Annotated in this window: 46 protein-coding genes (1 of these 46 running past the window's edge); 29 read left to right on the top strand and 17 right to left on the bottom strand. The window is 74.8% G+C overall.

All coding sequences use genetic code 11. The annotated features are described in order from the left end of the window. From ACL03H_RS17655 to ACL03H_RS17645, 3 genes are all read right to left on the bottom strand, one after another. Positions 1 to 352 carry the 5' end (the start) of a TIGR03089 family protein gene (locus ACL03H_RS17655; protein ID WP_412812348.1) on the bottom strand. The gene continues 362 nt to the left of window position 1, outside the view, so only the first 352 of its 714 coding nucleotides appear in the window; its start codon is at positions 350 to 352; the stop codon falls past the left edge of the window. 89 nt (positions 353 to 441) lie between these two features. Then, a complete protein-coding gene (locus tag ACL03H_RS17650; RefSeq protein WP_412812347.1) occupies positions 442 to 1,638 on the bottom strand; it encodes an LCP family protein in 1,197 nt (398 codons plus the stop codon). 131 nt (positions 1,639 to 1,769) lie between these two features. Then, entirely contained in the window at positions 1,770 to 3,209 is a 1,440-nt protein-coding gene (locus ACL03H_RS17645; protein ID WP_412812346.1) for an LCP family protein, read from the bottom strand. A gap of 587 nt (positions 3,210 to 3,796) precedes the next feature. On the opposite strand from ACL03H_RS17645, the gene rfbB reads away from it, so the two are divergent. The 6 genes from rfbB (at position 3,797) to ACL03H_RS17615 (ending at position 12,340) form a co-directional block, all read left to right on the top strand. After that, positions 3,797 to 4,786 carry a dTDP-glucose 4,6-dehydratase gene (rfbB, locus tag ACL03H_RS17640; protein ID WP_412812345.1) on the top strand — a complete coding sequence of 330 codons (990 nt, stop codon included), beginning with the start codon at positions 3,797 to 3,799 and terminating at the stop codon, positions 4,784 to 4,786. Further along, a complete protein-coding gene (gene rfbD, locus ACL03H_RS17635; RefSeq protein ID WP_412812344.1) occupies positions 4,783 to 5,700 on the top strand; it encodes a dTDP-4-dehydrorhamnose reductase in 918 nt (305 codons plus the stop codon). Before rfbB ends, rfbD begins: the two co-directional genes overlap by 4 nt. 302 nt (positions 5,701 to 6,002) lie before the next feature. Further along, complete coding sequence (lanKC, locus tag ACL03H_RS17630; protein WP_412812343.1) at positions 6,003 to 8,579, top strand: class III lanthionine synthetase LanKC; 2,577 nt, start codon at positions 6,003 to 6,005, stop codon at positions 8,577 to 8,579. 84 nt (positions 8,580 to 8,663) lie between these two features. Then, on the top strand, positions 8,664 to 8,807 hold the full coding sequence (locus ACL03H_RS17625) for a SapB/AmfS family lanthipeptide (protein ID WP_412812342.1): 144 nt from the start codon (positions 8,664 to 8,666) through the stop codon (positions 8,805 to 8,807). A 186-nt stretch (positions 8,808 to 8,993) separates the two neighbouring features. Continuing rightward, positions 8,994 to 10,646 (top strand): ABC transporter ATP-binding protein, encoded by a 1,653-nt coding sequence (locus tag ACL03H_RS17620; protein WP_412812341.1) that lies wholly within the window; start codon positions 8,994 to 8,996, stop codon positions 10,644 to 10,646. Then, the gene (locus tag ACL03H_RS17615) at positions 10,643 to 12,340 is read left to right on the top strand and encodes an ATP-binding cassette domain-containing protein (protein WP_412812420.1); all 1,698 of its coding nucleotides are present in this window, start codon (positions 10,643 to 10,645) and stop codon (positions 12,338 to 12,340) included. Before ACL03H_RS17620 ends, ACL03H_RS17615 begins: the two co-directional genes overlap by 4 nt. On the opposite strand, the gene sigK is transcribed toward ACL03H_RS17615, so the two are convergent. From sigK to ACL03H_RS17590, 5 genes are all read right to left on the bottom strand, one after another. Continuing rightward, the gene (gene sigK, locus ACL03H_RS17610; protein ID WP_412812340.1) at positions 12,341 to 12,928 is read right to left on the bottom strand and encodes an ECF RNA polymerase sigma factor SigK; all 588 of its coding nucleotides are present in this window, start codon (positions 12,926 to 12,928) and stop codon (positions 12,341 to 12,343) included. Between the two features lie 184 nt (positions 12,929 to 13,112). After that, positions 13,113 to 13,958 carry a hypothetical protein gene (locus ACL03H_RS17605; protein WP_412812339.1) on the bottom strand — a complete coding sequence of 282 codons (846 nt, stop codon included), beginning with the start codon at positions 13,956 to 13,958 and terminating at the stop codon, positions 13,113 to 13,115. A gap of 466 nt (positions 13,959 to 14,424) precedes the next feature. Then, entirely contained in the window at positions 14,425 to 15,483 is a 1,059-nt protein-coding gene (locus ACL03H_RS17600) for a glycosyltransferase family 4 protein (protein ID WP_412812338.1), read from the bottom strand. Then, positions 15,480 to 17,993 (bottom strand): glycosyltransferase, encoded by a 2,514-nt coding sequence (locus tag ACL03H_RS17595; RefSeq protein ID WP_412812337.1) that lies wholly within the window; start codon positions 17,991 to 17,993, stop codon positions 15,480 to 15,482. Before ACL03H_RS17595 ends, ACL03H_RS17600 begins: the two co-directional genes overlap by 4 nt. A 67-nt stretch (positions 17,994 to 18,060) precedes the next feature. Further along, entirely contained in the window at positions 18,061 to 18,993 is a 933-nt protein-coding gene (locus tag ACL03H_RS17590) for a glycosyltransferase family 2 protein (protein WP_412812336.1), read from the bottom strand. A gap of 185 nt (positions 18,994 to 19,178) precedes the next feature. Between ACL03H_RS17590 and ACL03H_RS17585 the strand changes: the two genes are divergently transcribed. The 3 genes from ACL03H_RS17585 to ACL03H_RS17575 are packed head-to-tail and all read left to right on the top strand — an operon-like array spanning position 19,179 to position 22,415. Then, positions 19,179 to 20,279 carry a glycosyltransferase family 4 protein gene (locus ACL03H_RS17585; RefSeq protein ID WP_412812335.1) on the top strand — a complete coding sequence of 367 codons (1,101 nt, stop codon included), beginning with the start codon at positions 19,179 to 19,181 and terminating at the stop codon, positions 20,277 to 20,279. A gap of 55 nt (positions 20,280 to 20,334) precedes the next feature. Beyond that, positions 20,335 to 21,486 (top strand): glycosyltransferase family 4 protein, encoded by a 1,152-nt coding sequence (locus tag ACL03H_RS17580; protein WP_412812334.1) that lies wholly within the window; start codon positions 20,335 to 20,337, stop codon positions 21,484 to 21,486. A 53-nt stretch (positions 21,487 to 21,539) separates the two neighbouring features. After that, on the top strand, positions 21,540 to 22,415 hold the full coding sequence (locus ACL03H_RS17575) for a glycosyltransferase family 2 protein (RefSeq protein WP_412812333.1): 876 nt from the start codon (positions 21,540 to 21,542) through the stop codon (positions 22,413 to 22,415). A gap of 44 nt (positions 22,416 to 22,459) precedes the next feature. On the opposite strand, the gene ACL03H_RS17570 is transcribed toward ACL03H_RS17575, so the two are convergent. Then, positions 22,460 to 22,819, bottom strand: a complete 360-nt coding sequence (locus ACL03H_RS17570; protein WP_412812332.1) for a hypothetical protein — start codon at positions 22,817 to 22,819, stop codon at positions 22,460 to 22,462. A 575-nt stretch (positions 22,820 to 23,394) separates the two neighbouring features. On the opposite strand from ACL03H_RS17570, the gene manB reads away from it, so the two are divergent. Continuing rightward, positions 23,395 to 24,501 (top strand): mannose-1-phosphate guanylyltransferase, encoded by a 1,107-nt coding sequence (gene manB, locus ACL03H_RS17565; RefSeq protein ID WP_412812331.1) that lies wholly within the window; start codon positions 23,395 to 23,397, stop codon positions 24,499 to 24,501. Next, positions 24,501 to 25,403: a DNA-3-methyladenine glycosylase family protein gene (locus ACL03H_RS17560; protein WP_412812419.1), complete on the top strand. Its 903-nt coding sequence runs from the start codon at positions 24,501 to 24,503 to the stop codon at positions 25,401 to 25,403. The genes manB and ACL03H_RS17560 overlap by 1 nt, the downstream gene beginning before the upstream one ends. Before the next feature lie 103 nt (positions 25,404 to 25,506). Here the strand turns inward: ACL03H_RS17560 and ACL03H_RS17555 are convergent, their stop codons facing one another. The 4 genes from ACL03H_RS17555 to ACL03H_RS17540 form a co-directional block, all read right to left on the bottom strand. After that, the gene (locus ACL03H_RS17555) at positions 25,507 to 26,046 is read right to left on the bottom strand and encodes an NUDIX hydrolase (protein ID WP_412812418.1); all 540 of its coding nucleotides are present in this window, start codon (positions 26,044 to 26,046) and stop codon (positions 25,507 to 25,509) included. A gap of 78 nt (positions 26,047 to 26,124) precedes the next feature. After that, positions 26,125 to 27,468 carry a coenzyme F420-0:L-glutamate ligase gene (locus ACL03H_RS17550; RefSeq protein ID WP_412812330.1) on the bottom strand — a complete coding sequence of 448 codons (1,344 nt, stop codon included), beginning with the start codon at positions 27,466 to 27,468 and terminating at the stop codon, positions 26,125 to 26,127. Then, positions 27,465 to 28,466, bottom strand: a complete 1,002-nt coding sequence (cofD, locus tag ACL03H_RS17545; protein WP_412812329.1) for a 2-phospho-L-lactate transferase — start codon at positions 28,464 to 28,466, stop codon at positions 27,465 to 27,467. Before cofD ends, ACL03H_RS17550 begins: the two co-directional genes overlap by 4 nt. A gap of 73 nt (positions 28,467 to 28,539) precedes the next feature. Next, complete coding sequence (locus tag ACL03H_RS17540) at positions 28,540 to 29,271, bottom strand: site-2 protease family protein (RefSeq protein WP_412812328.1); 732 nt, start codon at positions 29,269 to 29,271, stop codon at positions 28,540 to 28,542. Between the two features lie 568 nt (positions 29,272 to 29,839). On the opposite strand from ACL03H_RS17540, the gene ACL03H_RS17535 reads away from it, so the two are divergent. Continuing rightward, the gene (locus ACL03H_RS17535; protein WP_412812417.1) at positions 29,840 to 30,175 is read left to right on the top strand and encodes a WhiB family transcriptional regulator; all 336 of its coding nucleotides are present in this window, start codon (positions 29,840 to 29,842) and stop codon (positions 30,173 to 30,175) included. Between the two features lie 216 nt (positions 30,176 to 30,391). Beyond that, positions 30,392 to 33,778 (top strand): glycosyltransferase family 2 protein, encoded by a 3,387-nt coding sequence (locus tag ACL03H_RS17530; protein ID WP_412812327.1) that lies wholly within the window; start codon positions 30,392 to 30,394, stop codon positions 33,776 to 33,778. 36 nt (positions 33,779 to 33,814) lie between these two features. On the opposite strand, the gene ACL03H_RS17525 is transcribed toward ACL03H_RS17530, so the two are convergent. Continuing rightward, positions 33,815 to 34,288: a metallopeptidase family protein gene (locus ACL03H_RS17525; RefSeq protein ID WP_412812326.1), complete on the bottom strand. Its 474-nt coding sequence runs from the start codon at positions 34,286 to 34,288 to the stop codon at positions 33,815 to 33,817. A gap of 233 nt (positions 34,289 to 34,521) precedes the next feature. Between ACL03H_RS17525 and ACL03H_RS17520 the strand changes: the two genes are divergently transcribed. The 9 genes from ACL03H_RS17520 to ACL03H_RS17480 all read left to right on the top strand — a co-directional run bounded on the left by ACL03H_RS17520 (position 34,522) and on the right by ACL03H_RS17480 (position 42,962). Further along, positions 34,522 to 34,881, top strand: coding sequence for a DUF3499 domain-containing protein (locus ACL03H_RS17520; protein ID WP_412812325.1), 360 nt, complete (start codon positions 34,522 to 34,524; stop codon positions 34,879 to 34,881). A 114-nt stretch (positions 34,882 to 34,995) separates the two neighbouring features. Continuing rightward, positions 34,996 to 36,345: a phosphomannomutase/phosphoglucomutase gene (locus ACL03H_RS17515; protein ID WP_412812324.1), complete on the top strand. Its 1,350-nt coding sequence runs from the start codon at positions 34,996 to 34,998 to the stop codon at positions 36,343 to 36,345. 52 nt (positions 36,346 to 36,397) lie between these two features. Continuing rightward, positions 36,398 to 36,616, top strand: coding sequence for a Trm112 family protein (locus tag ACL03H_RS17510; protein ID WP_412812323.1), 219 nt, complete (start codon positions 36,398 to 36,400; stop codon positions 36,614 to 36,616). Between the two features lie 6 nt (positions 36,617 to 36,622). Further along, positions 36,623 to 37,696, top strand: a complete 1,074-nt coding sequence (locus ACL03H_RS17505; RefSeq protein WP_412812322.1) for a hypothetical protein — start codon at positions 36,623 to 36,625, stop codon at positions 37,694 to 37,696. 159 nt (positions 37,697 to 37,855) lie between these two features. Next, a complete protein-coding gene (gene manA / locus ACL03H_RS17500) occupies positions 37,856 to 39,088 on the top strand; it encodes a mannose-6-phosphate isomerase, class I (protein ID WP_412812321.1) in 1,233 nt (410 codons plus the stop codon). A gap of 84 nt (positions 39,089 to 39,172) precedes the next feature. Continuing rightward, positions 39,173 to 40,123, top strand: a complete 951-nt coding sequence (locus tag ACL03H_RS17495; protein ID WP_412812416.1) for a cation diffusion facilitator family transporter — start codon at positions 39,173 to 39,175, stop codon at positions 40,121 to 40,123. Positions 40,124 to 40,404: 281 nt separating this feature from the next. Then, on the top strand, positions 40,405 to 41,916 hold the full coding sequence (locus tag ACL03H_RS17490) for an amino acid permease (RefSeq protein WP_412812320.1): 1,512 nt from the start codon (positions 40,405 to 40,407) through the stop codon (positions 41,914 to 41,916). 264 nt (positions 41,917 to 42,180) lie between these two features. Then, positions 42,181 to 42,648 (top strand): hypothetical protein, encoded by a 468-nt coding sequence (locus ACL03H_RS17485; RefSeq protein ID WP_412812319.1) that lies wholly within the window; start codon positions 42,181 to 42,183, stop codon positions 42,646 to 42,648. Further along, positions 42,645 to 42,962 carry a winged helix-turn-helix domain-containing protein gene (locus tag ACL03H_RS17480; RefSeq protein WP_412812318.1) on the top strand — a complete coding sequence of 106 codons (318 nt, stop codon included), beginning with the start codon at positions 42,645 to 42,647 and terminating at the stop codon, positions 42,960 to 42,962. Before ACL03H_RS17485 ends, ACL03H_RS17480 begins: the two co-directional genes overlap by 4 nt. Positions 42,963 to 42,978: 16 nt before the next feature. Here ACL03H_RS17480 and ACL03H_RS17475 read toward each other — a convergent pair whose 3' ends face one another. Together ACL03H_RS17475 and ACL03H_RS17470 are read right to left on the bottom strand one after the other, a co-directional pair. Continuing rightward, positions 42,979 to 45,645 (bottom strand): hypothetical protein, encoded by a 2,667-nt coding sequence (locus tag ACL03H_RS17475; RefSeq protein WP_412812317.1) that lies wholly within the window; start codon positions 45,643 to 45,645, stop codon positions 42,979 to 42,981. A 222-nt stretch (positions 45,646 to 45,867) separates the two neighbouring features. After that, positions 45,868 to 46,662: a hypothetical protein gene (locus tag ACL03H_RS17470; RefSeq protein WP_412812316.1), complete on the bottom strand. Its 795-nt coding sequence runs from the start codon at positions 46,660 to 46,662 to the stop codon at positions 45,868 to 45,870. A gap of 203 nt (positions 46,663 to 46,865) precedes the next feature. Between ACL03H_RS17470 and ACL03H_RS17465 the strand changes: the two genes are divergently transcribed. From ACL03H_RS17465 to secA, 7 genes are all read left to right on the top strand, one after another. Then, a complete protein-coding gene (locus ACL03H_RS17465; protein WP_412812315.1) occupies positions 46,866 to 47,504 on the top strand; it encodes a dTMP kinase in 639 nt (212 codons plus the stop codon). Positions 47,505 to 47,653: 149 nt separating this feature from the next. Further along, the gene (gene mtrA, locus ACL03H_RS17460) at positions 47,654 to 48,331 is read left to right on the top strand and encodes an MtrAB system response regulator MtrA (protein ID WP_412812314.1); all 678 of its coding nucleotides are present in this window, start codon (positions 47,654 to 47,656) and stop codon (positions 48,329 to 48,331) included. Between the two features lie 25 nt (positions 48,332 to 48,356). Beyond that, a complete protein-coding gene (gene mtrB / locus ACL03H_RS17455; RefSeq protein WP_412812313.1) occupies positions 48,357 to 50,117 on the top strand; it encodes an MtrAB system histidine kinase MtrB in 1,761 nt (586 codons plus the stop codon). Next, positions 50,114 to 51,844, top strand: coding sequence for an LpqB family beta-propeller domain-containing protein (locus ACL03H_RS17450; protein ID WP_412812312.1), 1,731 nt, complete (start codon positions 50,114 to 50,116; stop codon positions 51,842 to 51,844). Before mtrB ends, ACL03H_RS17450 begins: the two co-directional genes overlap by 4 nt. 59 nt (positions 51,845 to 51,903) lie before the next feature. Further along, a complete protein-coding gene (locus ACL03H_RS17445; protein WP_412812311.1) occupies positions 51,904 to 52,941 on the top strand; it encodes a ComF family protein in 1,038 nt (345 codons plus the stop codon). A gap of 149 nt (positions 52,942 to 53,090) precedes the next feature. After that, entirely contained in the window at positions 53,091 to 53,801 is a 711-nt protein-coding gene (gene hpf / locus ACL03H_RS17440; RefSeq protein ID WP_412812310.1) for a ribosome hibernation-promoting factor, HPF/YfiA family, read from the top strand. Positions 53,802 to 54,013: 212 nt separating this feature from the next. After that, positions 54,014 to 56,917: a preprotein translocase subunit SecA gene (gene secA / locus ACL03H_RS17435; protein WP_412812309.1), complete on the top strand. Its 2,904-nt coding sequence runs from the start codon at positions 54,014 to 54,016 to the stop codon at positions 56,915 to 56,917. A gap of 96 nt (positions 56,918 to 57,013) precedes the next feature. Here secA and ACL03H_RS17430 read toward each other — a convergent pair whose 3' ends face one another. Next, positions 57,014 to 57,454, bottom strand: a complete 441-nt coding sequence (locus ACL03H_RS17430) for an Rv3235 family protein (protein ID WP_412812308.1) — start codon at positions 57,452 to 57,454, stop codon at positions 57,014 to 57,016. Positions 57,455 to 57,671: the final 217 nt, after the last annotated feature.

Raw genomic sequence — 57,671 nt, 5'->3', positions numbered from 1 at the left:
CCAGCCCGACCGCGGCCACGACGTGCGCCCCGGCCCCGGACTCCAGGGCGGTGGCGGGCGCGAACGCGACCTCGGCACCCGCGGGCTCGGCGACGACGTGCGCCCCGCACCACCAGGCGCCCAGCAGCACCCCGAGGGTCTGCCAGTGCGCGGGCAGCGCCACCGAGACCGGCGCACCCGGTTCCAGGTCCAGCTCGTCCACGAGCCAGTTCGCCGTCTTCGCCGCCCAGTTCGCGGCGGTGGCCCGGGACAGCTCCACGCGCGCGCCGGTGGCGTCGTCGTAGTGCGTGATCAGCGGTTTCGGCGATCCCGCCGCCACCAGCGGCCCCAGCAGTGCCTGCGTGATGCTCATCCCCGCAGCCTAGGAGCCCGTCGCCGCGGCCGTCGCCGGGGTGCCGGTGGCCGGCGGCCTCCCCGTCGACGGGACCGGATCGGGAGCGGTCAGTTCACGCAGGGGATGCCGTCGGAGGTGATGGGGTTCCGCGGCGCGGGGGCCGCGCGGCGGGCGCCCCCGTCCAGGGCGACCGCGCCGCCGCCGGAGAAACCGGAGGGGTGGACCAGCCCGGCGACGAACTCGCGGACCTCGGCCCGGTCCACCGCCACCACGCTCTGCCCGTGCTCGTCGCGCGCGGCCGTGGAGCGCACCGGCAGCGTGACGAACCGCACGCCGCCCGAGGCGAGGTCCTCCATCCGCGCGGCGAACCCGGCGATGTCCCAGCTCCGGTCGAGCACCACCGACCGCCCCGCCGCGTCCCGCAGCTCCGCCAGCTTCGCCGGATCGGTGAGCGTCCCGGTGGACAGCAGCTCGTGCGTCACGGCCGCCAGGAACACCTGCTGGCGCACGATCCGGTCCAGGTCCCCCCGGGGCAGCCCGTGCCGCTGGCGGACGAAGGCCAGCGCGTCACCGCCCGAGACCGTCTGCCTGCCCGCGGCGAAGTCGGCGCCGGAGTCCTTGTCGCTGGTCGCCTGCCGCAGGCACACCTCGACCCCGCCCAGAGCCTCGGTGACCTCGTAGAAGCCGAGCAGGTTCACCTCCGCGTAGTGGTCCACCCGGACCCCGGCGAGGTCCTGCGCGCTGCGCACCAGGGCTCGCTGCCCGGCCAGTCGCGCCGCGGCCTCGTCCGCGCCTCGCCGACCCGCGGCCGCCTTCGCCAGGCCGTACACCGCGTTGATCTTCTGGGTGCCGCCTCCGGGCACCGGGACCGAGGTGTCCCTGGGCAGCGAGACCGCGGTGGGTCGCGCACCGTCGTGCGGGACGCGCAGCAGGATCAGGGTGTCGGTGTTGAGCCCGCTGGTGCTCTCGGTGCGCAGGGCGCGCAGCACGTCCAGCGGCAGCGGCTCGCCCCGCGCGTCGGTGCGGCTGTCGCTGCCGACCAGCAGCACGTCGGTGGCGCCGTCGTCGGCCCGGGGCGCGTCCGGCGGCTCCTCGACGAGGACCTCCGAGCTGCTCACCTCGCCGCTGAGCTGGTCCAGCGCGGTCCACCCGGCGGCGGTCACGGCCAGCGCGCACGCGGACAGCAGCGCGAGCAGGGCCCGGCCGCCGATCCGCAGCAATCGCCGTCCCCGGGGCGGCCGCGCCGCCGCCGACTCCGGTGCCCGCGCGTCCGCGCGGTCGGGCGGCAGCTGTTCGTCGGCCACGATCCCTCCCCCGGTGCGGCGACCCGGCCCGGTCGGACGCCCCGCGGCGGGCCGATCACAGGTCGATCCACCTTAGCGGGAGCGGCCCGCCGAGCGCGGGCGTTCGGCGGTCGGCGCGGCGGTGTCGGTGATCAGTTCACGCAGGGGACCCCGCCGGCGGTGATCGGCTCCTCCGGGCCGTTCGGGTTCTGCTGCGCGGGCAGCGGGCGCGGACCGTCGAGCCGGATCTGCCCGCGCCCGGCGAAGTTCTGCGCGCCGGGGCCCTGGTAGTCGCCGCCGACGTAGACCTCGACGGTGCCCTGCCCGAGGTTGCTGCTCTCCCGCAGCGGCAGTCCGCCGAGCGAGTCGGCCACCTGCTGCGCCACGGCCTCGTCGCCCGGCGCGTGGTAGACCAGCGAGCTGGGCATCGAGTCCGCGTTGGAACTGCCGCCCTGGGCGAAGCCCTCCTCGCTCAGCGCGCTGAGCACCTCGCTCGCGAGCCCGGTCTCCCCGGAGGCGTTGAACACGCTCACCGTGGTGCCGCTGCGCTGCTCCTCGGCGGCCTTGGCCGCCTGCTCCTTGGCCTGCCGCTCGGCGGGCGGCAGCAGCAGGTTGTCGACGAACTGCTTGACCTCGCGCGGGTTCGCCTCGACGTCCTCCACACCGGACTCGCCGACCAGCTCGACCGGGATGGTCTGGAAGTCGATGTCGCCGCCCGCGATGCCCGACATCTGCTGGGCGAAGTCGACGACGTCCCAGCCCTGGTCCAGCACGACGGACTTCTTCAGCGCCTCCATCAGCGCGCTGAGCTTGGTCGGGTCGCTCAGGGTCCCGCTGGAGAGCATCTTGCCCGCCAGCCCGGACATGAACACCTGCTGGCGCACGACGCGGTCCAGGTCGCCGCGGGGCAGTCCGTGCCGCTGGCGGACGAAGGCCAGGGCGTCGGCGCCCGCGATCGTCTGCGGGCCCGCCTCGAAGACCGCGCCGGAGTAGTCGCTGTCGTCCACGTCCTCCAGCAGGCACACGTCGACGCCGCCGACGGCCGTGGTGATGTCGTGGAAGCCCAGCAGGTTGACCTCGGCGTAGTGGTCGATGCTGACGCCCGCCAGCTCCTCGATGGTCTTGATCAGGAACTTCTGGCCCTCGGCCTTGGACCGCAGCTCCAGCTCCCGGGAATCGGTGACGCCCTCGGCCTCCAGTTCGTGCCGCGCCTCGCTCTTGGCCCGACCCAGCGCGGAGTTCAGCTTCTGCTCCCCGTAGCCGTTGCCGAGCTCCACGAGGGTGTCGCGCGGGAAGGACACCGCGCTGGCGCGCTGACCCCCGTTGGGGATGCGCATGAGGATCATCGTGTCGGTGAGGTCGCCGCCCTCGTCGTCGGTGGTGCGCAGGGTCCTGAGCACGTCCTCGGGCAGCGGGTTGCCGTCGGCGTCGGTGCGGCTGTCGTTGCCGATGAGCAGCACGTCGGTGGCGCCGTCGGGCGAGTTCAGCCCGCTGCCGATCACGTCGCTGCCGGAGAGCCCGTTGTTCAGGTTGCGCAGCGTGCCCCAGGCGTAGCCGGTGGTGCCGAGCACCACGACGGACAGCAGCGCCACCACGGTGCGGCCGACGGCGCTCCCACCGCGACGGGAGTCGTCGCGGCGGCGGGACGCGCGCGCCAGCTCGTCGGGCGGTGGCGGCGCCGGCGGGGCGGCGGGGTCGCGCGGTCGGTCGCCCCGGCCGCGCCGCGCCGGGCGCTCCGGAGGTGCGCCGCGGTCCGCGGGCGCGGGTTTGCGGGGTTCGCCGGGGGAGGGACGTCCGCCCTGGGGCGTCGCACCGGGGCGGGGGCGGCCCGGTGGGCTGCCTTGCGGGCCGCGCGGGGGAACAGGCCTGCCGGGTTGCCCTGGTGGGCCACCTGGCCGTCGCGACCGGTCGTCCACGCCGAATCCTCCTTGGGCCTGCCATGCGAGCGTTACACCTCGCCGGGGTGATTTTCGGCGGGGTCACCGTGCAGGCTAACGGTGATCTGTCACCGGGGTTGCGCGCGGGCGGGACGATCGACGTCACTCGAACGGCGGACCCACGTCGACCACCGCGAGTGCACGGGCACCGTGACTTTCCGCGGTCGGGAGCGTGGCAGACTGCCCGCGGAAGTCCCGGCCCGGCCCGCGCCGGTCCGCCCAGCCCTCCCAGGGAAGGTCCCATGCGAGTTCTGATCACCGGTGGTGCCGGTTTCATCGGGTCGCACTACGCGCGGCAGGTCCTCGGCGGGCAGCACCCGGCCTTCGCCGACGCCGAGGTCGTGGTGCTGGACAAGCTGACCTACGCGGGCAACGAGGAGAACCTGCGCCCGGTCGCCGACGACCCGCGGCTCCGCTTCGTGCGCGGGGACATCTGCGACGCGGAGCTGGTCGCGGACGTGATGCGCGGGGTGGACGTGGTGGTGCACTTCGCCGCCGAGTCCCACGTGGACAGATCGATCCGGGGTTCCTCGGACTTCGTCCGCACCAACGTCGTCGGCACCGACGTGCTGCTGCAGGCCGCGCTGGCGGCCGAGGTGAGCCGGTTCGTGCACGTGTCCACCGACGAGGTCTACGGCTCCATCGACGAGGGGTCCTGGCCCGAGGATCACCTGCTGGAGCCGAACTCGCCGTACTCGGCGGCGAAGGCGGGATCGGACCTGCTGGCGCGGGCCTACTTCCGCACCCACGGACTCCCCGTCTGCGTGACGCGCTGCTCGAACAACTACGGCCCGTACCAGTTCCCCGAGAAGATGCTGCCGCTGTTCATCACGAACCTGCTGGACGGCAAACCGGTCCCGCTCTACGGCGACGGCGGCAACGTGCGGGACTGGCTGCACGTCACCGACCACTGCCGGGGAATTCAGCTGGTGACCGAGTCCGGGCGGCCGGGTGAGATCTACAACATCGGCGGCGGCACCGAGCTCACCAACCTCCGGCTGACCGAGCGGCTGCTCGCCGAGCTGGACGCGGATCCCGCGCTGGTGCGCCGCGTCGAGGACCGCAAGGGCCACGACCGCCGCTACTCCGTGGACCACTCGAAGATCGCCGATGAGCTCGGCTACCGCCCGGTGGTGGGCTTCGACGAGGGCCTGGCGGAGACGATCCGCTGGTACCGGGAGAACCGGGCCTGGTGGGAGCCGCTCAAGGAGCGGGCGCTGGTCGTCGGATGAGCGCAGGACGGATCGCGCTGCTGGTTCCCGGCGGGCGCGGCCAGCTCGGCCGCGAGCTCAGCCGTCGCGCCAAGGGCTTCGCCGGGCTGGTGCACGCCCCCGGTTCCGGAGAGCTCGACCTCCGCGACGAGCAGGACGTCCGGGACGCGGTGGACTCGTTCGCCGAGACCGCGCGGGACAACGACCTGCGCCCGGTGGTGCTCAACGCCGCCGCGCACACCGCGGTGGACGCGGCGGAGAGCGAGCCGGAGGCGGCGGCCGCGATCAACGAGGCGGGTGCCGCCGCGCTCGCTCGCGCGTGCGCGGTGCGCCGGGTGCCGCTGGCGCACGTCTCCACCGACTACGTCTTCGCCGGGGACGCCGGGCGGCCCTACGAGCCCGAGGACCCGACCGGGCCGCGCACCGCCTACGGGCGCACGAAGCTCGCGGGGGAGCGCGCGGTGCTGGCGGCCGCGGAGCGCTCCTGGGTGGTGCGCACCGCGTGGGTCTACGGCGCCGGGGGCGGCAACTTCGTGAAGACCATGGCGCGCCTCGCCGGGGAGCGCCCGGAGGTCACCGTGGTCGACGACCAGATCGGCGCGCCGACCTGGACCGGTGACCTCGCGGCCGGCCTGCTGGAGCTGGCCGGGCTGCTGGCGGCGCGGCGCGATCCGGGGCGGCGGGTGCTGCACTGCACCAACGCCGGGAGCACCAGCTGGTACGGCTTCGCGCGGGCGGTGTTCGCCGAGCTCGGCGCCGATCCGGAGCGGGTGCGTCCCTGCACGACCGCGGACTTCCCGCGCCCGGCTCCGCGCCCGGCGTACTCGGTGCTCTCGTCGCGCTCGTGGACCGAGTCGGGGCTGACCCCGCTGCGGCACTGGCGGGCCGCGTTGGCGGAGGCCTTCGCGCAGGACGGTGCCGCGCTGCGCGGCTGAGCGGCCCGCGCGCGTTCCTGCATTCGATTCCGGTGCCTCCGGCGCGCCATTCCCGTGCGCGCTGCCAGTGCCGGTGTTACAGGCGAACGGGTGAGATCGGATCGTTCTCGACTCCGCACCGCACTCGGTACTTTCGGGTAACGAGACCTAGGTAGTCACTCTTCGAGGCTAGAGCGATCACTGATTCGGCGGGTTGGCTTCCGGGTTCGGTCCGTGAGGAAATCTCACTGCGACCGAGGGGGCGTCGGCATCGACGAGTTGTCGCGGGAATTTCCAGATCGCTGTTCGCTGAAAGGTGCGCCATGGATCTCCGGTACGAAGCTTTCTGCTTCGCCGATCCGCTCTTCTTCGACGAGTGGACCGGTTCCGCCGGCGATTCCGGTGAATACGCTCGGATGCTGGCGGTCCCGGAACCCGGCGGCTGGTTCGAGCACGATTCGGGGACCTGGCGGATGCTGCGCCCGACCGGCGTCCCGCTGCCCGATCAGGGCTGGAAGGTGCACGTCTCGGCCACCCTCGCGAACGCGGAGCGGGTGCTGCGGATCGCCGGTGACCACTGCCTGCGCAATCGCGTCGCGTTCAAGCACCTGCGCGATCGCGAAGCGCTGCTGGCCCGGAACTCGAAATACGCGCCCCGTTCCGGGAGCGGTAAGTTCATCACGGTTTATCCGGTCGACGACGTCCAGCTGGAACGGGTGGTGCGCGAGCTCGCCGCGCTGCTCGACGGGGAACCGGGACCGTACGTGCTGAGCGATCTGCGATTCGGTTCCGGTCCCGTGCACGTGCGCTACGGCGGATTCGAGCAGCGGTGGGCGGAACGGGGCGGGAACCGGGTGCTCGCGGTGCGGCGGCCCGACGGCGAACTCGTTCCCGACGAGCGCGGACCGCGTTTCTCGGTGCCCGGATGGGTGCGGTTGCCCGCATTCCTGGAACCGCACCTGGCGGCGCGCCGGGCCGGGGAGCCGCAGCGGTTCCCGTACCGGGTGACGTCCTCGCTGCACTTCTCCAACGGCGGCGGGGTGTACCGCGCGGTCCGCGAATCCGACGGCGCCGAGGTGGTGCTCAAGGAGGCCCGCCCGCACGCCGGGCTGGACCGCGACGGCACCGACGCGCGGGCCCGGTTGCGCCGCGAGCACGCGGTGCTGCGGCGGCTGGCCGGGGTTCCCGGGGTTCCCGGGGCGCACGAGCTGCTGCCGGTGTGGGAGCACGCCTTCCTCGCGATGGAGCTGATGCCCGGTCGCTCGCTGGGTTCCTGGCTGGCGCGCCACTACCCGCTGACCCGGGGCGCGGCCACCGCCGAGGACCGCGCCCGCTACGCCGAGCGCGCGCTGGCGCTGCTGGAGCGGGTCCGCGAGCTGGTCGCCGAGGTGCACCGGCGCGGCGTCGTGTTCGGCGACCTGCACCCGTTGAACGTGCTGGTCGACGAGGACGACTCGGTCGCGCTGGTCGACTTCGAGATGGCCTCGCTGGACGCCGACGCGCCCCGGCCCGCGCTGGGCGCGCCCGGTTTCCGCGCCCCCGCCGGGGTGCGCGGGCCGGAGGTGGACCGACGCGCCCTGGCCGCGCTCGCGCTGTGGTTGTTCCTGCCGCTGAACCCGCTGCTGGAGCTGGCCCCGGGCAGGCTCGACGCGCTGCTGGCCGTGGTGCGCGAGCGCTTCGGGTTGCCGCCGGAGTTCGCGGCGGCGGTGCGCGAGCGGCTGCTGCCCGCCGACGCGCGGCCGGCGACGACCGAGCTGGACCGGGCCGCCCCGGACTGGGGAGCGGTCCGCGCGGGCCTCGCCGCCGGCGTCCTCGGCAGCGCCACCCCGGAGCGGGCGGACCGGCTGTTCCCCGGCGACATCGAGCAGTTCCGCAGCGGTGGCACCGGATTCGCGCACGGTGCGGCCGGGGTGCTGCACGCGCTCGCCGAAGCGGGTGCCGGGCGCTTCCCGGAGCACGAGCGCTGGTTGCTGGCGGCGGTGCGCCGCACCCTGCCGACCCGGCCGGGGCTGCTGGACGGCGCGCACGGGATCGCGTACGCGCTGGACGGGCTGGGGCACCGGGACGCCGCGGACGACCTGCTGGAGGCCTCGGCGGACGCGGCCCGCCGGACCGCGGACCGCGGCTACGCGGGTGGGCGGGCGGGCATCGCGCTGACGCTGCTGCACTTCGCGCGCCGCCGCGACGACCGCGACCTGCTGCACCGCGCGCTGGACCTCGCCGACGGGCTGGCCGAGGAGCTGGCCGAGCCCACCGGCGCGTCCGAGCCCGTCGGAGAGGCGGGCGAACCCGGGACATCGGACGGGGTCGGGCGGGCCGGGCTGCTCGCGGGCTGGTCCGGGCCCGCGCTGCTGTTCGCGCACCTGCACGACGAGACCGGCGAGCGCGACTGGCTGGAGCTGGCCGACCGGGCGCTGCTGCGGGACCTCGACGAGTGCGCGCCCGTCGACGGCGGCGGCAGCCAGGTGCGCGACGGCTCCCGAACCCTGCCCTACCTGGGCGTCGGCAGCGCGGGCATCGCGCTGGTCGCCGAAGAGCTCGCGCGGCGCCACCCCGGGGCGGAATGCCTGCACCGGCAACCGGAACTGCTGGCGGCCTGCTCCGGCGAGTTCGTCATCCACCCCGGGCTGCTGCACGGTCGCTGCGGGCTGCTGGCGGCGCTGGCGGCGGCCGACCGGCGCGACCCCGATCCGCGCCTCCGCGCGGACATCGACGCGCACCTGGCGGCGCTGGGCTGGCACGCGGTGCCGATCGGTGCGGACGGGATCGCCATGCCCGGCAACCAGCTGCTGCGGCTGTCGATGGACGTCGCCACCGGCGGCGCCGGGGTGCTCGCCACCGTCGCGGCGGTGCTCGACGGGCACGGACGGGTGCTGCCGTTCCTCGGGGACCAGCCCTGATCCCGGGCCCCACCGGACGCGCGAACCGCGTCCTCGCGAACCCCGGGCGGAAGACCGCCCGGTCCACTGGAGAAGGGAACGATCATGGAGATGGTGCTGCAGCTGCAGGAGCTGGAAGCGCACGAGGACGCCTCGTTCGGCGGCGGTGGTGGCGGTGACAACGGCAGCAACCTGAGCCTGCTGGCCTCCTGCGCCAACAGCACGGTCAGCCTCCTCACCTGCCACTGACGGACGCAGGCCGTCGCACTCGCGGCGGACCGCTGAGTCCGCCGGCGGGCTGGGAGGGGCGGGAGCGGCGCAGGACTGGTGCGCCGCTCCCGCGCCGAGCTTGCCAGGGCCCGGCGCGTCCGCCCACCGCCTGCCGGTCGATCGGCCGCGCTCGCACGACCGCCGGACGGAGGAGGAAGGCGCCGCATGGCGAACGAAGACCGGTTGCTGCTCGCCGCCGTCCGGGCGCAGCTCCGGCCGGTGCTGCTGCTGGTGCTCACCGCGCTGGCCGCCACCGGATGCGCGCTGCTGCTGCCGCAGGCCACGGCGACCGCCGTGGACGCCGCCGTCGCGGGCGGCGGGGTGCTCGGCCCGGTGCTGTGGGCGCTGCTGCTCGGCGCGGGCGGGGTGGCGGCGCAGGTGCTCAGCGGGCTGCTGTCGGCCCGGACCACCGCGAGCACCACCGCGCAGCTGCGCTCCGAGCTGGCGGAACGCCTGGTGCGGCTCGGGCACCGCGGCCCGCTGCCGCCGGGCGACGCGGTGAGCAGGCTCACCGGCGACTGCGCCGGGGCGGGCCAGATCACCGCCACGGTCGTGGACCTCGGCACCGCCGCGCTGCTGGCGGTGGGCGCGGTGACCGCGCTGTTCCTGCTGGACTGGCGGATCGCGCTGGTGTACCTGGTGGCGGTGCCGTTCGCGGCGCGGCTCGCCCGGACGCACCTGCGGCGCACCGCCGCGGACCTGCTGGCCTACCAGGAGGCCTCCGGGGAACTGGGGGCGCGGCTGCTGGACGCGGTCGCCGGGCTGCGCACCATCGCCGCCGCCGGGGTCGCCGAGCAGGAAGCCGCGCGGGTGCTGCGCCCGCTCGATCGGCTCGCCGCCGCGGGCGCCGGCACCTGGCGGACCCAGGCCCGGCTGGTGTGGCGGGCCGGTCTGCTCGTGCCGCTGGTGCAGATCGCCGTGCTCGGAGCCGCCGGGACCGGGGTGCTCGCCGGGCGGCTCAGCCTCGGCGAGGTGCTCGCGGCGCTGGGCTACGCCACCACCGGGCTCGGGATCGTGCGCCGACCCGGGGCGTTCACCGCGCTGTCGCGGGCCCGCTCCTGCGCGGTCCGCCTCGACGAGGTTCGCTCGCCGCGTCCGGAACGCTCCGGGACCCGCCCCGCGCCGGAGGGCCCGGGCGAGGTCCGGTTGCGCGGGGTCGTCGTCGAGGGCGCCCTGCGCGGCATCGACCTGCTCGTCCCGGCCGGGACGATCGTGGCCGTGGTGGGGCGCTCCGGGGCGGGCAAGTCCGCTCTCGCCGAGGTCGTCGCGGGCCTGCTCCCGCCGGACCGGGGAGAGGTGCTGCTGGACGGCGTGCCGCTGGCCGAGCTCGACGCGGCCGCCCTGACCGGCTTCGCGCCCGCCCGCCCGGCGCTGCTCGGCGGCACCGTCGCCGCCGCCGTGTCCTACGGGGCCGCGCGGGTCGACGTCGCGGACGCCTGCCGCGCCGCCCAGGTGCACGAGCTGGTGACCCGGCTGCCCGGCGGCTACCGCACCCCGCTCGCCGAAACCCCGCTGTCGGGAGGGGAGGCGCAGCGGCTCGGACTGGCCCGCGCGCTCGCCAGGCGGCCCCGGCTGCTGGTGCTCGACGACGCGACCGCGGGCCTGGACACCGTCACCGAGGTCCGGGTGGAGCGGGCGCTGACCACCGCGCTGCCCGGCCGCACCCGACTCGTCGTCACGCACCGGGCGGGCACCGCGGCCCGCGCCGACCTCGTGGTGTGGCTGGACGAGGGCCGGGTCCGCGCCGCCGCCCCGCACCGGGAGCTGTGGGGCGATCCGGCCTACCGCGCCGTGTTCACCGGGGACGACCAGTGCTGAGCGTCGCCGCCGACTACCGCCGCCACCTCCTCCGGCACCGGCGCGGTGCGGCGGTGCTGCTGGCCTGCTCCGCGCTGGAGGCCGCGCCCGCGCTGTGCTCCGGAGCCTTCGTGCGCGCCGCCGTGGACCACGGCTTCGCCGCCGGGCGGATCGACCTCGGCGCGGCCTGGCTGCTCGCGTTCGCCGCCACCGCCGTGCTCGGCGCCGCCGGGTCCCGGATCGTGTGGAGCCGCCTCGGCGCGATCGTCGAACCGCTGCGGGACGCGCTGGTGCGCCGCGTCGTCCGCGACGTGCTGCACGAGACCGCGCAGCCGCGCGGTGGACCCGACGCGGCAGGCATCGCCCGCACCACCCAGCACGTCGAAGTGGTGCGGGACGCCACGGCCGGGCTGCTGGTGCAGGGCCGGAGCCTGCTGGTGGCCGTGCTCGCCGCGCTCGCCGGGGTCGGCGCGCTGGACCCGGTGCTGCTGTGGGCCGTGGCCCCGCCGGTGCTGCTGGCGCTGCTGGCGTTCGGGGCGCTGCTGCCCGCCCTCGCCCGCGGGCAGCGCGGGGTGGCGCTGGCCGACGAGCGCGCCGCGGGCGAGGCGGGCGCGGTGCTCGCCGGAATGCGCGACGTGGTCGCCTGCGGAGCCCAGCGCGAGGCGCTCGCCTCGGTGCGCACCGCCGTCGACGCCCAGGCGCGGGCCGCCGCGCGGATGGCCACCGCCACCGCGCTGCGCACCCTCGTGATCGGCATCGGCGGGCTCCTGCCGGTGCTGCTGGTGCTGCTGGCCGCGCCCTCGGCGGTGGCCTCCGGGCGGCTCAGCGCGGGCGCGGTCCTCGGGGCGCTGGTCTACGTCACCGGCACCGTGCAGCCCGCCCTGCACGGGCTGGCCGCCGCCACCGGCTCGGTGCTGCTGCGGCTGCTCGTGGCGCTGCACCGGCTCGGCGAGATCCGTCCCGCCGCGGAGGAACGCCCGGCCGGCGTCGCGGCCGGGGCCGACGTCGAGGTCCGCGGGCTCACCCACCGCTGGGGCGAGCACGCCGAGCCGGTGCTGCGCGGCCTCGACCTCGACCTGCGGCCCGGCGACCACCTCGCGGTGATCGGCCCCAGCGGCATCGGCAAGTCCACCCTCGCCGGGCTGCTCACCGGCACCACCGCGCCCCTCAGCGGCTCGGTGCGCGTGGGAGGCGTCCCCGTCGGGGAGCTCGACCCCGCGCAGCGGCACCGGCTCATCGCCTTCACCCCGCAGGAGACCTACCTGTTCGCCGGGACGGTGCGGGAGAACCTGGCGCTGCTGGCCGCCGGAGCCCCCGACGAGCGGCTGCGCACCGCCGCCGAGGAGGTCGGCGCGGGCGAGCTGGTGCGCGAGCTCGGCGGGCTCGACGGCCCGGTGCGGCACGGGGGAGCGGGCCTGTCCGCCGGGCAGCGGCAGCTGCTCGCGCTCGCCCGGGTGCACGCGAGCCCGGCGCGGATCGTGGTCCTCGACGAGGCCGCCGCGCACCTGGACGGCCCGGCCGAGGCCCGAGCCGAACGCGCTCTCGCAGCCCGCGGCGGGGTGCTGGTGGTCATCGCGCACCGGCTCGCCTCCGCCCACCGCGCGAACCGGGTGCTGCTGCTGGACGGCCGGGAGACGCGCCTCGGGACCCACCGCGACCTGCTCGCGGAGTCCGCCTCCTACGCCGAGCTCATGCGGGCCTGGTCCGGCACCTGATCAACCGGCCGCGTCCAGGCAGTCCCGGAGCCGGATCAGCCCGTCCCGGAGCCGGGTCTTCACCGTCGCCGCGGGCGCCGAGAGCCGCTCCGCCGCCTCCCGGTAGGTGAGGCCGCCGTAGTAGGTCAGCGTCACCGACTCCAGCTGCAACGCCGTGAGCGCCGCCAGGCAGCGCCGCACCTGCCGGTGCTCGCCGCGCACCAGCACCGCCTCCACCACCGAGTCGTGCGCGACCTCGTGCGAGCGGGCGGCGAAGCGGGCGTCCCGGGCCCGCGCGGAGCGCACCGAGCGCAGCCGGTCCACCGCGCGCCTGCGCGCCAGGGTGAGCACCCAGGCGAGCGCGCGGCCCTGCTCCGGTCGGTAGCGGGCGGCGGTGCGCCACACCTCGACCATCGTCTCCTGGGTGACCTCCTCGGCCTGGCCCGCGTCGTCGAGCACGGCGCGGGCGACCGCGTGCACGGGCAGGGCGGTGCGGTCGTAGAGCGGCGCGAACGCCTCGACCTCTCCCGCCCCCACCCGGAGCAGCAGCTCCTCGACCGGGTCCCGCTCCCCCGCTGTTCGTCTCCCGTCGACGACGGGCTGCCACATGCTCTCCTCCGCCTCCGGCCGCCCCCCGCGACGACCGCCGCTACCGACGTTCCTGCTCTCATCTTCGATGCCGCGGGCGCCGGAGACGGGTCGAACCGCTTCTTCGGAACGAACCGGGCGGTCGCGAAAAAAGGGCCACCCGGCGGCGCGATGCCGCCGGGTGGCCCTTCCGGACCGGTCCGGATCAGATGTCCAGACCACCGGTGAGGTCGCTCACGGTGCCCTCGACGGCGCCGACGGGGCCGTCGGCACCGGTCAGCGGGGCCATGACGTCGGCCATCGGGGCGACCCCGCCGACCACGTCGTCGATCGGCAGCGCGCCGGTCACGTCGCCGCCCTCGAGCCCGCCCAGGTCCTGCAGGCCGGCCGTGATGCCACCGGTGAGGTCGCCCGCGCCGGTGATGTCCTCGATGCCACCGGTGAGGTCGCCGCCCTGGACGCCGCCGACGGTGTCGGTGACGCCGCCGACGACGTCGGTGACGCCGATGCCCGCGACGTTGCCCGCGTTCAGGTCGCCGGTCAGGCCGCTGATGTCGCCGGTGTTGATGTCGCCGATGAGGCCGACCTCGTTGCCGTTGCCGACGGGAGCGCCGACCTCGTTGCCCGAGGCGGTGTCGTCCTCGCTGCGGGACATCTCGGTGCTGTTGCCGCTGTTCTCGGTCGACTGCACGTCGGTGGTGCGGGCGGTCGAGGACAGCACGTCTTCGACGTCGCCGAGCGCGGTGAAGATCTCCGGGGTTGCCATTGTCGACTCCAAGTCGTCAGGACCGTTCACGAGGAACGGCATCAGGTCGTCGGTGGTGACGCCGCCGCCGTCGACGGCGAGCGCGATCAGGCCCGGGGGCAGGGCCCTGGTGAACTCGTCGACGATCTCGACCGGTGCGTGGTCGAGTGCCAGCGAGGCGACGTGCACCACGTCCGCATTGCTGAGCTCCCGCAGTCCCGCCTCGTCCAGAAATTGCCGCGGCTGTTCGGTGAACTCCGCGCGGGAGTGCGCGTCGGTTGCCACCCGACGCAACAATTCGTACACCGTCAGCACTGTTCGGTTCTCCGTTCGGCGTTTCCGCGGAAGCAGTCCGGAGCAGTTCCGGCAAGACCATCAGAAGTCCGCCGCACAGCCGCCACCGAGCCGTCTCGATCCGGTGAACCGGATTCCGATCGCACCGTGGTCTTCGCGCCGCCGGCTGCTCCGTTCGTGCTCACAAGCTAGATCCGCGCGCTCCGCCCCCGGTACGGGGCAAGGCCCCTAGTGGTGTCGGGGCTATTAGGGGATCGCAGGGGAAAGGGTGGTTCGTTCGCGGGTGAGGAGTCCGGTCGCGATTCGATTGGTCGCATTTCTGTGTGATTGTGCACGGGGTGCTCGCGAGGCTTTCGCATCGATTCGGAAAACAATCCGGGATGGACCAATCCGGGGGCCGGTCGGCTCCGAAGGACTCCGAGCGCGCGGCGGGAGGGGCAGCATCGCACGGATCAGCCCGCCGCGGATACCCGATCGCTCAACGAGCCCGTTCGTAGGCCGCGAGGGTCGCCTCGGCGCAGCCGCGCCAGCTGAACTCCGCGGCCCGCGCCCGGCGGGCGGCGGCCGCGGCCGGATCGGGCGGCGCCGCCGCGACCCGCAGCAGCGCCGCGCGCAGCGCCTCGGCGTCGCCGTGCGGCACGAACTCGGCGAGGCCGCCGGTGACCTCGCGCAGCACCGGCAGGTCCGAGCACACCACCGGCACCCCGCAGGCCAGCGCCTCCAGCGCGGGGAGACCGAAGCCCTCGTCCCGCGAGGGCAGCACCAGGGCCCGCGCGCCCGCGACCACCCGGCGCAGCTCCGGCTCCGGCAGGTACCCGGTGCGCAGCACCGTGCCCACCTGCCGCGCCTCTCCCGGCCCGGCCACCACCAGCGGCGGCAGCGCGCGGTCGTGCGCGCGCAGCAGCACCTCGACGCCCTTGCGCGGTCCGGGGGCGCCCACGAACACCAGGTAGTCCTCCGGCAGCCCGAGCCGGTGCAGCTCCGCGTCCGGCGGCGTCGCCGCGAACCACGCCGGGTCCACGCCCAGCGGCGTCACCGCGATCCGCTCCCGCGCCACGCCGAACCGCTCCGCCACCGACTCCGCGACCACCTCGGTCGGCGTGCACACCACCGCGGCCCGGCGCACCGAGGAGCGCACCAGCTCCGCGAACCCCGGCTCCGGCGCCTCCTCCGGCGCGTCCAGGAACGCCAGGTCGTGCACCGTCACCACGCCACCGGCGCGCAGCGACGGCGGCAACGCGAAGTTCGTCCCGTGCACCACGTCGGCCCGCCCCGCCAGCAGCTCCACCGGGGGGAACGGCGCGCGCCGCCAGGCCGCCCGCAGCGCCCGCGCCGGGACCGGCAGTCCCGCCGCCCGCACCCCGGCCGGCACCGCCGAGCGCAGCTCCCGCCAGCCCCGGGCGGTGAACCCGACCGCGCGGGCGTCCACATCGGACATCCGGCCCAGCTCGGCGCTCAGCGACAGCGCGTAGCGCCCGATCCCGGTCCGCCTGCCCAGCAGCGGCGTGCCGTCGAGCAGGACGCGCAGCGGGCTCACCTGTGGCGCAGCCGCTCGCCGGCCAGCCTCCGCAACCGGCCCCCGGCCCGCTTCGCGACCTCCAGCGGGCCGCCCGCGTCCAGGTACTCCCGCAGCAGCGCCACGTCCCGGCGCACCGACTCCGCCCGGCCCGGCACGGGGGAGCGGGTCAGCGGGGACGAGGCGCGCAGCCGGTCCGCCGCCGGACGCGGATCGCGGCAGAACTCCGCGAGCGGCGCCAGCACGGACTCCCAGGTGAACCGCTCCCGCACCACCTCGATGCGCTCCCGGCAGGACGCGGCGAACTCGGCGTCGTAGAGCACCCGCTCCAGCGCCGCCGCCAGCGCCTCCGGATCCTCGGCGGGGACCACCACGCCCAGCCCCTCCTGGCGCACCAGGTCGGCGAAGGAGTCCCCGTCGGTGGTCACCACCGGCAACCCCGACCACAGGTAGTCCAGCACCCGGGTGCGGAACGCGAAGGTCGTCTCCACGTGCTCGTAGTGCGAGGTGACGCCGCAGTCCGCGTCCAGCAGGAAGTTCTGCCGCTCCGCGTAGGGCACCCAGGTCTCGTTGAAGAACACGTGCTCGCCGGTGAGGCCGAGCCGGTTCGCCAGGTGCCGAGTCCGGTCCGCCATGCCCATCTCCGGCACGTCCGGGTTCGGGTGCTTCATGCCGAGGAAGAACAGCCGCAGGTCGTGCCGGTGCCCCGCCAGCCGGTCCACCGCGCGCAGCAGCGTCAGCGGGTCGAACCAGCTGTAGACGCCCCCGGCCCAGAGCACCACCTTGTCGTCGGCGCTGATGCCGGGGTGCACGCCCTTGATCGCCGGCCCGGTGCGGCGCGGCGCCACCGAGGACAACCCGAACGGCACCACCTCCAGCAGCGAGCGCACCGTCGGGTCCGAGTCGTAGAGGCCCGGTGTCAACCGGCCCAGCGAGGCCAGGTGCCCGAGCCAGAAGTGCCGCTGCCGCTCGGAGGCGCACAGGAAGAAGTCGCCGCGTTCGAGCTGCGCGTTCAGCACCGTCGTCACCCCCCGCAGGTCGGCGGCGCGGCGCTCGTCGTCGGTGTCGCGGCCCTGCTCCAGCAGCTCCAGGTGCATCGGGTCGTACACGTCGCAGACCACGATCTTGGTGGAGTCGGCGTGCTTGAGCGCGGGCACCATCTCCAGCACGTGCCCCTGCACCACCACGACGTCGGCCCAGTCCACGTGCCCGCCCAGCTCGCGCGGCTTCGCCGCCACCACCGGGAACGCCGACTCCGGCGGGTTCACGTGCGCGTTCACGCTCACCAGCCGCACCTCGTGCTCGGCCCCGAGCACCTCGGCCATGTGCCAGGCGCGGATCGCCGGGCCCGCCATCCGCTCCGCCACCGCGTCCCCGGTGAGGATCGCGATCCGGCGCGGCCGCCCGAACACCTCGTCCAGGCCGAACGCCTCGACCAGCGCTTCGTGCGCGGCGAGGTAGCGCGGCAGCGGGTAGGCGGGCTCCATCGCCTTGCGCATCAGCGGGACCAGGTCCGCGTCGGTGCGGACCCGGGCCGCCTGCTCGGCCTCGCGGGCCTCCTTGAGCTGCGGCAGCAGCTCGACGAACTGGTCGATCGCGAGCATCCCCGCCAGCGCGTCCCGCGAGATCGGCACGTCGTCGTCGAAGTCCGGGCCCTCCGGGCGGCGGGTCATCTCCAGCTGCTCGGCGTCGATGTCGCCGCGCGCGGTGGCGCGCCGGACCGACAGGGCCATCGCGGCGGGCAGCACCTTCGCCAGGGTCTCGTCCGAGACGTTCTTGTAGAGCGCGGCCAGCGCGTTGCGCTCCAGCAGGAAGTGCTCCCGCGCCGAGGACACCTGCGCCATCGAGGCGTGGTGGCGGTGGAAGGCCAGCGACCGGGGCTCGTAGCGCACCCGCCAGCCGCGCAGGTTCAGCCGCCAGCCCAGGTCCACGTCCTCGTAGAACATGAAGAAGCGCTCGTCGAAACCGCCCAGCGCGGCGAACAGCTCGGCGCGCGCGAACAGCGCCGACCCGGTGCCGAACAGCACGTCGCGGGGCGCGTCGTGACCGCCGTGGTCCGGTTCGCCCGCGTGCCGCTTGTAGCCCATGCCGAACCAGGTGAGCCCGCCGTCGACGAAGTCGACCCGCTCGCCCTCCCAGTCCAGGACCTTGCTGGCCACCGCGCCGACCGTCGGCTCGGCGCGCAGCACCGCCACCGCCGCCCGCACCCAGTCCCGGTCAGGGCGGGCGTCGTTGTTCAGGAAGGCCAAAACCTGCCCGGTGGCCTCCCGCGCGCCGAGGTTGCAGCCCCCGGCGAAGCCCAGGTTCGCGCCCGGTTCCAGCACCGCCGCTTCCGGGACCGCCTCCCGGATCCGGGCGGCCTCGGCGGATCCGGGGGTGTTGTCGACGCAGATCAGCTCCAGCCGGTCGGCCGGGTAGTCCAGCTCGTCGCGCACCGCGCGCAGGCAGGTGGTGGTGTCCTCGGCGCCGCGGTGGTTGACCACGATCACGGAGACGGCGGGCAGCGCAGCGGGGTCGGGGGTGTCAGCCACGCTCCCAGCCTGCCCTATTCCCCGATCCGCGCCGCACCTGGTCCGCCGACCGCCGTCGGCGGGCCGGTCACCTCGACCAGCGGGCCCAGACCTCGGCGCGGGAGGGGGCGGGGCGGCGGGCGAGCAGCGCCGCCGGGGCGCGGGCGGCGAGCTCCGCGAGGACCCGCAGGCGCAGCCCGAGCCGGAAGTTCGCCGGAGGCCGCGGGGCCCCGCGCAGGCGGCGCAGCGGCAGCACCGCGGTCAGCGCGGCGAACCGGGCCAGCTCGCGGGCCGCGACCCGCGCCGGGGCGCAGCGCAGCAGCATCAGCAGCCGGTTCCGCTCGTTCCAGCGGTGGAAGCGCGCCGAACCGGGCCGGGTGCTCGCGCCGTGCAGGTGCACGACCTCGGCACCGGGCGCCAGCACCACCCGGCCACCGCCGAGCCGCAGCCGCCACGCGGTGTCGGTGTCCTCGTAGTAGCAGAAGAACCCGGCCGGGACCCCGCCCACCGCGCGCAGGCGGTCGCGGCGCAGCAGCGCCGCACCGCCGCAGAAGCCGAACACCTCCCGCTCGGCCGGCGGGGCGGTGAGGTCGGCTCCGCGCCCGTTGGCGGTGAGCCGCACCCCGGCGGACTGCACCGCGCCTTCCGGGGTCCGCAGCACCGAGGCCGCCGCCCACGCGCCCTCGTCCGCGTCCAGCGCGTCCTCCAGGGCGGCGAGCCAGCCGGTTTCCGGGGCCGCGTCGTCGTTGAGCCAGGCCATGAGCGGCGTGCCCACCCGCCGCAGCGCCGCCGCCATCCCTCCGGCGTAGCCGAGGTTGCGGGGCAACCGCAGCACTTCCGGCCGCGAGGGATGGGTGGCGAGCAGCTCGGCGGAACCGTCCGCGGAGGCGTTGTCCACCACCAGCATCCGATGTGGACGGTCCTGGGCGGCGACCGCGTCCAGGCAGGCGGCCAGGTGCGCCCGCCCGCGCCACGTCACCACCACGACGGTGCTCCGCGCCCCGCCCCCGCTCCGGCCCACGCCCGAACCCTAGCCGGGCCGCTCCCGCCCCCGGCGGACGAACCCGTGCTCGCGGTGGGCGCCTGCGCACCGGGTGCCCACCGGCAGCGGGAGCGGTGCTCGTCGCGGCGTGGTTTCCGCGACATCTCCCGGATCCGCCGGTCGAAGCGGGCGGGATCTCCGTCGCCGGTGGCTAAGGTGAGCCGGTGCCTGAACTGGTCGTGATCGCCGAGCAGCTGCTCGCCGCGGTGCCCGGAGGAACCGGGCGCTACACCCGCGAGCTGCTCACCGCGCTCGCGGCCACCGCGCCCCGAGGCTGGGAGGTGACCGCCGCGACCAGCCGCTCCGGCGACCCCGCCCGGATCGGCGTGGACGGCGTCGGCACCCGGGTCCTCCCGCTGCCCCGCCGAGCCCTCGTCGCGGCCTGGGAGCGCGGACTGCCGCCCTGGCCCGGCGGTGACTCCGCGCACGCCCCGACCCCCCTGGCCCCGCCGCGCAGGCGGGGCCGCGGCCTGGTGGTGACCGTGCACGACACCGTTCCCTGGACCCACCCGCACACCCTCACCCCGCGCGGCGCCGCCTGGCACCGGCGGGTGATCGCCCGGGCCGCCCGCGAGGCCGACGCTCTCGTCGTGCCCACCGAGGCCGTCGCCGCCGACCTCGCCAACCGGATCCCGCTGCGCGCCCCGGTGCGCGTCGTCGGCGAGGGCGTGAGCCCGGCGCTGCTCGCCGAGCCCGACCCGGACCACGCCCGGACCGTCGCCGCCGCGCTGCCACCGCGCTTCCTGCTGGTGCTCGGCACCCTCGAACCCCGCAAGGGCCACGCCCACCTCGTCGAGGCCCTCGCCCGCCCGGACGCGCCGCCGCTGCCGCTGCTCGTCGTCGGCGAACCGGGCTGGGGCGACGTCGACCCGGCGCGCCTCGCCGCCGAGCACGGCCTGCCCCCGGGCCGGGTCCGGGTGCTGCGGTCCGTCGGCGACGCCGAGCTGGCCGTGCTGCTCCGGCAGGCGACCGCGCTGGTCGTGCCCAGCCTCGCCGAGGGCTTCGGGCTGCCCGTGCTGGAGGCGATGGCGGTGGGCACGCCCGTGGTGCACTCCGACGCCCCGGCGCTGGTGGAGGTCGCGGGAGGCGCCGGGCTCACCGTGCGCCGCGCCGACCCGCGCGCCCTCGCCCGCGCGCTGCGCATCGTCGTCGAGGACCCCGACCAGCGCGCCCGGCTCGCCGAGGCCGGCCCGCGCCGGGCCGAGCGGTACGGCTGGCACCGCGCCGCCGAGGAGGTCTGGCGGGCGCACCTGGAGCGGAGCTGAGCCGGATTTGCGGAACCCGCCACGATCGGCACCGGCACCCCCGTACCCTGCACGGGTGCACAGAGGCGAGCCGCAGCTACTCGTCGACGCCACCGCCGTCCCCGCGGACCGCGGCGGCGTCGGGCGCTACGTGGATTCCCTGCTGGCAGCGCTGGACCAGGACGGTGCCCAGCTCAGCGTGGCCTGCCAGCCCCGGGACGCCGGGCTGTACTCCCGGCTCGCGCCGCGCAGCCGGATCGTCCCGGCCGCCGAGGCCGTCGCCACCCGCACCGCCCGGCTCACCTGGGAGCAGACGACGCTGCCCCGCCTGGTGCGCAGGCTCGGCGCGCACGTGCTGCACTCGCCGCACTACACGACGCCGCTGGCCAACCCGGCCGCCTCCGTGGTCACCCTGCACGACGCGACCTTCTTCACCGACCCCGCGCTGCACTCCCCGGTCAAGGCCCGCTTCTTCCGCGCCTGGACCAGGGCCGCGCTGCGCCGCGCCACCCGCTGCGTGGTGCCGAGCGAGGCGACCGCCGAGGAGCTGGCCCGCAGCGCCGGTGCCGACCGCGCGGGCATCCACGTGATGTACCACGGCGTCGACCCCGAGCACTTCCACCCGCCGTCGCCGGGGGAGGTCCGCGCCGTGCGCGAGCGGCTCGGGCTGCGCGACCAGCCGTACGTCGCCTTCCTCGGCGCCCTCGAACCCCGCAAGAACGTGCCCGCGCTGATCGAGGGCTTCACGCTGGCCTGCCGGGGCCGGGCCGACGACCCGGTGCTGGTGCTGGCCGGGCAGCCCGGCTGGGACACCCGCGTGGAGCGCGCGCTGGAGGCGGTGCCGCACCGGGTCCGGGTGATCCGCGCCGGGTACGTGCCGTTCGCGGAGCTGCCCGGCTTCCTCGGCGGGGCGCAGGTGGTGGCCTACCCGAGCATCGGCGAGGGCTTCGGGTTGCCCGTGCTGGAGGCGATGGCCTGCGGCGCCGCCGTGCTCACCACGGGACGGTTGAGCCTGCCCGAGGTCGGCGGCGACGCCGTCGCCTACTGCGGCGTCGGGCCCGCCGAGATCGCCGCCGGGCTCACCGGGCTGCTCGACGACCCGGCCCGCCGCTCCGCCCTGTCGGCGGCCGCGCAGCGCCGGGCGAAGGAGTTCACGTGGGCCGCCTGCGCCGCCCAGCACCGCGAGGCCTACTCCCGTGCGGATCACGCGCACCGCCGCGGCCGCTGACGCGGGATCACCGCCCCGCGACCGCCGCGGGCGGTTCGGCAGAATGTCCGGGCGTGACCTCCTCCTCCCGCAGCTACGGCGACGAGCTCGCCATCGTGATCGTGACCTACTCGCCCGGCGAGACCCTGGACCGCAACCTCGACTCGATCGCCGCGGCGACCACCCGCGAGGTGCGGGTGGTCCTCGCCGACAACGGCTCGACCGACGGGGCCCCGGAACGCGCCGCCGAGACCCGCGACGAGGTCGAATTCCTGCCGACCGGGGCGAACCTCGGCTTCGGCGGGGGCGCCAACCGGGGCGTGGCCGCCCTCGGCGACGAGTTCGGCTGGGTGGTGGTCTGCAACGCCGACGTGGAGTGGGCGCCCTTCGCGCTGGACGAGCTGCTCGCCGCGACCTCCCGCTGGCCGCGCGGCGGCGCCTTCGGCCCGCTGATCACCGAACCGGACGGCGGCATCTACCCCTCCGCGCGGCTGCTGCCCTCGCTGGGCCGCGGCGCCGGGCACGCGGTGTTCGGCCGGGTGTGGCCCGGCAACCCGTGGAGCCGCGCCTACCGGCAGGCCACCGCGAAGGTCGAGGAGCGCACCGCCGGGTGGCTCTCCGGCTCCTGCCTGCTGCTGCGCCGCGAGGCCTTCGACGGCGTGGACGGGTTCGACCCGCGCTACTTCATGTACTTCGAAGACGTCGACCTCGGCGACCGGCTCGCCAGCAGGGGCTGGCTCAACGTCTACGTGCCCAGCGCGCGGATCACCCACGTTGGCGGGCACACCACCTCCCGCACCCCCGGGAAGATGCTGCTGGAGCACCACCGCAGCGCCTACCGGTACCTCGCGGACCGGCACCGCGGGGCGGTGTGGGCACCGCTGCGGCTCGCGCTGCGGCTGGCGCTGGCGGTGCGGGCCCGGCTGGAGGTGCGCGCGGGCTCGAAGTGAGCGGCCCGGGCGGCGCGCTCGTCGCGCCGCCCGGAGCGCCGAGCTCAGTACGGCTGGTTCCGGGCCGCCCGGGAGCCCAGCGGCCCGAACTGCCCCGCGCCGCGCTGCGCCTGGTACGGGTTCGGCGGCAACTGCTGGCCGTAGTCCTCGGCGGGCCAGCCGTAGCCGTCCTGCTGCCGGTTCTGCTCGGCCCGTTGCGGCTGCGATCCCGCGGCGGGCTGCGGGATCGCCGTCGTCCGCTCGGACTCGGTGGTGCCCCCGTCGGCGGCGGCGACCACGGTGCGCGGGATGCGCACGGTCGTGGAGGCGTCCATCGGCGAGGTGGCGTTGTCCGGTGTGACGACGAACGCGCCCCTCGCCCGCGCACGAGCAAATGCCTCGTCGGCTCGGTCCCGCGGGTCCATAGCGGTGCCTCTCCATGCTTTCGCCGTCGGGTTCTCGGTCGCGTCGCGACCGTCGCGCTACCGCGGTGCGGCGCTGACGTGCTCGCTGCGCCGCGGTCCCTTCGTCTTCTCACGCGGCAAGGTATGCGTGCCCTTCCCGCGCCGCGCCACGGGGTTCGGTTCGGGCCCGCGTCATCGCACTGTATCCGCCGCCACCGGTCGGGAGTCGGCATTGGTGGCGTGCCCGGTGTCGCCGCGTCCCGGCGGGATCTCCCCGACGCGCCGCGACGATCATCGTGCCACCACCCCGCCGGTCCCCGCGACAGCGCGCCGGTGCACCGCCTGGCGGGTCCGGAACCCCGGGCTCGGCGCCGCCGGGCGCCGACCTGCCGGTTCCGCCGGGAGGTGACCGATTCCACTGAGCTGGAGCCCGGTCCCCATCATGCCGCCGTCGTTGTCACAGTATTCCCCTCAACGGGTTTTCGTCAGGAGCTACCGGGCGCACCCGGCGTCCGTTCGGGGAGACCCCCCGGACGGCCCGGGCAGGTGCCGGTACCGGAGGCCGGGGGAGCCCGGCGCGAGGAAGGAGGTCCGGCATGAACACCGGTCCCGATGGTTCGCCCGGCCCGCTGCGCGATGCCGAGGCCGTGGTGCTGGTCGGCGGCCAGGGCATGAGGCTGCGGCCGCTGACGCTCTCCGCGCCGAAACCGATGCTGCCGACGGCCGGGGTGCCCTTCCTGAGCCACCTGCTCGCCCGGATCCGCGAGTCCGGCATCCGGCACGTCGTGCTCGGCACCTCCTACAAGTCGGAGGTGTTCGCCGAGCACTTCGGCGACGGCTCCGCGTTCGGCCTGGACCTGGAGTACGTCGTCGAGGACCGGCCGCTGGACACCGCGGGCGCCATTCGCAACGTCGCGCACCTGCTGCGCGCCGAGGACGTGCTGGTGTTCAACGGCGACATCCTCTCCGGGCTGGACCTGCGCTCCCTCGTCGAGACCCACCGCCGCGCCGCGGCCGAGGTGACGCTGCACCTGGTCAAGGTCGACGACCCCCGCCAGTTCGGCTGCGTGCCCACCGACGCCGAGGGGCGGGTCACCGCGTTCCTGGAGAAGACCGAGGACCCGCCGGTCGACCAGATCAACGCCGGTTGCTACGTGTTCCGCCGCCCCGTGATCGAGCGGATCCCCGCCGGGCGCCGGGTGTCGGTGGAGCGGGAGACCTTCCCCGGGCTGCTGGCCGGGGGAGCCCGGTTGCAGGGCCACGTGGATTCCTCGTACTGGCTGGACATGGGGACCCCGGCGGCCTACGTGCGCGGCTCGGCCGACCTGGTGCGCGGTTCGCTGCCCTCGGCGGCGCTGCCCGGCGCACCGGGGGAGTCCCTGCTGCTGGCGGAGGCCCGGGTCGCCCCGGACGCCGTCGTCGACGGCGGCAGCACCATCGGCGCCGGGGCCGAGGTGGCGACCGGGGCGCGGATCAGCGGCTCGATGCTGTTCGACGGCGCGCGGGTCGGCGCCGACTCGGTGGTGCGGGACTGCGTGCTCGGCGCCGGGGCCCGCATCGGTGCCGGCGTGGTGCTGCGCGGCGCGGTGATCGGTGACGGCGCGGTGATCGGCGACGAGTGCGAGCTGCTGGACGGTGCCCGGGTGTGGCCGGGCGTGGAGATCCCCGCGGGCGGGGTGCGGTTCTCGGCGGACCGCCGTTGATCAGCACCTCCTGGCGCCCACCGGGCCCGCACGACCTCGCGCGGGTGCTGTCCCCCCTGCGCCGGGGCGGCGGCGACCCCACCAGCGCGGTCGAGGACTCCGGAACCTGGTGGCTCGCCACGACCACCGAGCGCGGGGCGGCGACGCTGCGTCTGGCGACCGCCGGTTCGGGAGAGGTGGTGGCCGAGTCCTGGGGCGAGGGCGCCGAGGCCGCGCTGGCGCGGGTGCCGGGGCTGCTCGGAGCGCACGACGACGCCGCGGGCTTCACCGCCGCCCACGAGATCGTCCGGCGCGGGTGCCGAGCCGCGCCCGGGCTGCGGCTGTGCGCCACCGGCCGGGTGTGGGACGTGCTGGTGGCCGCCGTGCTCGAGCAGAAGGTGACCAACCGCGAGGCCTGGCGCTCGTGGCGGGAGCTGTGCCGCCGGTTCGGCGCTCCCGCGCCCGGCCCGGCCCCGCGCGGGCTGTGCTCCCCGCCCGCACCGCGAGCGCTGCGCGAGATCCGGGACTGGGAGTGGCACCGGGCCGGGATCGACGGCGCCCGGCGGCGCACGCTGATCGCGGCGGCGGGCGTCGCGCACCGGCTGGAGCGAGCCGCCGAACTCGGTGGCGCCGACGGGCGGGCGCTGCTGCGCCGGGTTCCCGGCATCGGGGTGTGGACGGCGGCGGAGGTCGCGCAGCGCGCCTGGGGCGATCCGGACGCGGTGAGCGTCGGCGACTACCACCTGCCGACCGTGGTCGGTCTCGCGCTGGCGGGCCGCCCGATGGACGACGCCGAGATGCTCGACGCCCTCGCGCCCTACGCGGGCCACCGCCACCGGGCCGTGCGCTACCTCCACGCCGCCGGTGCGAGGCGTCCCCGCTTCGGCCCCCGGCTCCCGGCGCGGGATTACCGCCTCCTCTGACGCCCGCGATCGCCGGCCCCGGGAGCGCGACGGCGGATCTCCCGCCGCCGGATCGGTTCCCGGTCGCTCCCCGGACGGGCGGGACCAGCAGCGGCCCCGGCGATCAGCCCAGCGCCGCCGCCAGCAGCGGCCCCAGGTCGGACCCCTCGGGGAGGGCGTCCACCGGCCACCAGCGCAGGTCCAGCGACTCCTCGCTGCGCACCGGCCGCGCCCCCGCCGGGGCGCGGACCAGGTAGCGGACGTCGAAGTGCCGCGTCGGCCGACCCAGCGAGCAGGTGATCGGGTGCACGTCCAGGTGCACCGGCTCCGGGGACGCGGCGAGCCCCGCGATCCCGGACTCCTCGGTCGCCTCCCGCAGCGCCGCCCCGGCCAGCGAGGCGTCCTCCGGTTCGCAGTGCCCGCCCAGCTGCAACCACGCGCCGACGCGCGGGTGCAGGGTGAGCAGCACGTGCTCCCCGGGGGCGTCCACCAGCACCGCCGAGGCCGTCACGTGCCCCGGCTCGCAGGCCCGCAGGCAGGCGTCCGGGCGCGCGTCCAGCAGCGCCAGGAACGCGTGCCGCAACGCCTCCTGCCCGGCCACCGCCGGATCCCACTCCCGCAGCACCCGCCGCGCGTCCGCGTGCGGCCCGGCCGCGGTGATCACATCGCCCGGTTCCACGTCCTCAGCTCCCTCTTCCGACCGCGTCGACCGGCGACCCGGTCGTCCGGGTCGCTCCGGCCCTCACATCTCCAGGAAGGCACCGTCCAGGTCGCGGGGCGGGCGAGGGCCCTCCACCGGGTCGGCGGGATGGCCGACGGCGACCGCGCCCAGCGGTTCCCAGGACTCCGGCAGCTCCAGCACCGAGCGCACCACGTCCGGGCAGAACAGCGTGGAGGACACCCAGCAGGAGGCCAGCTCCTCCGCCGCCAGCGAGACCAGCAGGCCCTGGACCGCGGCCCCGCCCGCCACGGTGAACATCGCCCGCTCCGCCTCCGCGCGCCGCGCGTCCGGGTAGTGGTGCGAGCCCTCCCGCACCAGGAACGGCAGCACCAGCTCCGGCGCCGCGTACAGCAGATCGCCCCGGCCGACCCGGCGCTGCGCGGCGGCTTCCTCGCGCCCGTCGCCGCGCAGGTCCGCCAGCCAGGCGGTGCGCATCGCGTCCAGCAGCTTGGTGCGCAGCGGGCGGTCGCGGAGCAGGACGAACCGCACCGGGGCGGTGTGGTGCGGAGCTGGTGCCGTCAGCGCCGCGCCCACCGCGCGCCGCACCGCGGCCACGTCCACCGGCTCCGCGCTGAACGAGCGCACCGAGCGGCGCAGCAGCACCGCTTCCCGCCGCCCCCGCGCGATCGCCTCGTTCGTGCCGAGCCGGAACAGGTCCTGCTCCACCGGCCGGGCCAGGTCCCGCGCGCTCGACCCGTCGTCCTCTGTGCGCAACCCGCGCACCACCGCCACCGGCACGCCGCCGAGCTTGCCCTTGACCAGGTCCGCGGCGGCGGCGATCTCGTCGGCGACGGCGACCTCGGTGACCGCGAGCTCGTTGCCCTGCGCGTCCACGCTGCCCGCGTAGCGGTGCAGCACCCGCAGGCCCGCCGCGCCGATCGCGGCGTCGGTCTGCCCGTGGCGCCAGCTCCGGCCCATCGTGTCGGTGATCACGACGCCGACCTCGACGCCCAGCCGCTCGGCCAGCCCGGCCCGCAACCGGCGGGCCGAGGCGTCCGGGTCCTCCGGCAGCAGCGCGATCCGGTCCAGCGCCACGTTCGAGGCGTCCACCCCGGAGGCGGCCTGCACGATCCCCAGCCGGTTGCGGGTGATCAGCGTGTTCCGGAACCGGGCCAGCACCTCGGCGGCCTCGGCGAGCACCAGCTCGCGGCGGTGCCGCTCCCGGGTCTCCGGATCCCGCGACGTGCGGACCAGGCGATCCTCGACCTTGGAGATCACCTTGCTGGTGACCACCACGACGTCGCCGTCGGACAGCCACGGCGCCGCCGCCGCGACCGAGGCCGCCACGTCGTCGCCCGGACCGAACTCCGGCAGCCCGGTCACCGCGAACAGCCGCAACCCCTCGGTCGCCGAGTGATCCCTCATGACCCCTCCGGAGCCCGGAGCCCGGCCGCGTCGAAGGCGGCCCGGGCCATCTCGGCCGTCGCGTCCACGTCGGACATCAGCAGCGGCACGTCGCGCACCGCCACGCCCGGCACCTCCGCGGTGTCGCCGGTGTGCACCAGCCAGGCGTCGAGCACCCCGTCCGCGGAGTCGGCGCGGGATCCGTAGAGCCTGCCCACGGCCTCGGCGGAGGTCTCCACGCCGATCGCGGTCAGGCAGGCGTCGGCCATCCCGCGCAGCGGGCGGCCGCCGATGATCGGGGACAGCCCCACCACCGGAGCGCGCGTCGAGCGCAGCGCCTCCCGGAAGCCGGGCACCGCCAGCAGCGTGCCCACGCTCACCACCGGGTTCGACGGGGCCACGAGCACCACGTCCGCCTCGGCGACGGCCTCGGCGACGCCCGGCGCGAGCGCGGCGTCCTCGGCGCCCACCGGCACGATCGCCGTCGCCGCCGGTTCCGCGCGGTGGCGCACCCACCACTCCTGGAAGTGCACCGCCGTCGGCTCACCCGTGGCCGGGTCCGCGATCGCGACGTGGGTCTCCACCCGGTCGTCGCTGACCGGCAGCAGCCGGACCCCGGGGCGCCAGCGGTCGCACAGCGCCTCGGTCACCGCCGAGAGCGGGTAACCCGCGCGCAGCATCCGGGAGCGCACCAGGTGCGTCGCGATGTCCCGGTCGCCGAGCCCGAACCAGCTCGGTTCGGCGCCGTAGGCGGCCAGTTCCTCCTTCACCGACCACGTCTCGTCGACCCGACCCCAGCCCTTCGCGGTGTCGATGCCGTCGCCGAGCGTGTACATGCAGGTGTCCAGGTCGGGGCAGACCCGGAGCCCGTGCATCCACACGTCGTCGCCGATGTTGACCACGGCGGTCACCTCGTGCGGGGACTCGCCCTCGCCGAGCGCGGGGATGCCCAGCGCCGCCTTGACTCCCAGCAGGAACCGCGCCCCGCCGACTCCGCCGACCAGTGCTACGACCTTCACCCCGCGATCCTCGCACGGGGCGGACCGCGCCCGGGGCCGGACCGGTGTCCCCCGCGTCACCCCGCGCGCGCGATCAGAACTCCCAGAACCGGAACGCCTCCTGTCCCAGGTAGGCCAGCGCGGCGTCCCCGCCGACGGCCGCGAAGACGAGGTAGGCCAGCGAGAAGAAGGCCCGGCCGACGAACGGCACGGCGAACAGCAGCACGAACAGCGCCAGCGGCGCCCACATCCGCGCCTTCTCGCCGAGCTCGCGCGCGCGATGGGACAGCCACGGCTCGATCGCCCCGTACCCGTCCAGGCCGGGGATCGGCAGGATGTTCAGCACGAACGCGATCACCTGCAGGAACGCCAGGTAGGACAGGCCGCTGGAGAGCCCCTGCGGCATCGGCACCAGCTGCACCGCCAACGTGATCAGCATCCCGAGCAGCAGGTTGGTCAGCGGGCCGGCCAGCGAGACCGCCGATTCGGTGCGCCGGGAGCGCAGCGCGTGGTGGTTGATCCACACCGCGCCGCCGGGCAGCGGGATGCCACCGGCGATCACGAACAGCAGCGGCAGCACGATGCTCAGCACCGGGTCGGTGTAGCGGCGCGGGTCCAGCGTCAGGTAGCCCTTCGCCCGCACCGCGCGGTCCCCGCCCCGGTAGGCCGTGATCGCGTGCCCGAACTCGTGCAAGCACAGGGACGTGGCCCAGCCGCCCAGCACGATCAGCACGATGCCGGTGGTCATGGCGACCGAGTTGTCCACGGTGGCCAGCGCGCCACCTGCGACGGTCGCGCCGAGCAGTGCCAGGAACAGGGGACTCACGCGGGTTCTCACCCCACCAGTGTCCCCGGTGTCGGCCGGACCTCACGGGCCACCGGGTGAAAACGCGCGATCCGGCCTGCGAAGTGCCGCCACCTGGAGTAATGGGCCACGACAAAAGTCCGCTGGAGTTGCGTCATGCGGCGGCTGCCCGCGGGTCCCTCGACGGGTTGGCTCCGCTTGACCGAGTGGAGCTACACCGGTGTAATCACAGCGGTGTCATTCTCCGCTGAAATGATTGGTCGAGGGCGGCTTCGCCGGTGGTTCGCCGTCGGTGACCGGCCCCAGCGGTGAAATCGCGACGAATCGTCCCGTCTGGATTTCCACCACGTGGATTCCGGCGGATTCGGCGCGGTGACCGGGGAAAGGGAGCTCCGGTGATGGCCACGGTCGAACGGGCGGCGCGGTGAGAGGGCCGGTGCCCAGCCCGGGCGGCGACGCGGGGACGTGCGCCCCGCGTCCGGGAGTGCATCCCGAACGGTCCTGGGGAGGACCGCGGGCAACGGGAGCGATCGGGGGAGGACCAATGTGGGAGACAGGTCAAGCCCACCTGATGGAACAGGGCCGCTTGATGGAGCAGAGTCATCCCTTGCAGCAGGTGAGCCTGCTGCATTGGGGGGATCCGCAGCAGGAATCCGAGACCACGGATGCCGACGTGCTCGCCCAGCTCTTCGAACTGGGCGAGCCGGAACAGGAGTGGCAGGAGCGCGCATTGTGCGCGCAAACCGATCCGGAGGCCTTCTTCCCGGAGAAGGGCGGCTCCACCCGCGAGGCCAAGCGCATCTGCGCCGGCTGCGAGGTGCGCCACGAATGCCTGGAGTACGCGCTGGAGCACGACGAGCGCTTCGGGATCTGGGGAGGGCTGTCCGAACGGGAGCGCCGCCGCCTCAAGCGCAGCGCCGTGTGACACCGGACCCGCGGCCCCCGTCCACCGCGGACGGTGCGGCGCCGGGTCCGGCCCCGCCGACTTGATCGATTCGAACAGGAGCCGCGCGTCCGCAGGTCGCGCGGCTCCTGCGCGTCGGGGCCCGTCCCGGCCCGCTCCGCGCGACGAGCTCGACAGGAGCGCGTCCCCGTCCACTACGGTCGAGCGTTGATCGGAGTAGGGCGGGGGGAGGACTCAGTGGCCGGGACCGCGCCGCGGCTGAACACCGCACCGGTGCTGGGCGTGCTGGTGTGCCACGACGGCGAGCGGTGGCTGCCGGAGGTGCTGGCCGCGCTGCGCGGGCTCGCCGTCCGGCCGCGGCACCTGCTGGCGGTGGACACCGGTTCCGCCGACGGCACGGCCGAGCTGCTGGCCGCGGCCCCCGACCTGCTGGACGGGGTGCTCGACCTGCCGGCGGACGCCGGTTTCGGCGCCGCGGTGGCGGCGGCCGCCGAGCACGCCGCGGAGCGCTGGGGCGACCCGGGCCGCTGGCTGTGGCTGCTGCACGACGACGCCGCGCCCGCACCGGACTGCCTGCGCCAGCTCCTCGACGTGGCGGAGCTGGACTCGACCGCCGCGGTGCTGGGTCCGCTCGGCCTGGACTGGGACGATCCGCGGCTGGTGGTGGACGCCGGGTTGTCGACCGACGCCTCGGGACGGCGGCAGACCGGGCTCGGCTCGGCCGAGGCGGACCCGGAGCTGGACTGGGGCCCCGCGCCGTCCGGCGAGGACGCCGGCGCGGAGCCCGCGCCGGGGGAGCCCGTCGCCGGGCCGACCGAGGCGCGGGTCGTCTCCGAGGTCCTCGCGGTGTCCACCGCGGGCGCACTGGTGCGGCGCGACGTCTACGAGCGCCTCGACGGCTTCGACCCGGCGCTGCCGCTGGGCTTCGAGGACGTCGACTTCGGCTGGCGCGCCAACGCCGACGGGCACCTCGTGCTCTGCGCGCCGAGCGCCCGGATGCGCCACGCCGGGGCCCTGCGCCGCGATGAGCGGGCTCCGGACGCGGCGGGGCGCTCCCGGCGAGCCGCCGACCGGGTCGGCGGGGTCCGCACCTTCCTGGTCAACGCCCCCGCTTGGTCCGTGCCGCCCGCCGTCGCCCGGTTGCTGGTGCTCTCGCTGCTGCGGGCCGCCGGGTGCGCGCTGCTGTGGCGCCACCGGGACGCGGTGGCCGAGTGGGCAGCGCTCACCGAGCTGCTCACCGGACGGCTCGGGATCCGGGCCGCGCGGGCGCGGCGGCGCGCGATCACCCCCCGGCCCGCCGGGGTCCGCGGCCTGCTGACCAGCAGGCTCACCAGGCTGCGCAACGGGGCGCGCGCCGCGTTCGCCGGGCTGGTCCGGGAGCGGGTGCGGCGCGAGGTCGTGCTCGGCCGCGCCCCCGAGGCGTTCGGCACCGGCCGGATCACCCCGGTCGACGAGGCCATCCCGCCGCGCTCGGTGGGCCCCGCCGCGCTCCCCGCCGGAGCGCTGGCGAAGCCCGGGCGGCGCTCCCGGGGAGTCGGCGGGCTGCGCAGACCCACCGGTCAGGTGGTGGTGCCCGTCGAGTCCGCGTCCGTCGAACCCGGTCCCGGGGAGGAACCCCCGCGCCCCTCGCCGGTGCCCCGGGGCGCCCGCCCCGAGCCCGAGCCCGACCGCACGCTGCTGCTGGTGCGGGTGGACCGTCGCCGGGTGCTGCGCGAGCTGCTGCTCACCCCGCCGGTGCTGCTCACCGCCGCGCTCGTCGTCCTGTCCCTGCTCGCCCACGGGGCGCTGGCCGAGCACGACCGCTTCGGCGCCGCGCTGCAGGGCGGCAGGCTGCTCGCCCCCGCGGACCTGGCCGCGACCTGGCGGGACTACCTGGCCTCCTGGCACCCCGTGCACGGCGGTACCGGCTCGCCGGCCACGGCCTCGCTGCTGGTGCTGGCGCTGCTGGGCACCGCGCTCGCACCGCTGGGCGGGCCGCCCGCCGCCGTGGCGGCGCTGCTGCTGTTCGGGGCGCCGCTGGCCGGGCTCACCGCCTACGCCGCCACCCGGGGGCTGCCGATGCGCGGCGGGCAGCGGGCGCTGGCCGCCGGGGCCTACGCGCTGCTGCCGCTCGCGTTCCACGCGGCGGGCCAGGGCAGGCTCGACGTCGTCGTGGCGCACGTGCTCGTGCCGCCGCTGCTGGCGGGCATCGCCTCGGTGATCGGGCTGTCCCGGCTGGCCGCCGTGTCCGGTTCGCGGCACTGGCTGGGCACGGCGTGCTCGACCGCGCTCGGGCTCGCGGTGCTCGGGGCCTTCAGCCCCCTGGCGCTGGTGCTGCTGGTGGTGCTGGCGCTCGTCGGCTTCGTCGCGGTGCCGGGGGAGGCGCGTCGCGCCCCGCGCCGGGTGGCCGGGTTGTCCGCGCTGGTGCTGCTGCCGATCGCCTGCCTGCTGCCCTGGCCGGTGGTGCTGCTGCGGCACGCCGAGCTCCTGCTGCACGGCCCCGGCGGGCGGATCACCGAGACCCCGGCCGACGGCTGGCTCGCGCTGCTGAGCGCGGACGGCGCGCCCGCGACCTGGGCGGGGGGTCTCCTGGTGCTGGCCGCCCTGGGCGCGGCCGTCCTGGCGCCGAGTCGCGCGATGCTGCCCGGCGCGATCACCGCGCTCGCCGGGCTGGCGACCGCGGCCGCCGTGGATCGGATCGTCGCCGAACCGCTCAGCGGCGGGCCGGCGAGCCCCGGGGCCCCCGGTGCCGCGCTGGTGGTGGCCGCGGCCGGCCTGCTCTGGGTGGTGCTGGCGGCGGGTCCGCTCCCGGACCGGGTGCCGCGCCGGGTGCTCGGGGCGGTGCTGGCCGGCGGTGTGCTGGTCACGGGGGTGAGCGCGGTGCTCGCCGCCCGCGGCCCGCTGCGGGCCGAACCGCCGGGCGGGACGGCGGCGCTGGCGGCGGAGCTGGCCGGGCCGGGTGGGCTGCTGGTGCTCGGCGGTGCACGGCCTCGGCTGGTCGAGGGCGCCGCCCCGCACTACGGCGACGACGACCTGGCCCCGGTGCCCGATGCCCTGCGCTGGTCGCGGGACGCGGAATCGGACCTGCTCTCCGAGGAACCGGCGCGGGTCCGCGCCGCGCTGACCACGGCCGCCGCGCGCGGCACCGGTCACGTGGCGGTCCCGGACCCGGCCGCCGCGCGGCGGTTGCGCTCGGCGGCGGGCGAGCTGCTCGCCGATCACGGCACCCTCGCCGACGGCTCCCCGGTGCTGCGGGTGCTGCTGCCGTCCGGACCGGTGCAGCTGCTCGGCCCGGACCTCGCGCGGCAGGCCCGGCTCGCCGGGAACCCCTCGCCGCGGGCGAGGCCGCTGCGCGTGCCCGCCGAGCTGCCGGAGGTCGCGGTCCGGGTCTCCGAGGGCGGGGAGGGCCGGGTGCTGCTGCTGGCCGCCGAGCACGAACCGGGTTGGCACGCGGAGATCGACGGCCGGGAGGCGCCGCTGGCCGAGGCGTGGGGCCACCAGGTCGCGGTGCCCGTGCCCGCCTCGGCCAGCGAGGTCCGCATCGGTTACGGCGATGCCTCGCGCCCGGCGCTGCTGGTCCTGCAGGCCGCCGCGATCCTGTTCACCGCGATCGGGGCGCTGCCGTCCCGCCGAGCGGGGGACTGAGCGGCCGTGCGCACCGGAGCACCGGCCCTCGCCGGATCACTGGCCCTCGATGACGTCCGGGTCCAGCCCCAGGTAGGTGGCGACCTGCTCGATGAGCACGTCGTGCAGCAGGTCCGCCATGTCCTGCCCGTCGCGGGCGCGGGCCTCCAGCGGCCGCCGGTACAGCACGATCCGGGCGCGGGTGGGCAGGCCGCGGCGGTCGACCCCGGCGGGCACCAGCCGCGCGAGCGGCACGTTCGCGTCCACCACGACGTCGTCGTCCCACACGACCTTCTCGGGAGCCGTCACCTGCACCTCGGGAACCTCGTCCACGGCGACGTCGAGCTCGGTCAGCTCGGCGTGCCAGCGCTGCTCGATCGGTTCCAGGGCCTCCAGGACGGTCGCGTCGAACCACTGCGAGCGGCTGCGCGCCACCGGGACCGAGGCCGGGTAGAGCGGGCCGCGCAGACCGCGCCCGCGGCGATCCCGGCGGGCGAGGGTCCGGCGACGATATCCACGTGCGGTCACCACGGGCTGAGGGTACGCCCTCGCAACCCCCGCGGGGATGCCCGTTCGGGTCGCCTGTCGCCACCCGATGTGAGCAGCCGGGGGCGCCGAGTCGTTCCGCGCAGCGCGAACAAAGCCGTCCCGCGGCGCGAATCCGCCGGTGAGCGCGTTGCGCCCACCGCGACGCGGCGGGGGTCGGGAGGTCGTTTCCGCGTGCCTCCGGCGCGCGCTGGACGGGGGGCGCTATCGTGCCACTCGTGCGGAGCGTGAGGCGGTGCTCGCGGACCGGGTGTACCAACCCGGCCGTTGCGACGCTCACGTATGCCTACGCGGACTCGACCGCGGTCGTCGGTCCCCTCGCCACCTACCCCGAACCGCACAGCTATGACCTGTGCGAAGAGCACGCGCTGCGGCTGACGGTGCCGAAGGGCTGGGAGGTCGTCCGCTACGAGGGCGAGTTCGCGCTCCCGGAGGCCTCGGTCGACGATCTGACGGCGCTCGCCGAAGCGGTGCGCGAGGCCGGCCGCTCGGACCTGCCGGTGGATCCGCCGGACTTCTCCGTCGGCGGCGGCAGGCGCGGGCACCTGCGCGCCCTGCCCGACCCCCGGGACGAGTGAGCCGCCGAACGTGACGTGCCGCTCGATGGCGGTCGGGAGTGCTCCGCAAGATCACGGTTCGCCGGTACGCTCGGGACGCAGCGAGGTTGGCCGGACTACGTAGGGATGTGCAGCGTGCGGGACCTGTCGGAGATCGTCAAGGCGTACGACATCCGAGGTGTGGTGGACGAGCAGCTCGACACCGACGTCGTGCGCGAGCTCGGCGCGGCGTTCACCAGGCTCGTGGGCGGCCCGGCCGTCGTCATCGGGCACGACATGCGCGACTCCTCGCCGCGCCTGGCGGCCGCCTTCGCCGAGGGCGTGACCGGGCAGGGCGTGGACGTGATCTCCATCGGCCTCGCGAGCACCGACATGCTGTACTTCGCCTCCGGCACCCTGGAGCTGCCGGGCGCCATGTTCACCGCCAGCCACAACCCGGCCCGCTACAACGGCATCAAGCTGTGCCGGGCGGGCGCGGCGCCGGTCGGTCAGGACAGCGGGCTGTCCGAGATCCAGGAGCTCGTCGCGCACGGGGTGCCGGAGTTCCTGGGCGCCAAGGGCTCGGTCTCCGAGCGCGACATGGCCGCCGACTACGCGCGCTTCCTGCGCGAGCTCGTCGACCTGCGCGAGATCCGTCCGCTCAAGATCGTCGTGGACGCCGGCAACGGGATGGCCGGGCACACCGTGCCCAGCGTGTTCGAGGGCCTGCCGGTGGAGCTGGTCCCGATGTACTTCGAACTCGACGGCACCTTCCCGAACCACGAGGCGAACCCGCTGGACCCGGCGAACCTGGTCGACCTGCAGGCCAAGGTGCGCGAGGTCGGCGCGGACGCCGGGCTCGCCTTCGACGGCGACGCGGACCGCTGCTTCGTCGTCGACGAGAACGCCGACCCGGTGGCCCCGAGCGCGATCACCGCCCTCGTCGCGGTGCGCGAGCTCGCGAAGGAACCGGGCTCGACCGTGATCCACAACCTGATCACCTCGCACGCGGTGCCCGAGATCGTCTCCGAGCACGGTGGCAAGCCGGTGCGCACCCGGGTGGGGCACTCGTTCATCAAGCAGACCATGGCCGAGACCGGCGCGATCTTCGGCGGCGAGCACTCGGCGCACTACTACTTCCGCGAGTTCTGGAAGGCCGACTCCGGCATGTTGGCCGCGCTGCACGTGCTGGCCGCGCTGGGCGGCCAGCAGGGCCCGCTGTCGACGCTGATGGCGGACTACTCCCGCTACGCGGCCTCCGGCGAGATCAACTCGACGGTGGACGACCAGGCCGTGCGGATGCGCGCCGTCGCCGACACCTACCGGGAGCGCTCCGGCGCTCGAATCGACGAGCTCGACGGGCTTACCGTGGAGCTGGCGGACGGTTCCTGGTTCAACATCCGACCGTCGAACACCGAACCGCTGCTGCGGCTGAACGTGGAGGCGCCCGACGCCGCCGCGGTCGCCGCGCTGCGCGACGAGGTGCTCGCGGTGGTGCGGGGCTGACGGCGTGCCGCCGCCCGCTGGGCGTGGACCGGGTGTGGACTCAGGAGGGAACGTGGCCGTGGCCCTGGAATCGACGTTGCTGGAGATCCTCGCCTGCCCGGCGCCGGACCACGGCGCCTTGCGCGTCGAGGCCGCCGGAGCAGGGCGAGAGGAGCACCTGAGGTGCACCGAGTGCGGCCGCGGCTACCCCGTCCGGGACGGCATCCCGGTGCTGCTGCTGGACGAGGCCGTCGACGGCCCCGAGGAACCCGGCGCGACCGGGGAGAGGTGACCTCCGGTGCTCGACGACACCCTCTTCGACGACCCCGAGCGGATCGTTGAGGCCGACTCGCGCGGGCTGCTGCGCGCCGCCGCGCTCGCGGGCGCGCAGGTCCGCGCGGCCGCCGAGAGCGCGCACGAGGCGAACTTCGACGACCTCGCCGACGGCAGGCCCCGCTCGCTGGTGCTGGTGGCCCGCCCCGGCCTCGGCCGCTCGGTGTGCGCGGTGCTCGCCGCCCTGACCGGACCGGCCTGTCCGGTGCCGGTGGTGGTGGCCGAGGCCGTGCCCGCCTGGATCGGGCCGCTCGACGTGCTGTTCGCGCACACCCCCGACCCCGGTGACCCGGTGCTCGCGGAGGGCGTGGCCACCGCGACCCGGCGCGGCGCCTCGGTGGTCCTCGCCGCCCCCGCGGACGGGCCCGTCGCCGCGTCCGGCGCGGGCCGGGCGAAGGTGCTGCCGCCCCGGTTGCCGGTGCCGGAGGAGCTCACCTTCGCGCACGTGTTCACCGTCGGCGTGTGCGTGCTCGTCGCGCTCGGGCTCGTGCGCTGCGACACCGACCAGCTCGCCGACGAGCTGGACCGGGAGGCCGAGCGCGCGCACCCCGGCCAGGAGCCGCTGATGAACCCGGCGAAGTCGCTGGCGCTGCGGCTCGCCGACCACGCCCCGCTGCTGTGGGGCGTCGACGGGCTCACCACCGCCGTCGCGGGCCACGGGAGCTACGCGCTCGGCGTGCACGCGGCGCTCGCCTGCGACGTGACGAGCCTGCCCCAGGCGGCGACCAGGCACGCCCTGTACCGCGCGGTGGCCGAGTCCGGCTCGGACCTGTTCGCCGACCCCGACGAGGACCGGGGCGCGGCGTCGCGCGTCTTCCTCATCAGCACCCAGCACGACGCGCGGGCGGAGACCGACGAGCGGGCCGCCACGGGAGCGCTGCCCAGCGCGGACCTGGTCGCGCCCGGTGAGTCGGTGCGGGCGGAGGCGGCGCCTCGGGTGGCGCTGCTCGCATTGCGGTTCGATCTCGCCGCGGTCTACCTGGGCCTCGCGGCAGGCACGCTCGGGGGACCGGGCAGGCAGGCGCTCGCGGTGCACTGACCGGGCGGGGAACCCTGGACGATTTCCGGGGTGACCCCTGATGCACTGGTGGCGGAGCGGCGCTGTCCTTGGTCGGGCGGTCGCCGGGAAGCCGGTCGGAAGCGGGCGCCGGGGTGCGCGCGGGACGCGCGGCCGGCGGTGAAGAGAGCGAGAAGGACTGTGGAGTTGCTGCGGAACGCGGTGCGCCCCTACGCCTGGGGCTCGCGTACCGCTATCGCGGACCTGCTCGGCCGACCGGTCCCCACTCCGCATCCCGAGGCCGAGCTCTGGATGGGGGCGCACCCGGGGGATCCGTCGAGGCTGGTGCGCTCGGACGGGTCCGAGGAGTCGCTGCTGTCCCTGCTCGACGCGGACCCGGCGCACCACCTCGGCCCGGAGTGCACCGAGCGCTGGGGGACCCGGCTGCCGTTCCTGCTCAAGGTCCTCGCCGCGAACGAGCCGCTGAGCCTGCAAGCCCACCCCTCGCCGGAGCAGGCCGCGGAGGGCTTCGAGCGGGAGGAGCGCGCGGGCATCCCGCGCAACGCGCCGAACCGGAACTACCCGGACCCGACCGCCAAGCCCGAGCTGATCTGCGCGCTCACCGAGTTCCACGCGCTCGCCGGCTTCCGCGAGGCCCAGCGCACCGTGCGCCTGCTCGGCGAGCTGGACGTGCCGAGCCTGCGCGCGCACACGGGCCTGCTCGCCGCCCAGCCCGATCCCGACGGGCTGCGGGCGCTGTTTACCACGTGGATCACGCTGCCCGAGCACTACCTGCGCGAGGTGCTGCCGGAACTGCTGGACGCCTGCGTCCGCCACGTGCGGGAGCACGGCGAGTTCGCCCTGGAGTGCCGCACCGTGCTGGAGCTGGGGGAGGCCTACCCGAACGACGCCGGGGTGCTGGCCAGCCTGCTGCTGAACCGGCTGGTGCTGCAGCCCGGCGAGGCGATCTACCTGCCCGCCGGCAACCTGCACGCCTACCTCCAGGGCACCGGGGTCGAGATCCTCGCGAACTCGGACAACATCCTGCGCTGCGGGCTCACCCCGAAGCACGTGGACGTGCCGGAGCTGCTGCGGGTGCTCGACTTCACCAGCGGGGACATGCGGGTGCACAAGGGGGAGTCGTTGGACGGCAACCTCACCGTCTACCAGACCCCGGCGGAGGAGTTCCGGCTGTCCCGGGTCGACTGGTCCCCCGCGAACGCGACGGCGGTCCGGCTGGACTCGCCGGGTCCGCAGATCCTGCTGTGCACCCGGGGCGCGCTGCTGCTGTCCACCGCCGACGGGGCGGAGCTGGAGCTGGGCAAGGGCCAGTCGGTGTGGCTGGCGGCCTCGGACCCGGCGGTGCTGGCCCGCCCGGTGTGCCCGGACGGCACCGCCCAGCTGTTCCGCGCCGCGGCGGGCGCTCACCGCTGAGCGGTGTGCCCGACAGCGTCCTGCGCGGGCGGTTCGTGCCGGTACATTCCCGGGGACTTGACCATCGAGCTCCGGGAGCGGGACGTGTCAGCAGGCGGCGGAACCAAGGCGATCCTGGCGGCGCTGGCCGCGAACGCGGGCATCGCGGTGGCCAAGTTCGGCGGGTTCCTGCTCACCGGGTCCTCGTCGATGCTGGCCGAGTCGGTGCACTCGGTGGCCGACACCTCCAACCAGGGCCTGCTGCTGCTCGGCAAGCGCACCTCGGTGCGCCGTCCGACGGCGGAGCACCCCTTCGGCTACGGGCGGGACCGCTACTTCTACTCGTTCGTCGTGGCGCTGCTGCTGTTCAGCCTCGGCTCGGTGTTCGCGCTCTACGAGGGCATCCACAAGATCCAGCACCCGGAGCCGCTGACCTCGCCGCTGGTGGCGGTGGTGATCCTGGTGCTGGCCGTCGCGCTGGAGTCCTACAGCTTCACCACCGCTATCAAGGAGTCCCGCCTGATCAAGGGTGAGCTGGGCTGGTGGCAGTTCATCCGCCAGGCCAAGACCCCGGAGCTGCCGGTGGTGCTGCTGGAGGACGCGGGCGCGCTGCTGGGCCTGGTGCTCGCGCTCAGCGGGGTGGGGCTGGCCGTGCTCACCGGGAACCCGGTCTACGACGGCATCGGCACCGTCGGCATCGGCCTGCTGCTGGGCGTGATCGCGATCGTGCTCATCGTCGAGACCAAGAGCCTGCTCATCGGCGAGGGGGCGACCCGCTCGGTGCTGGACGAGATCGTCGGTGAGCTGCGCGGTGACCAGGTGCTCAAGGTGATCCACATCCGCACCCAGTACCTCGGCCCGGACGAGCTGCTGATCGCCGCGAAGATCGGCCTGGCCCCGTCGCTGTCCGTGGCTGAGGTCGCGGGGGAGATCGACGCCGCCGAGGCGCGGGTCCGCGCGGCGGTTCCCGCGGCCCGGCTGATCTACCTCGAACCCGATCTGGACCGGTCCGATTCGGAACCGGCGAACGCGGAGATCGACGCGGTTCGCGACTGATTCCCCGCAGATCTTTCCGCACTCGCGCGGGCTTTCCCGATGATCTCCGGATAACCGGGAAATTGTTCGGGTCGCGGCTCGTTTACCTGCGTGGACGGGTCCGCTGTGTGCGGACAGTGATCACTTCGGCGCATTCGGCGGATCAAGACGTCCTCCGGCTGGCCGGGCCGGTCACAGAGCATTAACGAATTCCTCCCGCCACACTGTTTTCGGGCGAATGCGGTGCGACACTCCCCCGCTAGGGTGCGTTCCACCATTCGGGTTGGAAGAGGAGGGCGACAGTGCCAGGGACCGGGCTGTGGCGAACCAAGTCGGTCGAGCAATCGATCAAAGATACCGACGAGCCGGACACGAAGCTCCGCAAGAACCTCGGTGCCTGGGACCTGATGGTCTTCGGTGTTTCGGTGGTCATCGGTGCGGGCATCTTCACGCTCGCCGCGTCCACCGCGGGTGACGTGACCGGGCCGTCGGTGTCGCTGTCCTTCGTCATGGCCGCGATCGCCTGCGGGCTCGCCGCGGTCTGCTACGCGGAGTTCGCCTCGACCGTTCCGGTCGCGGGCAGCGCCTACACCTACTCGTACGCCACCTTCGGCGAGTTCATCGCGTGGATCATCGGCTGGGACCTGATCCTGGAGTTCGCCGTCGCCGCGGCGGCGGTCAGCAAGGGCTGGTCGAGCTACCTGCAGCAGGTCCTCCAGCTGGTCGGGATCAACGGGGTGCCGACCAAGCTCGAACTGGGGCCGTTGCAGTTCGACTGGGGCGCGTTGCTGCTCATCGCCGGGCTCACCACCGTCCTCGCGATCGGCACCAAGCTCTCCGCGCGGGTCAGCCTCGTGATCAGCGCCATCAAGGTGTTCGTCGTGCTGCTGGTCGTCGTGGTCGGCCTCGCGTACATCAAGCCCGCCAACTACACGCCGTTCATCCCGCCGGCGCAGGAGAGCGTCGAGGGTGCCTCGAAGCTCGACCAGTCGCTGCTGTCGCTGCTGCTGGGCGGCGAGACGAGCAGCTACGGCGTGTTCGGCCTGCTGGCCGGCGCCTCGCTGGTCTTCTTCGCGTTCATCGGTTTCGACGTGGTGGCCACCACCGCCGAGGAGACCCGCAACCCGCAGCGCGACGCGCCGCGCGGCATCTTCGGCTCGCTGGCCATCGTCACCGTGCTCTACGTCGCCGTCGCCGTCGTGGTGACCGGCATGGTCAACTACACCGAGCTGGCCACCGTGAACGGCGAGAAGGCCACGCTGGCCACCGCGTTCGAGATCAACGGCATCACCTGGGCCGCCGGGGTGGTCACGGTCGGCGCGCTGGCCGGTCTCACCACGGTGGTCATGGTCATGTTCCTCGGCCAGGTCCGGATCCTGTTCGCGATGTCCCGCGACGGCCTGCTGCCGCGCGGGCTGGCGAAGACGGGCGCGGAGGGCACCCCGGTCCGCGCGACGCTGATCGTCGGCGGGGTCGTGGCGCTCGCCGCGGCGCTGTTCCCGGCGGAGAAGCTCGAAGAGATGGTCAACGTGGGCACGCTGTTCGCGTTCATCCTCGTCTCCGCCGGCGTCATCGTGCTGCGTCGCACCCGCCCCGACCTGCCGCGCGGGTTCAAGGCGCCGCTGGTGCCCGCGATCCCGATCCTGGCGATCATCGCCTGCCTGTGGCTGATGCTGAACCTGACCGCGCTGACCTGGGTGCGGTTCCTGGTGTGGATGGTCGCGGGCGTGGTGGTGTACTTCCTCTACAGCCGCAAGCACTCCCGCCTCGGCGCCCAGCAGCGCGGCGACATCTCCGCGGGCGGCTCGGTCTGATCGGTGGTCCCGGCCCGGCCCGCAGCGGGCCGGGCCGCCGGTGCCGGTCGCCGGAGCTCAGCGCCTCGCGGCGTTGAGCGGGCGCCAACCGGTTCGGTTCCCGCCCGGAGCCGGACGTTCTCCTGAAGCAGCGGACCCGTTCTCCCGTCCCGGGGGAGCGGGTCCGCTTCGCTGCGCGCGGTCCGGCGCGGGCACTTGGCATCTACTTCCCGATGTGCGTACACTTTCCATATCGAAAGTAAGCGGAGATCGGAGATCACCCCCATGTCCAACACCCCGGAACTCGACCAGGTCGCCGACGCGCGCCGCCGCATCGCCGACCACGCGCGCTTCCCCGCCGCCTACTGGGTGCTCTACGGAGCGGCCCTCGTCGTGTTCGCCGGCGTCCCGATCTGGCTGAGCTGGTTCACCGCCCCCACGACCCCCTACCTGTCCTGGGTGATCGCGGCGCTGGGCATCGGATCGGCGCTCTACTCCTGGTACCGGCGCCGCCGGTCCGGGGTCTACCTCCCCAAGCGGATCAGCGCCTACCCGAGCGCCCGGCCGATCTGGCTCGCCGGCCACGGCGTCACCCTGGCCGGGTTCGCCGGCATCTGGGCACTGGTCCGCCAGGACCAGCACCCCTACGCGTTCGCGGTGCTGGCCGTGGTGGTCGTCGTGGTGTTCGTCGCCCAGATCAAGACCCGATCGGCGATGGTCCGGGACATCGAGGCGGGCAGGGCCCAGCCGTGAGCGAGCCCGGGCAGGTTTCCGACAAGGGACGGGAACCGATCTTCGAGACCGGGCCCCGGCTGGCGCTGTGCGCGTTGCTGCAAGGCGCGGAATGGGTCGACTTCGCCACCGCCAGGGACATGCTGGGCGTGAGCGACTCCGCGATCTCCAAGCACAGCCGAGCCCTGGAGGACGCCGGCTACCTGGAGGTGCGCAAGGGCTCGGTGGGGCGACGGCCCCGCACCTGGTTCCGGCTCACCCGGGACGGCCGGTCCGCGATCCGAGGACACCTGGAATGGCTGGCCCAGCTGCGGCACGCCCTGGACACGCCGTGAGCGGGGGACGCCGGGCTCAGCGGTCCGCCGAGCGCAGGGCGTTGCCCCGCTCCCACGGCGCGGCCCGGCCGCGCGGGTCGGTGAGCTCCGGCAGCACCGAGCGGGACGGGGCGTGCTCCCCGTCCTCCTCCTGGTCGACGAGCTCCGGCGCCTCCTCGGACTCCGCCTGGTCCGGGTCCCAGCCCAGCAGGTCCGAGACCGAGGAGTCCTCCTCACCCGGGGGCGGCGCCGGGGCGGCGGGCTCGGCCGCCTTCGCCGGTTCGGCATCGGCGGCGCGGCGCGGATCCGCCAGCGCGCCCAGCGGGTCGGCGGCCTGCGCGACCGCCGTCGCGGCCGGGGTGCGCAGCGGAAGCGTGGCACCCCGGACCGGGATCTCCAGCCCGGCGGCCATCGCCACCGCGCGATCCCACTCCGGGTCCCCGCTGTAGTCCGAGTGCCCCAGCACCCCGGGCACCCAGCGGCGGAACGAGAACGGCCCGCGCTGCGGGTCGGGCAGCCAGTGATCCCCGCCCAGCACCAAGGCGCCCGTCGGCCCGCGCGTCGCGGGTGGCAGCGGCCCCTGCGAGCCGTCCGGGCGCAGCCCGACCCCGATCAGCATCCCGTCGAAGACCTGGCGGTTCCAGGTCGTCACGGCACCGCCCAGCGGATCGGTCCCGCGGCACAGCGAGCGCCAGCGCCCGTTCAGCGAACCCGCCAGGTCCCGCAGCGACTGGTGCGGCACCACCCCGGGGAAGGCGCGCGGGTAGGCCCACTGCAACTGCGAACCCGCGGTGACCAGGCCGACGCGCTCCCGGTCGGCCTCCGGCAGCGACTCCAGCAGCCGCGCGGTCGCGACGGCGGCCAGCAGGCTGCCCTGGCTGTGCCCGACCAGCACCACCCGGGTGTCCGGCTCGGCCAGGTGCTCGGCCGCGCGGGCCGCCAGCTCCGGCACCACCTTCAGCGCGTAGCACGGCGGCACCACCGGGTGCGCCTCCCGCGGCCAGAACAAGGTGAGGTCGCAGAGGATCCCCAGGTAGCGGCCCGCGGTGCGCTCCTTCGCCGCCAGCTGCACCATGCGCAGCAGCCCCGCGGCGAGCACGCCCAGCGCCAGCACCCCCAGCGTCCGCAACCAGTCCGCCCACTCCGTGCGCGGGAAGTCCCAGGCCCGCAGCCCCAGCGCCAGCGCGGTGCTCGCGGTGAGCACCGCGGCGATCAGCAGCAGCACGTGGTGCGAGTAGCGGCGCTGCGCCTCGGCGATCCGCCAGGATCCCGCCGCGTTGCGCTGGTCCTGCTGCCTGCCCGCGTGCAGCAGCGCCACCTGGTCCGGGACGTCGTCGGGGGCGGCCGGGAACCAGCGCCTGATCAGCAGCCAGCAACCGAAGCCGATCGAGCCCAGCAGCAGGAGCACCGCCGCGCTGCCCCAGAACAGCGCCACGTCGTCGTAGGCGGCGGGCAGCACCAGCCCCGGCTCCCGCAGCACCTGCCGGAGGCTCAGCGCCAGGCCCGCGCCGAACCCGGCACCGAGCATGGCGGCCACCATCAGCATCGGTGCCGCCATCCAGCCGCCCGCCCAGGGACGCAGGTCGCGCGGCACCGAGGACCAGCTCGGCCGCGCCAGCAGCGCCGCGGGCACCAGCAGCGCCGCCACGCCCAGGCACGTCAGCAGCAGCCCCACGGTGATCGCGTCCACCGTGGCACCTGAGCCGGGCAGCGGAGCGTCCAGCGGACCCGGGACCGCGGCCACCGCGAACACCAGCACTCCGGCCACCGCGATCACGATCCGCCGCACCGCGCGGCTCAGCAGCCCGCGCACCACCGCGGCCACCGGGCCGGTGCCCATCCCGCTGGGATCGTCCAGCAGCAGCGTGCCGCCGAGCGAGAGCACCAGCAGCAGCTCGGCCAGCAGCCAACGCGGATCCGCGCTCGGCGAGAGCGGTCCGCCCAGCGGCAGCACCGAGATCACCGCGAGCGCGCCCGTCACGTGCAGCGCGCGCAACGCGGGGGTGTCCGGATCGGCCACCACCTTCGAACCGGGCAGCACCGGGGCCCGGGCGCCGTGCCGCGAACCGTCCGCCGCCGGGGCCCGCAGCGCCCGCCACGAACCCGACACGGACCAGGACGCGCTGGAGAGCCGGTGCATCAGCAGCACCACCAGCCCCAGCAGCAGCGCCGCGGGCAGCGCCCGAACCTGGGGGACCGCGCGCAGCGACTCCGGCACGGAGCTCAGGCACTGCGAACCCGGCCGCAGGCACTGCGCGGCCAGCAGGTCCAGCAGCACCACGGACAGCTGCGCCACGAACAGCATCGTCAGCAGCAGCGCGCCGACCCGCAGCAGCGCCCGCAGCACGCGGGACAGCAGCGCGCTGATCGCGCTCCCGGACCGGGCCGGCGGCAGCATCCAGTGCGCCACGTTGCTCAGCGCGAACGGGAACATCAGCGCCCAGCTGGCCTTCGCCCAGCCGCCGGAGGTCATGCCGCCCCAGACGTAGCCCTCCACGATGCGCGGCACGGTCCGGTCGCCCGCGGTGAGCATCGGACCGGGCACCGGCCTGCGCAGCCGGTCGGCGGGGCGCACGATGCGTCCGACGCCATCACCCGCGACGTCGACCGAGGCCACCGAGTCGGTCAGCGCGTCCCCGGTGGTGCCGAGGATGCCGTGCACCCGCAGCTCGACCACGCGGGTGTCGGGCCCCGGAATCTGCACTGTGCCTCCTGGCCTTCGCATGATGGCGTGATCACTGGGGTCATGATCACCAGTCCGGTGATTCTCCACCGCGGATCAACTCGTGGCGAACCCTCCGACACCCGATTGTGACGGCCCTCGCCTCGGCCTGTCCCCGATTGGTGGGTACTGCCGGGCAGTCCCAGGTCACGGGCCCGCCCGGGCGTGCCGGAACGCAGCGATGACTGCTCCGCACGGGTGAGCTCAGCGCGTGCCGCCGAGCCCGCGCACGTCCCGGGCGTGACCGATCTGCAGCACCGAACCGCTGCTCGTCCCGGAGAACTCGTTGTGCACGGCGGGACGCTCGGCGGGCTCCTCGGCGCGCTGCCGCTCCGCCAGCCGCTCCGGGTCGATCCGGCTCACGCCCTCGGCGACCGGGGCCGGCGAGCCGTTCGGCACGTAGAGGTAGCCGGTGCTGGCGAACCGCTTCACCCGCACCGCCCGCTTCGCGAGCTGGGAGGCGCAGAGCTTCACGTAACCGCCCTCGATCACGTCGGTGAACACCCGCTCGGACAGGATCGCCGCGACGTAGGTGACCTCCGGGTCCGTCCCGGCGAGGGCCTCCCGCACCGGCTCGGAGTCCAGCAGCCGGTGCGTCTCGTTCATCGCCGTCGACAGGCCGCTGTCCGGGATCGGCCCGAGGTGCACGCTCACCCGCAGCCGCAGCTTCAACCGCCGGTCCCTGGCCCGCACGACCTCGTCGTGCTCGCTGAGCACGTCGTCGAGCTCGGCGAGGAACGGGTCCACCAGGAACGGGGCGTCCGCGGCGTCGACCGCGAAGAAGTAGCCGTCCCCGGTGGCCGAGCCGAGCACCTTCGCCTCCCACAACCGCGAGTGCCCGCTCTGCTCGGAGGCGGCCCGCAGCAGCTCCGGCACGTCGGCGCTCAGCGCCTCCTGGTGCGCGCTCGGGGCGCTGCTGAAGTCCTTGGCGTCCACCGCGAGCACGGCGCGGTACGGCGGCAGCGGCTTCGTGGTCCGCGCCTGGATGCGGGGAGGCATGGAAGTCCTTCCTGAGCGGTCCCGGCTGGGCTCCGGTCCGCGAGCGGCCGGGCGACGACCCGGTCGGGCGCCGCGCCTGCCCCGGCGCGCGGTCCGGCCGCCGCGAGATCGAGTGTGCCCGCGAGGTCGGCCCCGCCGGGCCGCTTCGGCGGGGCGCAACCCTAATGGCGGTACCCGCTCCCCGGCTGCGTATCGTCCCCGACGTGGGGCGGCTGATCGTGATCGAAGGACTGGACGGCGCGGGCAAGCGCACGCTCGCCCAGGGGCTCACCGCCCGCGTCCGGGAGCGCGGCGGCACCGTCGCGCAGGCCGCCTTCCCCCGCTACACCGCCGACGTGCACGCCGAGCTCGTCGCCGAGGCGCTGCACGGCGGCCACGGCGACCTGGGGGAATCGGTGTACGGCATGGCCGTGCTCTACGCGCTCGACCGGCGCGGCGCCGCGCCCGGGCTGCGGGAGCTGCTCGCCGGGCACGACGTGGTGCTGCTGGACCGCTACGTCGCCTCCAACGCCGCCTACGGCGCGGCCCGGCTGCACCAGGGCGCCGACGGCGAGTTCGCCCGCTGGGTGCGCGAGCTGGAGATCGAGCGCTTCGGCCTGCCCCGGCCCGACCTGCAACTGCTGCTGCAGGTGCCCGCCGAGGTCGCCGCGGAGCGCGCCGAGCACCGCGAGCGCACCGAGACCCGGCGCCGGGACGGCTTCGAATCCGACGCTCCGCTGCAGGTGCGCTGCGGCCGCGTCTACGCCGAGCTCGCCGCCGCGAACTGGTGGTCGCCCTGGCGCGTCGTGGACGGCTCCCGACAGCCCGACCACGCCGCCCTCGCCGCCGAGATCAGCGGCTGAGCCGCCGGACGCGCGCGAGATCCGCTCCGCGCACGACTCGCCCGTTCGGCGGTACTCCGGGCTCCGCGTTCGGTGCAGGCGCGACGACCTGCGGTGACGATCGGCGGGTGCTGCACGACCCGGGAGTGAGAAGTGCAACCATGTGGGGCATGAAGGCGCGCGTGCTCGTGGTGGACGACGACCCGGCCCTGGCCGAAATGCTGACCATCGTCCTGCGTGGCGAGGGTTTCGAGACCGCCGTGGTCAGCGACGGCACCAAGGCGATGCCCGCGCTGCGCGAGCTGAAACCGGACCTGGTGCTGCTCGACCTCATGCTGCCCGGCATGAACGGCATCGACGTGTGCAAGGCGATCCGCACCGAGTCCGTGGTCCCGATCGTGATGCTCACCGCCAAGAGCGACACCGTGGACGTCGTGCTCGGCCTCGAATCCGGTGCCGACGACTACGTCGTCAAGCCCTTCAAGCCGAAGGAGCTCGTCGCCCGGCTGCGCGCCCGGCTGCGCCGCACCGACGCCGAACCCGCCGAGGTGCTCGCCATCGGCGACCTCAGCATCGACGTCCCCGGCCACGAGGTCACCCGCGAGGGCGTGCCGATCGCGCTCACCCCGCTGGAGTTCGACCTGCTGGTCGCGCTGGCCCGCAAGCCGCGCCAGGTGTTCACCCGCGAGGTCCTGCTCGAGCAGGTCTGGGGCTACCGCCACGCCGCCGACACCCGGCTGGTCAACGTCCACGTGCAGCGGCTCCGCTCCAAGGTCGAGCGCGACCCGGAGCGGCCCGAGGTCGTGCTGACCGTCCGCGGCGTCGGGTACAAGGCGGGCCCGCCGTGACTTCCGGAGGCGGGAGACCGCCGCGTTGAGCGGGTGGGCGAACCGGGGGCGCGCGCTGCGCCGGTGGGCGACGCGCGCCCGCGATGAGCTCCGAAGCCGCTGGCAGCGCTTCGAACACCTCTGGCGCCGCTCCATGCAGCTGCGCGTGGTCGTCAGCACGCTCGCGCTGTCCTCGGTGGTCATCTGCGTGCTGGGGATGGTGCTGCAGACCCAGATCACCTTCCAGCTGATGAGCGCGAAGGAGGACGCGGCGATCAGCCAGGTCCGCTCCAGCCTGCCCGTGCTGGAGCGAGAGCTCACCGCCGTCGACCCGAACTCCGACGACGTCGCCCAGCAGCTGGAGCAGGCGCTCAACCGGCTCACCACGCCCAACGCCGGGCACAACCAGGCCGCCGGGGCCTTCGACCCGGTGCTGGTCGACGGCGCGGGCACGGGCGCGGACTCGCAGGCCCAGCCCGCCGCCGGCCCGATCGACGACGTGCCCCTGGAGCTGCGCCGCTTCGTCCAGCAGGGGCAGCTGGCCAAGCAGATCTACACCGTCTCCCGCGACGGCGAAGCGGTCACCATGCTCATCGTCGGGACCCCCGTCGACTCCGCCACCCGGTCCCTGCAGGCGTACCTGCTGTTCCCGCTGACCTCGGAGAAGCGCACCCTGAGCGTCGTGCAGAGCACCCTGCTCGTCGGCGGGCTGGTGCTGGTGGTGCTGCTCGGGGCGATCACCAACCTCGTCACCCGGCAGGTGGTGCGCCCGGTGCGGCAGGCCGCGCAGAACGCCGCCCGGCTCGCGGACGGCGACCTGGACCAGCGGATGCGGGTGATCGGCGAGGACGACGTGGCCCGGCTGGCCGAGTCGTTCAACGAGATGGCCGACAGCCTGAAGCAGCAGATCAAGCAGCTGGAGGAGTTCGGCCAGCTGCAGCGCAGGTTCACCTCCGACGTCTCGCACGAGCTGCGCACCCCGCTGACCACGGTGCGGATGGCGGCCGACGTGCTGCACGCGTCCCGCGAGCAGTTCCCGCCCGGCCTGGCCCGCTCCACGGAGCTGCTCGTCGACGAGCTGGACCGCTTCGAATCCCTGCTGGCCGACCTGCTGGAGATCTCCCGGCTCGACGCCGGGGTCGCCGAGCTCGCCGCCGAGCCCCTGGACCTGCCCGCGATCGTGCAGCGCGCCGTCGACTCGGTGCGCGGCATCGCGGAGAGCGGCGACGTCCCGCTGCGCGTCGAGATACCCGTGCTGGACCTCGAGCTGGTCGGCGACGCCCGCCGGATCGAGCGCATCGTGCGCAACCTCGTCGCCAACGCCGTCGACCACGCCGAGGGCGGCCCGGTGGAGATCCGGTTCGGCGCCGACGAGCACGCCGTCGCCGTGAGCGTCCGCGACTTCGGCGTCGGGCTGCGACCCGGGGAGGCGGAGCTGGTGTTCACCCGCTTCTGGCGCGCCGACCCCTCCCGCAACCGGCGCACCGGCGGCACCGGGCTCGGGTTGTCGATCAGCTCCGAGGACGCCCGGTTGCACGGCGGCACGCTCGACGCGTGGGGCGAACCGGGCTCCGGGTCGTGCTTCCGGCTCACCCTGCCCCGCACCCCCGGGCAGGAGCTGCCCGGCAGCCCGCTGCCGATGCCCGCGGACCGGCGGATCGCCGCCCCCGACGCGCTGCTGGCCCGCGCTCTCGACGCCACCGCGGAAGGCGACGGCGAGCTCGCCGCGCGCGACACCGGCCCGGCCCGGCTGTCGGAGCACGCGAGCCCCGCCGGGGCCGACCGAAGAGGGGAGGAACCGCGATGATCCGCCGTCGCCTCGCCGCCGCGGTGCTGGTCGTGCTGCCGCTGGCGTCGTGCGCCTCGATCCCGGAGCGCTCCGACCCGATGGCCGTGAAGCCGATCGTGGAGGGCAACACCACCCGGACCACCGCCCCCGAACCGCCGCCCGGCGCGGATCCGTTCCAGGTGGTGCGCAGCTTCGTCGACTCCGGGTCCTCCCCCGAGACCGGGTTCGCCGCCGCGCGCGAGCACCTCACCCGCGATGCCGAGCGGCGCTGGGAGCCGGGCCCCTCGGTGCTGGTCGTTGACGACCTCGGCACCATCCCCGTCCCGCCCGCGCCCGACCAGCCCGCGCCCGGTCAGCCCGACGACGTGCGGTTGGTGCGGGTGCAGGGCGACCGGGTCGGGCAGCTGCGCCCGGACTTCTCCTTCGTCCCCGAGAGCGGCCCCTACCAGGCGCAGGTCCGCGTGGTCCGGGACGCCCGCGACCAGTGGCGGATCGCCGACCCGCCGCCGGACATGGTCATCAGCCGCAGCTCGTTCAAGCGGGACCTGATGCCGGTGCCGATCTACTTCGCCGACCACGACGGCAGGGGCGTGGTTCCGGACCTGCGCTGGATCTCCTCCCAGACCGAGAGCACCCTGCCCCGGCGGGTGGTCGAGCTGCTCCTCGGCGGTCCATCGGAGGGCTTCCGGGGTGCGATGCGCAGCAAGCTCCCTTCCGGCGCCTACCCCCGGACCAACGTCGCCGAGGCCGACGACGGGGCGCTGCTGGTCAACCTCAGCGGTCTGGGCGACCTCGACCTGGAGGCCAGGCGGATGATCGCGGCGCAGGTCGTGCTCTCCCTGCAGAGCGTCAGCAAGGCCCGGGTGCGGCTCCAGGAGGAGGGCGTGCCGCTGCTCCCCGGCAAGCGGGACCTGCAACCGGCCGACGTGCGCGCCTTCGAGGTCGACAACGAGGTGCCCCCCGACCTGCCCGGTCTCGCGGTGGTGGGGGAGCGGCTGCACGTGCTCGACGAGGACGTGGCCCCGGTCCCGGGTCCGACCGGCTCGGGAGCGCTGGAGGTGCTCGATGGCGCCCAGTCCACGGACGGCTCGCGGCTGGCGGCGGTGGTCCGCACCCCCGCCGGGCAGGTGGCGCTGCGGATCGGACCGTACGGCGAGGCCATGACCGAGGTGCCGGTCGGCGGCAGCTTCATGAGCAGGCCGACCTGGCGCGGCGACTCCGAGGTGTGGACGGTCGTCAACGGCGGCGAGGTGTTCCGCGCGGTGCGGGAGAACGGGGCCTGGCGCCCACAACGGGTCGACGCGGCCGAGTTCGCGGGCGGGCGGCCCGTCACCGAGCTGCGGCTCTCCCACGACGGCACCCGCGCGGCCGGGGTCGTCGACGGGCGCCTCGTGGTCGCGGCCGTCGTGGACCAGGGCGATGCGACCGCGCTGCGCGATCCGGTGGTGCTCGGCGCCTCCCGGAGCTTCCGGATCACCGGTGTCGACTGGCTCACGGACAAGTCCCTGGTGGTGGCCACCGACGGCTCCGCGCCGGTCATGGAGGTCTCGGTGGACGGGTTCGACTGGACCGAGTACGCCTCGGCGAACCTGACCCAGCCCATCAACGCGGTGACGGCGGGACCCGACCGGCGGGTGGTGGTCGCCGACCAGAGCTGGCTGTGGGAGGCGGACGCCCCCGGCTCGGTGTGGAGCGTGCTGCCGGGCCAGTTCAAGGGGAGCTCGATCCCGTTCTTCCCCGGCTGACCGGGGCCCGCCGACGCGCCCCGGTGAGTCGGGCGCGCGGAACGCGCATCCTCGCGGGCGTGCCCGCATCCGAGGAAGGCGCCCCGCGCCCCGCGTTCGCCGCCGCCGGCCCCGGCCTGGTCGACCTGGTCCTGCCGCGCCGCTGCGCGGGCTGCCGCAGTCCCGGCACCGGCTGGTGCGCCGGGTGCGCGCGGGAGCTCGGCGGCCTGCGCGCGGTGCGCGGCGCGCTCCCCGCCGGGGCCGAACCGGTCCCCCCGGTGTTCGCGCTGGGCGCCTACCGGGCGGCGGCGCGGCGCGCCGTGCTCGCCTACAAGATCGGCGGCCGTCGCGACCTGGCCGACCCGCTCGGACGCGCCCTCGCGGACGGCGTGGCGGGGCTGGGGGACTGGGGGATCGGTTCGGAGCCGGAAGGCGCCTGGCACCTGGTTCCCGCTCCTTCCAGGGCGCTCGCCTCCCGGCGGCGCGGCGGCGCGCACATGACCCGCGTGGCGCGCCGGGCCGCGGCCGAGCTCGCGCGCCGCGGGATCGCGGCCGAGGTCGCGGACTGCCTGGTGGCGAGCGGCACCCGGGACTCGGTCGGGCTGGACGCGGCGGAGCGGCTGGCGAACCTGGCGGGGCGGCTCGCGGTCCGCTCCCGCCGGTCGCCGCCCCCGGGCGCGCGGGTGCTGCTGGTCGACGACGTGCTCACCACGGGCGCGACGGCGCTGAGCTCGCTGCGCGCGCTCACCGGGCGCGGGCTCGCCACCGCGGCGGTGCTGGTGCTCACGACGGCCGCCGGGCAGGTCCCGGCCCGAGCTCCACCGATTCCCGCGTCCGGGCGGAACTCGAACCACCCCCTCGTTCGTTCAGGGGGTATGAGCGGTCGGCAGAACTCGGCGCCCGGCGCCTGCACCGGGGTGAATTTCCGGGACCGCTCGTGGCAGCACGTAGCCACGACTCGTCATGATTCCGCCGAAGGAGTGAAGCGAGTGACCTGGGACACGCCGTGGAGAGGCCCCTCGTCCCCCTCGCGCGTCGCCCGTCTAGCCGTGCACATCACGCTCAGTGGCGGCTTGACGTCGCCCGTCCCGGGGGCTGTTTCCCGATGGCGAAGTTAGCTAACGTGCCTGCATTCAGTCGTTCCCGGGCTGTGGGAGAGGAGTGAGGAACCCATGTCCCTGGCGCCGGTAGCGGGCTGAGACCGCCGCAGTTCCGGCGCCACCGCGCGGACACGTCCACGGATGTACGCAAGGAACGGAGGTCGTGAATGGACATCGTCGTCAAGGGTCGCAACGTTGAGGTTCCCGAGCACTACCGGGAGCACATCGCCGACAAGCTGACCCGGCTGGAGCGCTACGACAGGAAGACCATTCGGGCGGACGTGGAACTCTTCCACGAGCGCAACCCGCGTCAGGCCAAGAGCTGCCAGCGCGTGGAGATCACCCTGAAGAGCCGTGGTCCCGCCGTGCGCGCGGAGGCATCCGCGGGGGACTTCTACTCCGCGCTCGACTCGGCCACGAGCAAGCTGGAGAACCGGCTCCGCCGGATGCACGACCGCAGGAAGGTGCACTACGGGCGGCACAAGTCCACCTCGGTCGCCGAGGCGACCGCGGCGAACACCACACGCACCGTCGCCGCTTCCGGATCGGGCACCGCGGTCGGCCTCCTGGAAGCCCCCGACGAGGAGACCTCCGAAACCGACGGCACCGCGCCGGACGCCACCAGCACCGGCCCCGCGACCGGGGACCGCCAGGTCCCCCGGCCCCGCGGCAGCGCGGACGAGGACGGCTACGAGCCGGGCCGCGTCGTGCGGGAGAAGGCGCACACCTCCACCCCGATGACCGTGGACCAGGCCCTCTACGAGATGGAGCTCGTGGGCCACGACTTCTACCTGTTCGCCGACGCCGACACCGGCTGCCCCAGCGTGGTGTACCGGCGCCGCGGATTCGACTACGGGGTGATCCGCCTGGCGGCCTGAGCCTGAAGATCGATCGGGAGCGGCGAGTCCGCGCCAGCGCCCGACCCCGCTCACCGTCCCCCGCGTACCGTGTGCGCGGGGGACGGTCGCCGTCCGGGGCCCGGTGCGTCCGCCGCTCCGCCGGAACCGCTTCCCGCGCAACCCGGCTCCAATACGATGACCACAAGGCGTCCCAGGCGGGCGCATCACGATCAGCTAGTGAGGTCGACCGGATGGTCCTGTCCCGACTGCTCCGCGCCGGCGAGGGCAAGACGCTCAAGCGCCTGCGCGCCATCGCGGCGCACATCAACGAGCTCGAAGACGAAGTGGTCGCGCTCTCCGACGCAGATCTGCGGGCCAAGACCGACGAGTTCAAGCGCCGCCACCAGGAGGGCGAGAGCCTCGACGAGCTGCTCCCCGAGGCCTTCGCCGTCGTTCGCGAGGGTGCCCACCGCACCCTCGGCCAGCGCCACTACGACGTTCAGCTCATGGGCGGCGCGGCCCTGCACCTCGGCCAGATCGCCGAGATGCGCACCGGTGAGGGCAAGACCCTGACCTGCGCCCTGCCCGCGTACCTCAACGCGCTCTCGGGCGAGGGCGTGCACGTGGTCACCGTCAACGACTACCTCGCCAAGCGCGACGCGGAGTGGATCGGCCGGGTGCACCGCTTCCTGGGGTTGGAGGTCGGCGCCATCATGGCCGAGCTGACCCCGGAGCAACGCCGCGAGGCCTACGCGGCCGACATCACCTACGGCACGAACAACGAGTTCGGCTTCGACTACCTGCGCGACAACATGGCGTGGAGCCTCGCCGACTGCGTGCAGCGCGGGCACTTCTTCTCCATCGTCGACGAGGTCGACTCCATCCTCATCGACGAGGCGCGCACCCCGCTGATCATCTCCGGTCCCGCCGACCAGTCCTCGCGCTGGTACCAGGAGTTCGCCCGGCTCGCCCCGATGCTGCGCAAGGACGCCCACTACGAGGTCGACGAGCGCAAGCGCACCGTCGGCGTCACCGAAGAGGGCGTCACGATCATCGAGGACCAGCTGGGCATCGAGAACCTCTACGAGGCCGCGAACACCCCGCTGGTCGGCTACCTCAACAACGCGCTCAAGGCCAAGGAGCTCTACAAGCGCGACAAGGACTACATCGTCCGCGACGGCGAGGTCACCATCGTCGACGAGTTCACCGGGCGCATCCTGCACGGCCGCCGCTACAACGAGGGCATGCACCAGGCGATCGAGGCCAAGGAAGGCGTCGAGATCAAGGCCGAGAACCAGACGCTGGCCACGATCACGCTGCAGAACTACTTCCGCCTCTACGAGAAGCTGGCCGGCATGACCGGTACGGCCCAGACCGAGGCCGCCGAGTTCCAGGGCACCTACAAGCTGGGCGTCGTCAGCATCCCGACCAACGAGCCGATGGCCCGCAAGGACCAGCCCGACCTCGTCTACAAGAGCGAGGCCGCGAAGTTCGAGGCGGTCGCCGAGGACATCGAGGAGAAGCACCGCGCCGGTCAGCCGGTCCTCGTCGGCACCACCAGCGTCGAGCGCTCCGAGCACCTCGCGAAGCTGCTCACCAAGAAGGGCGTTCCGCACAGCGTCCTCAACGCCAAGCACCACGAGTCGGAAGCCGGGATCATCGCCGAGGCGGGGCGCAGGGGCTCGGTCACGGTGGCCACCAACATGGCCGGTCGCGGTACCGACATCGTGCTCGGCGGCAACGTCGACCACATCGCCGACGCGGAGCTGCGGCGCCGCGGCCTGGACCCGGTGCAGCACCGCGAGCAGTACGAGGCGGAGTGGCCCGCCGTCGTCGACAAGGTCAAGACCCAGGTGAAGGCCGAGGCCGACGAGGTCCGCGCGCTGGGCGGCCTCTACGTCCTGGGCACCGAGCGGCACGAATCCCGCCGCATCGACAACCAGCTCCGCGGTCGTTCCGGCCGGCAGGGCGACCCCGGTGAGTCGCGCTTCTACCTGTCCCTGGGTGACGAGCTCATGCGCCGGTTCAACGCGGCCATGGTCGAGACGGTGATGACCCGGCTGAAGGTGCCGGATGACGTCCCGATCGAGAACAGCATGGTCACCAAGGCCATCCGCAGCGCTCAGACCCAGGTCGAGCAGCAGAACATGGAGATCCGCAAGAACGTCCTCAAGTACGACGAGGTCATGAACCAGCAGCGCACGGTGATCTACGCCGAGCGCCGCCGGGTGCTGGAGGGCGAGGACCTGCGCGAGCAGGCCCGCCACATGATCAGGGACGTGACCGCGGCCTACGTCAACGGCGCCACCGCCGAGGGCTACGCCGAGGACTGGGACTTCGAGAAGCTGTGGTCCGCGCTCCAGGCGCTCTACCCCGTCCAGCTCAGCTGGGAGGAGCTCGTCGAGTCCGAGGAGGACGTGAGCAAGGAGCGCCTGCAGGAGGCTGTCCTCGACGACGCCTGGGAGGCCTACGACCGCCGCGAGGCAGAGGTGGACGGCAAGGTCGGTCCGGGCGCGATGCGCGAGCTGGAGCGCCGGGTCGTGCTCAGCGTGCTGGACCGCAAGTGGCGCGAGCACCTCTACGAGATGGACTACCTCAAGGAAGGCATCGGCCTGCGCGCGATGGCGCAGCGCGATCCGCTGGTCGAGTACCGGCGCGAGGGCTTCGACATGTTCCACGCCATGCTGGAGGCGTTGAAGGAGGAGTCGATCAGCTTCCTGTTCAACGTCCAGGTCGAGGCGGCGGAACCGGAGCCCGCTCCGGAGGAGCCCTCGGTCCCCGTTTCGGTGAGCCGGTCCGACGGTTCCGACTTCCCGACCGACGTCCAGCCCGCGATCCCGGGATCGGTTCGCCAGCAGCGCGCCCCGCAGGCCCCGGCTCCCGAGGCCGCGCAACCCCGGTCGAAGCGCTCCCGCGCGGCGGGGCCCGCGATGAGCCAGCTCGGCGGGGCCGCCGGTGGCGACGGCCCGCCGAGCGCGCTCGGCGGGCAGGGCTTCGCGCAGCCGCAGCGCCAGCGGCTGAACTACTCGGGCCCGGCCGAGTCCGGTGATGTGCAGACCAGCTCCGACCGCGCCGCCGGCGCCGAGGAGACGGGCACGCGCCGCGAGCGCCGGGCCGCGGCGAGGGAAGAGGCCAAGCGGCACAAGCGCCACTGACCTCCCGCTCGCGTTCTCCCATCGCCCCGCACTCCAGGAGTGCGGGGCGATGTCGCGTTCGGACCGCGTCGGGGCGAGTGCGGGCCGGTCCGGGGCTCAGACGATGGACAGGAAGGTGCACAGCCATCCCCGCTCTCCTCGTTCCCAGCGCAGCACCAGGGCGCGGGTGCGGACCCGCGAGGTGATGACGGCGCACCCCTCCACGAGATCGGGTCCGATCACGCAGGCGTGCGTGGACAGCAGGCGCTGCGCGGGCTCGTTGAGCAACCGGCGCACGGGCCGGGAGCGCAGCAGGCGTTCCACGCGCGGCGACACCCGAGGTCGGATCTGCTCCACCGGGCGTCGCCCGAGCAGCACTTCGACCACGGGGGCGCCGAGCGAGGCGGCGAGCGCGTCCGAGGTCCGATCCGCCGGGGCGGTCGCGGGGTTCGGGAGTTCCACGCGCAGCACCTGGGCGGGCCGGGACGAGTCGGGGACCAGGTAGGTATCCGGCGCTGCGGGGAGCAGGATCGGCGGCGTGGCGGCGGGGGCTGTCATGGCGGCTCCTGGTGGTCGGGGCGGACCGGGTGTCCCGGTCTCGTGAAGAAGAGGGCCGGGGACGCCGGATGCGGTCATCGATCGGCGCGGCTCGCCCCGAAGGTGTGAGTGCGCGCGGAGCCCGACATCGCGATTTAACCGGCCATGACCTGCGAGTTCGCTTGAACAGGGGGGTGGTGTTCAGGCCGTTTCAGGGGGTCTGTAGAGTTCTCCATGT

Source organism: Saccharopolyspora antibiotica, from assembly GCF_047200635.1.
Taxonomy (GTDB): Bacteria; Actinomycetota; Actinomycetes; order Mycobacteriales; family Pseudonocardiaceae; genus Saccharopolyspora_C.
This window is presented reverse-complemented; position numbering and strand designations above follow the sequence as displayed.

Coding starts and splice junctions, on each gene's coding strand:
- ACL03H_RS17625 (WP_412812342.1), top strand. CDS start 8,664: ATGGAGATGGTGCTGCAGCTGCAGGAGCTGGAAGCGCACGAGGACGCC.
- rfbB (WP_412812345.1), top strand. CDS start 3,797: ATGCGAGTTCTGATCACCGGTGGTGCCGGTTTCATCGGGTCGCACTAC.
- lanKC (WP_412812343.1), top strand. CDS start 6,003: ATGGATCTCCGGTACGAAGCTTTCTGCTTCGCCGATCCGCTCTTCTTC.
- ACL03H_RS17430 (WP_412812308.1), bottom strand. CDS start 57,454: ATGACAGCCCCCGCCGCCACGCCGCCGATCCTGCTCCCCGCAGCGCCG.
- hpf (WP_412812310.1), top strand. CDS start 53,091: ATGGACATCGTCGTCAAGGGTCGCAACGTTGAGGTTCCCGAGCACTAC.
- rfbD (WP_412812344.1), top strand. CDS start 4,783: ATGAGCGCAGGACGGATCGCGCTGCTGGTTCCCGGCGGGCGCGGCCAG.
- ACL03H_RS17450 (WP_412812312.1), top strand. CDS start 50,114: ATGATCCGCCGTCGCCTCGCCGCCGCGGTGCTGGTCGTGCTGCCGCTG.
- ACL03H_RS17485 (WP_412812319.1), top strand. CDS start 42,181: ATGTCCAACACCCCGGAACTCGACCAGGTCGCCGACGCGCGCCGCCGC.
- ACL03H_RS17470 (WP_412812316.1), bottom strand. CDS start 46,662: ATGCCTCCCCGCATCCAGGCGCGGACCACGAAGCCGCTGCCGCCGTAC.
- sigK (WP_412812340.1), bottom strand. CDS start 12,928: ATGTGGCAGCCCGTCGTCGACGGGAGACGAACAGCGGGGGAGCGGGAC.
- ACL03H_RS17535 (WP_412812417.1), top strand. CDS start 29,840: ATGGAGCAGAGTCATCCCTTGCAGCAGGTGAGCCTGCTGCATTGGGGG.
- ACL03H_RS17570 (WP_412812332.1), bottom strand. CDS start 22,819: ATGGACCCGCGGGACCGAGCCGACGAGGCATTTGCTCGTGCGCGGGCG.
- manB (WP_412812331.1), top strand. CDS start 23,395: ATGAACACCGGTCCCGATGGTTCGCCCGGCCCGCTGCGCGATGCCGAG.
- ACL03H_RS17620 (WP_412812341.1), top strand. CDS start 8,994: ATGGCGAACGAAGACCGGTTGCTGCTCGCCGCCGTCCGGGCGCAGCTC.
- mtrA (WP_412812314.1), top strand. CDS start 47,654: ATGAAGGCGCGCGTGCTCGTGGTGGACGACGACCCGGCCCTGGCCGAA.
- secA (WP_412812309.1), top strand. CDS start 54,014: ATGGTCCTGTCCCGACTGCTCCGCGCCGGCGAGGGCAAGACGCTCAAG.
- ACL03H_RS17550 (WP_412812330.1), bottom strand. CDS start 27,468: ATGAGGGATCACTCGGCGACCGAGGGGTTGCGGCTGTTCGCGGTGACC.